The following is a 57,671-nucleotide window of genomic DNA, read 5'->3' on the forward strand; positions in this document are numbered from 1 at the left end:
AGCTCAATATTTTGAGTTCCCAAAACAACATCTTTTTTCAAAAAATCACTAAATCACTCATTCACTAAATCACAACTCACTAAATGAGCACACGACAATCCACCTAACCCAACAACAGAAAAACAAACCGACGGCTTGGGGGTGTAACCAACACCGCTTGAGTATTCCTGATGCTACAATTAAGTAACATAGATTTTTTGAAAGTATTAAGAGGGAAATATAAAGTGAGGGGAATAAGAGGGCACTAATCCTTAGTTATCACCCTTATGGCGGTAAGGCATAATACGATTAAGCTAAATTTTCGTTTATTACATCCAATTTGGTGATATTTTTGTTGGTGTATAAAATTTCTTGGTACGACAAAGTACGGAGCATACCTATTTTAATTCTTTTACGAACAGCTTCTGTTTCAGATTTGTACGTATTCTGACCTCTCAAGAGTTCCTCAGCAATGTTGGCGACTAACATCTCTACAGATTCAGGAGTTAAAATAACCGGAGTGTTTTTCATATACTGAAATTTGGTGGTGGTTGTGTGACAATCTATTTAATGTGTTAGTATTTAGACTATTAACTACGAGAAATCCAATTTAACGTTTTTTTATCTTATAACAGCAAATTTATTACTTTCGTTGCTAACTTACATGATTAGATTCTTACTTTTTTACAAAAAGCACCAAAAATCATACCAATTAACCTTTCAACCTTTCATTTTTTGCTAGATGCCGATAAATCTTTAACTTGGCCAATTCAACAAGCAAAAATGGTATGCTCAACAAATCTTTACAACTTTATAAAAGTGCTTTCTGGGGTTTGCCCAAAACGGTCTGGCTGCTTTCGGGAGTAATGTTTGTCAACAGAAGTGGTACGATGGTTTTACCATTTCTAACGCTTTATTTAACCCAAAAACTCCATTATTCTATTGCCGACACAGGCATAGTTATGGCGTTTTTTGGCTCAGGGGCATTGTTTGGTACATTTTTGGGTGGAAAACTCACCGACAAAATCGGCTTTTATTCTATTCAATTTTATAGTTTATTACTCTCAGGAATAGCTCTTTTGGTACTGTTACATCTTACTTCTTTTTATGCCATTTGTGCAGGAGTATTTTTGTTTACAACTTTAAGCGATACCTTCAGACCTGCCAACGGGGCCTCTATTGCTTATTATAGCAATCCCGAAAATAGAACTCGTTCTTTCACTCTCAATCGACTTGCTATCAATTTGGGCTGGTCGATTGGCGGAGGGCTTGGTGGTATCTTGGCCGAAATCAACTACGATTTGCTATTTTGGGCCGATGGTATTACTTGTATTGGAGCTTCTATTCTGTTCAGGTTATTAGTGCCTCCTCCTACCGAGCCTATTGGTACAGCTCATACTCAAAAAACATCGGCTATCAACCAATCGGCTTATAAAGACAAAGTATTTTGGTGCTTTTTGGCCTTGGTGGTTATGTATGCGATTCCTTTTTTTCAGCTTTTTACGATGGAACCTCTCTATTTCAGAACTGTTCTACATTTGTCAGAGTCTAAAATAGGATTGTTGATGGTATTCAATGGCTTGATGATTGCCACTACCGAAATGATTTTTGTTCACCAAATAGAAGGCAAACTCAGTAAACCCACGCTTATTGCTATAGGTACATTCTTGACAGCTTGTTCTTTTTTTGTATTTAATATATGGACAGTTCTCTTTGTTGTCTGGATTTCTATAGCTTTCAATACCATTGGCGAAATGTTTGCAATGCCCTTTATGCAAAGCCTTGTTGTTGAACGCAGTAGCGAATCAAACCGAGGGCAATATTTGGCTATGTATGCCATGTGTTATTCAGTAGCCCAAATTTCGTCGCCAACCATAGGCTCACAAATTGTTCAACGATGGGGCTTTGACATTTTATGGTATTTCATGGGGGTATTATGCCTTTTTTCAATGGTAGGCTTTTTATATTTACATAAGCAAAATAATAAAGCTCGATATGCAACCTCTTGACCCACTTAAACATCTTTCTGCTATAGGCTCGAAGTTTGACAAACTGTATTTTTGTCCAATTTCAGTAAGTAGGCTTTTTTTACGATCTTAAAATCATAGAAATCAACAGTTCAATAACGATTCGTATGTTGGCTCAGTTACTTACAAAACGTCTATCGCTAAACTATTCAAACAAATAACCATGTCTTTAAAACAAGCCCGAATACTTGCCATAGATGACGATACCGACGTATTATTAGCGGTAAAAATGTTACTTCGTCCAGAAGTAAAAGAAGTTGTTGTGGAGAAAAACCCCGAGCGGTTGCCCTCGCTATTGGCTCAGTCTAACTTTGATGTAGTATTGTTAGACATGAACTACAAAAGCTCGCTCAATACTGGTAATGAAGGTATTTTTTGGTTAAGAAAAATACGAGAAATCAACAAAACGGTAGCTGTAATTATGATTACGGCCTATGGCGATATTGACCTTGCTGTACGTTCGGTAAAAGAAGGGGCTACTGATTTTGTACTAAAACCTTGGCGAAATGAAAAGCTACTGTGGACTATAGAAGATGCTCTTGAAAAAACAGCCAATCAGCCCAAAAATACTACTAACAAGCACAAAAAAGCACAGATTCCCAGAAAACGCTTGTCAATATTTTGGGCGAAAGCGAGGTGATGCAAGATATTCTTTATAAAATAGATAAAATCGCTCCGACCGACGCTAACATTTTGATTTTGGGCGAAAATGGCACAGGAAAAGGTGAAATAGCTAAGTTGATTCATCAAAAATCGCTACGAGCCGACAAACCCTTTGTACACGCCGACCTTGGAGCTTTGACCGAAAGCCTTTTTGAATCTGAACTTTTTGGCCACAAAAAGGGAGCTTTTACCGATGCTCGTGAAGACCGTGCAGGACGCTTTGAATCGGCCAATACAGGAACGTTATTTTTGGATGAAATTGGCAATATTACCCTTCCACAACAAGCCAAATTGCTTACAGTATTACAAAACCGTGAAGTAACACGCTTAGGCACAAATACGCCTATTGCCTTAGATATTCGCTTGATTTCGGCAACGAATGCTCCCATCAAAGAATTAGCAGGACAAAATGCCTATCGTAAAGACTTAATTTATCGCCTCAATACGATTGAAATTACCCTGCCTGCTCTCCGCCAAAGAGGCGAAGACATTATTCTTTTGGCCGATTTTTTTGCCAAAACCTATAGCCAAAAATACCAAAAAAATGTACAAAATATCGACGAAAAAGCCAAAGAAAAACTCAGACGATACACTTTTCCGGGTAATATTCGTGAACTTCAACATGCTATAGAAAGGGCGATTATCATGTCGGATGGCGATACCCTTTTGGCAAGAGACCTCGACCTCAACTCATCTATTGAAGCTCCAATTGTTGTGACAGATACCTCATCAACATTGAGAATTGATGAAATTGAGAAAAATACTATTTTGAAGGCTATCGAAAAACACGATGGTAATATTACAAAAGCAGCCCGTGAATTAGGCTTAACCAGAACCGCACTTTACAGACGACTCGGCAAATATGACATTTAATCGATACGAAATAAGCTTGACTTTGAGGGTTCTGCTATTATTTGTTAGCCTTACAGCTGGGGCATACTGCTTGGTATCAGGTAAGAATATCCTTTTATTCTTTCTGATATTTTTGCTTTTGGCTCAGGTACTCAACTTTATTCAGTTTATCAACAAAACCAATACCGAACTAGCCCAATTTATCGAAGCTGTACAATATCGTGATTTTTCGCTACAGTTTTCCGAAAAAAATGCCCCTGTATCGGTACGTCAATTACGCAGGGCTTTCAATCAGATTAATACAACTTTCAAGCAACTGTCTTCCGAAAAAGAAGAACAATACCAGTACCTCCAAAGTATTCTGGAATTGGTAGACACAGGGATTTTGTCATTTAATCATGCTGGCGATGTTGGCTGGATGAACGAATCATTCAAGAAAATGCTAAACATTCCTTATATCAAAAATATTGGAGGAATAGAAAAGCGAGACCCCGCCGTTTATGAAGCCATTGTTCGTTTAAATAGTGGCGACCACCAACTGGTCAAAATTCATGACAAAGTAGTACTTTTGGCCAAAACAACATTCCAGAGCCACAACCAAACCACTCATCTGATTGCCTTTCAGAATGTAAATTCGGCTATAGAAGATACCGAATCGCAAGCTTACCAAAAACTATTGCGAGTGATGACCCACGAAATCATGAACTCAGTAGCCCCTATTGCCTCGTTGGCCGAAACCATGGAAACAAGAATGCGAAATAACCTCCAAAAACTACCCCACCAACCATCACTAGCCGATTTGCAACAAACCCAACAAATGGCCGAAGATGTACTGGAAGGAATGAGTGTTATCAAAAAACGCAGTGAAAACCTCCTCAAATTTGCCGATACGTACCGCCAATTAGCCAAGGTTTCTATTACGTCGTTTAGTACAATTCAGGTTTGTGATTTATTTGAAACCGTAGAAATATTACTAGAAAATAAACTAGAACAAAACCATATCGAGCTAGATGTTATTCTAAAAGACTTTTCGATGACCCTCGAAGGAGACATTGCCCTGATCGAGCAAGTACTCATCAACCTTCTTATCAATGCCATTGATGCTGTAAAAGAAGTAGAAAACCCTCTTATCAAACTTTCGGCCTATAAAAATCAGGACGAAAAAGTGGTAATAGATATAACCGACAATGGTACTGGGATGTCGGAAGATATGATAGAGAAAATCTTCATTCCTTTTTTTACCTCCAAGTCGCATGGTTCAGGAATTGGGCTAAGCCTATCCAAACAAATCATGGGCTTGCACAAAGGAAGCATTACAGTACAGTCGAAAGAAGGAATCGGGAGTATTTTTAGGTTAACGTTTCCTTAAAGGATTATAGATTGTTTTCTTCAATTTCCTTGATATACCTTCTTTGATTTAGTAGTTTTATAGGCCCATGTCAAACCAGATGGGTATTTTCGTTGTTTTTCAGAATACTACTCAAGTACGGCCAGTGTTGGCCTACTCACCCAATATGGAACTGCTAATTATTTTTATTTTAATTCTGATAAATGGAATCTTTTCGATGTCCGAAATAGCCTTAGTTTCTGCCCGAAAAGCTCGTTTAGAAACTTCTGCCAAAAAGGGCGACAAAAATGCTAAAATCGCTCTGGACATTGCCAATGCTCCCAACAAATTTCTTTCTACAGTTCAGATTGGCATTACACTGATTGGTATTTTGACAGGTATTTTCAGTGGCGAAAAAATGACCAACGATATACAAGCTTTTGTGGCTCAATTCACAGTATTAGTACCATATCAGCGAACCATATCAGTTACACTGGTAGTACTTATTATTACTTATTTGTCGTTAGTATTTGGCGAGCTTGTCCCAAAACGTATTGGCTTAACCAACCCCGAATTTATAGCCAAAACGGTAGCTCGCCCCATGAATATGCTTTCCAAGCTAACTTCGCCTTTTGTGTGGCTACTAACGTTTTCGTCTGATTTGTTAATTAAAATCCTCAATATTCAGCCCTCAACCGACAGTAAAGTTACCGAAGATGAAATCAAAGCTATAGTACAAGAAGGTGCCGACAGCGGCGAAGTACACGAAATAGAGCAAGATATTGTAGGACGTGTATTTAGCTTGGGCGACCGTAAGGTATCTTCGCTTATGACACATCGCAATGATATGGTTTTTCTACAGTCAAACTATTCAGCCGAAAAAGTTACCGAATCTATCAGCGAAGAACTTCATTCGCTTTACCCTGTTTATGACAAAGACAAAGACCATATTATTGGGATTGTTCGTCTTAAAGATTTGTTTTTACCCCTAAGACAACCCGATTTTAGTTTGCAAAACTATTTGCAACCAACCCAGTTTATTATGGAAACGGCATCGGCATATCAGGCTTTACAGCGATTTAAAGATAGCCGTATTCATTATGGAATTGTAATTGACGAATATGGCCAAACCCAAGGTATTGTAACCCTCAACGACCTCCTAGAGGCATTGGTAGGCAATGTGTCTGACTTTGACCATGAGGGCTATCGCCTCGACCAACGCAACGATGGCACATGGCTAGTAGATGGCCAATATCCTTTGGCCGACTTTTTACAGTATTTTGATTTAAGCGATTTCATACAAGAATACCCATTTAATACTCTTGCTGGGCTTATTTTAAACGAACTAACCGATATTCCACAACAAGGAGACATTGTAGTTTGGCAAAATATCACCTTCGAGATTATAGATATGGATGGAGCTAAAATAGACAAAGTACTCGTAAGAATCAACGAACCAAGCTAATAATACCTACCTAAAACCTTCTTTTGGCCAACTTTCGCCCTTTACAGAAAGCTGGCTTTTTTAGTAACTTTACCTAGCCAATTGGTGTTACCTAATTAAGCCCAATTCAAAAAGAATAGTAAACCCAACTAAAGTGATAACACGTGCCAAGGCACACAAATGATACATTTTTCATGTCCAATCTAAAAGATAATACAGGTTTCGAGCAAATTGAGGTACTCGGAGCCAGAGAGCATAACCTAAAAAATATAGACCTTACCATTCCTCGCAACAAACTCGTTGTCATAACAGGGATTAGTGGTTCGGGCAAATCTTCTTTAGCCTTCGACACCATTTATGCCGAAGGGCAACGCCGTTATATGGAAAGTTTTTCGGCTTATGCTCGTAGCTTTATTGGCAACATGGAACGCCCCAATGTTGATAAAATCAATGGTTTGTCGCCCGTAATTTCGATTGAACAAAAAACTACATCCAAGAACCCTCGCTCTACAGTAGGTACTGTTACCGAAATTTATGACTTTATGCGTTTGCTTTTTGCTCGTGCTGGCGAAGCTTTTAGCTATGTAACTGGTCAAAAAATGATTAAGCAGTCTATCGACCAAATCATTGACGTGATTTTACAGGATTATGCAGGCCAAAAACTTATTTTGTTAGCTCCAGTAGTAAAGGGTAGAAAAGGGCATTATCGTGAGCTTTTTGTACAAATTGCCAAACTAGGCTATACCAAAGTACGAGTTGATGGCGTGGTTATGGATATTCAGTCAAAAATGCAATTAGACCGCTTCAAGATTCACGATATTGAAATTGTTATCGACCGCATCGTTGTCAAGGACGAAGACCGCTTTCGTTTATCGCAATCGGTACAAACGGCCCTCAACCAAGGAAAAGGACTCATGATGACACGTGATGAAAAAGGCGAAGTTCGTAATTTTTCAAAATACCTGATGGATCCTATTTCGGGTATTTCTTACGACGAGCCTGCCCCCAATACCTTCTCGTTCAATTCACCTTATGGTTGGTGTCCTTCTTGTCAGGGCTTGGGTGTTGTAGAAGAAATTACAGAAGAATCTATTTTACCCGACAAATCTCTGAGTATTAGCCGTGGAGCAATAGCCCCTATTGGCGAATACCGAGATATGTGGATTTTTAAGCAATTAGAAGTTTTGCTGAAACCCTATAAAGTAAGCCTCACTACCCCCCTCGACAAATTCCCAACCGAAGCTATCGAAATTATGCTTTATGGCTCGGACGAACCTGTACCTGTTCCTTCCAAAAAATACGAAGGCACAGAGTGGAATACCAAATATGAAGGTATTATCCACTTTTTGAAACGCCAACAAGAAAGTGGTTCAGAGAAAATCCAGGATTGGCTCAAAGATTTTATGGTAATACGCACTTGTCCTGAATGTGGCGGTGCTCGACTCAAAAAAGAAGCTTTACACATCAAAATCGACCATAAAAATATTGCCGAATTGGCTCGACTAGACATCACCGATTTGTCAAACTGGTTTGATAACCTTGAAAGCCGTATGACCGACCGCCAAAATATTATTGGCAAAGAAGTGCTAAAAGAAATTCGTAAACGAATAGGCTTTCTTACTGGTATTGGCTTAGAATACCTTACCCTCAACCGCCCTTTGCGTACCCTTTCGGGTGGCGAAGCACAGCGGATTCGACTGGCCACTCAAATTGGCACACAACTGACCAACGTTTTGTACATCATGGACGAACCAAGTATTGGTTTGCACCAACGAGATAACGTAAAATTGATTCAGGCCTTAAAAGATTTAAGAGATTTGGGTAATTCCATCTTGGTAGTAGAACATGACAAAGATATGATGCTCGAATCGGACTACATTGTGGATATTGGCCCAGGGGCAGGCCGTCATGGAGGCTCTATTGTTGGCCAAGGTACACCCGAAGAGTTTTTGCAAAACAACTCAACAACAGCCAAGTTTTTAAGTGGAAATATCAAAATTGATGTTCCAAACCAACGCCGTAAAGGCAATGGACATCAGTTAATCATAAAGGGAGCAACAGGTAACAACCTCAAAAATGTAACCCTCAAGCTACCTTTAGGCAAAATGATAGCTATTACGGGCGTTAGTGGATCGGGCAAATCTACCCTTATTCACGAAACATTATTCCCTATCTTGAACCATTACTTTTTTCATGCCAAACGTGAGCCTATGCCTCACAAAGCGGTAGAAGGATTAGAGCATTTAGACAAAGTAATAGAGGTAGACCAATCGCCCATTGGCCGTACGCCACGCTCGAACCCCGCCACTTACACAGGTATGTTCTCAGATATTCGCTCGCTTTTCTGCGAACTTCCCGAATCCAAAATTCGAGGCTATAAAGCAGGGCGTTTTAGCTTTAATGTAAAAGGCGGACGTTGCGAAGATTGTGAAGGAGCTGGTATGAAAAAAATTGAAATGGAGTTTTTGCCCGATGTACATATTGCCTGTGAAACCTGCAAAGGAAAGCGTTTCAACCGTGAAACCTTAGAAGTACGTTTCAAAGGAAAGTCTATTGCCGATGTATTGGACATGACCGTAGAACAAGCGGTAGATTTTTTTGAAAATCAGCCCAAAATCCATAGAAAAGTACAAACCCTTAGCGAGGTTGGCTTGGGCTATTTAACACTCGGGCAACAAGCCACAACCCTGTCGGGTGGCGAAGCCCAAAGGGTAAAACTAGCCGAAGAGTTATCAAAAAGAGATACTGGCAAAACTATGTATATTTTGGACGAACCTACTACTGGGCTACATTTTCAAGATATTAAAGCCCTTATGGAAGTACTCCAAAAACTTGTCGACAAAGGCAATACCGTTTTGATTATAGAACATAACCTCGACGTAATCAAGGTATCTGACCATGTTATCGACCTTGGGCCAGAAGGAGGCAATAAAGGCGGACAAATCATTGCTGAGGGTACACCCGAGCAAGTAGCCAAAGTAAAAGGCAGTTATACTGCTCACTTCTTGAAAGAAGAGTTGAAGTAAATATCATAAGGCACAGATAGCATAACGCATTAGTGGGCTATCTGCACCTTTTTGAAAATACTTAATATTTTACCCACTTATTTAGTTGAATATTTCATGATTTCTGTTGATAAAAAAAAACTTTCACAGTACACTTTCATCGACCTTTTTGCTGGAATTGGCGGTTTTCATCTTGCCTTATCTTCCTTTGGGGCAAAATGTGTATTTGCCTCCGAATGGGACAAATATGCTGCTGAAACCTATACGCATAATTTTGGAATCAAACCTTTTGGCGACATCACTACCATCAATGAAACAGATATACCTCGGCATGATATTTTGTGCGGAGGGTTTCCTTGTCAAGCTTTCTCTATTGCAGGAAAACAAAAAGGTTTTGACGATACCAGAGGTACACTGTTTTTTGATATTGCCCGAATTGTCAACTATCATCAGCCCAAAGTACTGTTTTTAGAGAATGTCAAAAACCTCAGCAATCACGACCACGGAAAAACCCTCAATGTAATTATCAATACCTTACAAAACCTCGGCTATGTTGTTTTTACCCAAGTACTCAACGCAAGTCGATTTGGGTTGCCCCAAAACCGAGAACGTTTGTACATAGTAGCCTTCCATCAAAGGCTTAAAATTTCTACATTTCATTTTCCTGTACCTATTAACCCAAAAATCTGTCTGGAAGATATTCTGGAAAATAACCCTAAAGCCAAAGTTATTGAAAGAGATGATATAGAAATTTACCGCCAGTATAGCTCTCAGGAAGAACCCCTAGCGATAATCAACCGACCAATCCAAATAGGTAAAGTAAATAAAGGTGGACAAGGTGAAAGAATCTACCATCCTTTAGGCCATGCTATTACTCTTTCGGCTCATGGCGGCGGCGTAGGGGCTAAAACAGGACTTTATTTGATTGATGGCAAAATTCGAAAACTCTCTCCTCGTGAGTGTGCCAGAGTACAAGGCTTTCCAGATAGTTTTATCATTCACCCAACAGATACTCAGGCTTACAAACAGTTTGGCAATAGTGTATCAATCAATGTTTTACAGAGTATTATCATCGAAATACAAAACGCCCTCAATTATGAATAATACCCAACTATTAGGGTCTCAAACAGCCAAAAATGGATTTAGGAATGAAGATGACATAATCAATAAATTCAATTGCTGGGAAGCCGACGAAGATGCTCAAAAATGGCTAACAATCATGCAATATAATCTAGCAGAAATAGACAATGTAAAAGCCATTAAATTAAGGGGTTATAAAACGGATGTTCAAATACAGATTAGTATTAAGCTGAAAGAAGTCATTGGTGTTGAAAACCTACAAGTAAAACTAGTAAGTAGCCAAAAAGGATTTAATCAAGTTGATAAAAGATGGGTAAATAAATATGCCGAAATGTGGCAAATGCCCGACGAAATTATTACGATTTTTAAAAAATATACGGGCGAGATACCTCCTTCCATTACCAATCCTAAAAACAACCGTAGGATGTTCTTTCATGAATTTACAGCAGCAGAACAGGCCATAACGTACAGTTGGCTCAAGCAAAACAAAACACTTATTGTTTCGGATATTCTAAGAGGGCAAGGACGATTTGCGGCCGAATGGATGTTGGTAGCTCAAAAAACATCAACCCATTCGAGATGGGTTTTAAAACCTATGAATTTCTGTCTTAATTTCTTTGGTAATGATGATATTAGTATTACCGAAAGAGGAAATTTTAAAATTGGGAAAATAACTATGCAAAGAAAAGGCGGTGATGCAGGAAGAGATTCGGCTAAAATGCTTCAATTTAAAATTGACCCTACTGAACTATTCAAAACTGTCCATACTTAATACCCCTGTAAAACTTACCCAATGATTCCATAAACTATGAACAAAAACATCAACAAACTCTGTCAAATTGCCCAAAAACCTTCTCGCCATATCATTGGCCTTATGTCGGGTACTTCTATGGATGGGCTCGATGTAGCTCTTTGCCGTATTTCGGGCAGTGGCGAAGACACCACCGTTACATTGGTAGCCTTCGACACCGTAGATTATACCAACGATATAAAGGCTGAAATAAGAAAGGTTTTTGCCAAACAGACTATCGACTTTCCTCATTTGGCTATGCTCAACGAATGGATTGGCATTTTGCATGCCAGAATGATTAAGGAGTGTCTCGAAAAATGGCACATTGAGCCTTCCGAAATCGATTTGGTTGCATCGCACGGGCAAACGGTCATGCACACCCCCAAAATTTTGCATGGCATAGAGCGATACCCCAATGCTACACTCCAAATAGGCGATGGCGACCATATTGCTGTCAATACCAACATTATTACCCTATCTGATTTCCGCCAAAAACACGTAGCTGCTGGTGGCGAGGGTGCTCCATTGGCTGTATATGGCGATTATTTTATTTTCGGGAAAAAGGGGGAAAATCGTATTATGCTCAATATGGGCGGTATTGCCAATTTTACGTACTTACCTGCTAGCATGAATCCCGAAGAGGTTTTTGTAACCGATACAGGGCCTGGCAATACCCTTATAGATGCTTTTACAAGAAATTTTTTCCCTGATAAAGCTTACGATAAAGATGCCCTACTAGCCAAGCAAGGGGTAGTTAATCAGGCTTTATTAAACGCATTAAAAGACGACGATTTTTTCGCAAAGCCTTTTCCCAAAACAACAGGCCCCGAATTATTTAGCCAAGAATATGTTATTCAGGCACAAGCCAAAAGCGAAACCACTGCTATTTCGGTATATGATTTGTTAGCTACCTTAACCCGCTTTAGTGCCGAAACCATTGCCGAGGCTATACAGGCTTTACAAATTCCGAACCTAGCCAACTTTACGATTTATACTTCGGGGGGGGGTATGCACAACCCTCTTTTGATGAACTGGCTACAAGAGCTATTACCTGCACAATTTGCGTCTACCAACCAGTTGGGTATTTCGGGCGATGCCAAAGAGGCTGTTCTTTTCGCTATTTTAGCTAATGAAACTGTAGCAGGTGGCGAATCTGATTTTGGGAAAAGACGAGGAATCCCTTCTGTAACAATGGGGAAAATTTCATTTCCTAGTTAATAATACGGCTATTTTTTAGCAAATTTAATGACCGATGCAACCTTTGTCATTGAGCTGGCATCTAATGGGTATTTAACGCAAATTTTCAACCAAAATTCGTCACAATCATTATGAAAAAGTTTGTCTTATCCCTCCTATTCTCGTTGGTTGCATGTATTGCATTGAATGCACAAGTTATCAACCAAAAACGTAATGCTGGCAGCTTCAAAGGTATCCATATTAGTAGCGGTATAGATTTGTATATCAAGCAAGGTACTAGCGAGTCGGTGGTGATTAGTGCCGAAGAAGATAAACAAAGTAATATTCAGGTAGAAAATGACAATGGCGTTCTCAAAATCTATGTCGAAAATAGCAAATGGGGATGGTTTAAATGGAACAACAAACCCGTAAAAGCATACGTAACCGTAAAAGACCTCAATGTACTTTCGGCCACTGGTGGCTCGGATGTATACTCTGAAGGAAAATTAGATTTAATCAAGCTTTCGGTACGTGCTACAGGTGGCTCGGATGTACGCTTAGATATTGATGCCGACGAACTCACTTGCGAAACCACTGGTGGCTCGGATGTGTATTTGACTGGTAATGCTACAGTATTCAAGGCAAGCTCGACAGGCGGTAGCGATTTGAAAGCTAGCAAGCTCAAAACAAGTTTTTGTAGTGTTTCTTCAACAGGTGGCTCAGATGCTTATGTTTGGGCAGAAAAAGAAATTAGTATTTCAGCCACTGGCGGCTCAGACGTATATTATTCGGGCAATGCTCGTGTTGTGAAAAAAAGTGCAACAGGTGGCTCGGATGTACATAAGCAGTAAGCGACTCTTCTGGAATTAATTGACAACATGAGTCATCCCGAATTTTGGAACTAGGATTATTCTCCAACTGTCTACCCAAAAAGGCGGTCGAAAAACAATTTTCGACCGCCTTTTTGGGTATTAATCAATTTTTAGACACAAAAGGTCTCTATTGCTACAAGGTATACATAAAAAATAATCACTCATTACCTCACTCAATTAGGGATAATACATTTTTTTTTATGAAATAACCTTGTTGTAGTTTTACCTAAAACCTATATTTTGTGTCCTATCTTTCTCCAACTTTTCTACATAAGCCGTAAATTGCAACCGTTCAACATAACAAAACAAATATGGCACTCATAAAACCAGTAAAAGGAATTAGTCCAGCTTTTGGCGAAAATTGTTGGCTTGCCGAAAATGCTACCGTTGTAGGCGATGTCAAAATGGGCGATAACTGCACTGTATGGTTCAATGCAGTAGTAAGAGGCGATGTCAACTCGATAATCATTGGCAATAATACCAATATCCAAGATGGAGCGGTGATTCATTGTACTTATCAAAAAACCCAAACAATTATTGGCAATTATGTGTCTATTGCTCATAATGCCATTGTACACGGCTGTGTTATCGAAGACCGAGTGTTGGTAGGCATGGGGGCCATTATTATGGATGGCGCCGTCATAGAAACAGGCTCTATTATTGCGGCTGGGGCTATTGTTACCCAAAATACCCGTGTACCAGCAGGGAGTATCTATGCAGGTAATCCTGCTAAATTACTCAAGGAGGTTTCGCCGGCTGCCGCCGAAGTATTCATGCGTACAGCCAACAACTATATTATGTATTCGGCTTGGTTCAAATAGGCCTTTTTTAAGCCACAGATGTACTTTCTCAAAAACAATATTATTTAGCTATCAAATAGCTCAAACTCAAACAATATGGCTACTATTTTCACAAAGATTATTAATGGCGAAATTCCTTGCCACAAAATTGCCGAAGACGATAACTATTTGGCATTTTTAGACATTATGCCTTTGGCCGACGGACACACCTTGGTTATTCCTAAAAAAGAAGTGGATTATATCTTTGATTTGGATGACGAACTATTGGCAGGACTAATACTTTTTGCTAAAAAACTTGCTCCAGCTATTGCACAGGCTTGCCCTTGCAAGCGTGTTGGCGTTTCGGTTATTGGCCTAGAAGTTCCTCATACACACGTTCATCTGATTCCGCTGAATAGTATGAATGATATTAATTTTACTAGAGAAAAACTAAAACCCACTCAAGAAGAATTGGCTGCTACTGCTGCTAGAATTATTTCATTTTTGAAATAACGAAATAAACATGAGTCATCCCGAAGTGTGAGATAATTTACAATAGAAACCTCCTGTTTGTATTTATTGGGGTTCACGAGACAGAGCATCGTGTTTTTTATTGACTATTAACAAACAAGGCGGTCGAAATGAGTATTTCGACCGCCTTGTTTGTTCTAAAAATTTGGGTTGACTCATGTTTATTTGAAGCCGTTCAAAAAGTTAATCTATACCTCCGCTAATAGCAACATTGAGGAGGCGAGTTTATATTTTAAAACAATCCTCATTCAAAGCAAAATTTCAACTTAATCAAAAAAATTATTTCAAAAAGGTTCTTAGCGTCATGATTTCGTTGGCAGGAATCGCTTTTTCGTACAAAATATTGTATACAGCATCAATAATAGGCATCGACACATCGTACTGCTTATTTACTTGATGAATACTTTTTACGGCATAATACCCCTCGGCTACCATATTCATTTCGATCTGTGCCGACTTCACCGAATAGCCACGCCCAATCATATTACCAAAAGTTCTATTTCTCGAAAACTGCGAATACGCCGTTACCAACAAATCGCCCAAATAGCCCGAACTATGCAAATCGCGATGCGGGTCGGGGTATACAATATCTAAAAATCTTTTGATTTCTTGCATAGCATTGGACACCATCACCGCCTGAAAGTTGTCGCCATAACCCAAACCGTGAGTAATACCACAAGCCATTGCAATGATATTTTTGATAACAGCACAGTATTCGACACCGTACAAATCACCAATAGGATTGGCCTGAATATATCGGCAACTCATCAAGTTGGCATATTCTTGTGCTACATGCAAATTAGGCGACGCAATCGTCAGGTACGATTGTTTCTCTAAGGCAACCTCTTCGGCATGACACGGCCCCGCAATCGCAGCCATTAAGTGCTGAGGCACCCCAAATACCTTTTCCATCCAGTCGGTAACCAGCATATTCTCTTCTGGAATCATCCCTTTTATGGCCGAAACCACCTTTTTCCCTGCAAAATGGTTACGGTTGAGGTTTTTCAAAGCATCAGGAATAAAAGCTGCTGGCACAGCCAACACCACATATTCTACACCATTGAGGGCATCGTGCATTTTATGATAGGCACGTACCTTACGAGGGTTCAGGGGGGCATCGGTCAAATAACTAGGGTTGTGATTGTATTTTTTTATAAAATCAACATCCGACTTACGACGCAACCACCATTTGATTTTGACGTTATTCTCCGACAAAATCTTAATTATTGCAGTAGCCCAACTGCCACCTCCCAAAACAGCAATTTGGGTAGGTAAATTCTTTCTAAAAGCAGGAATTTCTGTCATGGTAGTAAAGTTACGTACTTCTGTTATTTCTGGAGTTATGTGATTACGAGGTTTTTTGCTAATTTGTTATGTCAATTCACAATAATGCTATTTTCGTAGACATTTTTGTCATTTCAACTAACTTAATACTTCATCTCACATGAAAAAAATCTATTTATTGTTATTTGCTTACCTCTGCTGTTTTAATTCTTTTGGACAAAAACTTACGATCGAAAGTATCATGCAAGACCCCAAATTTAGTATCGGTGGCTTGCCTTCCAATATTTTTTGGTCGGAAGATAGCAAAACTATCTATTTTAACTGGAATCCCGACAAAAACAAAGCTGACTCTTTGTATGCTGTGGGTATTTTAGATAAAAAAATCACCAAAGTTGCTCCACAATTACGCCGAAGCTTGCCCTCGCCTTTTGGTGTTTATAACAAAGACAAATCTAAAAAACTGTATAGTAAAAATGGAGACATCTTTTTGCTAGACATCAAAACCAATACTACTCGCCAAATTACCAATACTATTGAGCAGGAAGACAATGCCGAATTTTCGGGAAAAGAAGATAAGGTAATTTATACCAAAGGAAATAACCTTTTCAGCTTTCATCTGGCCAGTGGCGAAACTACCCAGCTAACCAACTTTTTGGCAGGTAACAAAAAACCTGAAGCCAAAACTGGCGAACAAGAGAAATGGCTAAAGCAAGACCAATTGGGAATGTTTGAGGTACTAAAAGAACGTGCCGACAAAAAGAAAGAAGCTGAGAAAATTGCTAAGGCTGATTTACCCAAAAGACCCAAAGAGTTTTATTTGGACGAAAAACGCTTAGATAACCCAACGCTTAGTCCCGATGGCAATTTTATTACCTTTCGCCTTATCAAATCGGCTACAGGAAGTAAATCGACTATTGTACCAAACTATGTAACCGAATCGGGCTTTACCGAAGACATTCCTGCCCGTACTAAAGTGGGTGCTCCTAGCCCAAGTTATGAATTTGGGGTATATAATATTGCCAAAGATACCATTGCGATACTTTCTACCAAAAATATTGAGGGTATTTATCAGCAACCCGAATACCTAAAAGAATATGCCAAAAAAGATACCGCAAAAACCAAAAAACCAGAGCCTAGAATGGTACTTATTAGCGGGCCTATTTGGTCGGACGATAGCAAATATGCCGTAGTAATTGCCAAAAGTGCCGATAATAAAGACCGCTGGATTTTGAAGCTAGACCCCAATACACTACAACTCCAAACCATAGACAGGCAGCACGACGAAGCATGGATTGGTGGCCCTAATATAGGCTTTGGCACTGGTGCAGTTGGTTTTTTGGGCGATAACAAAACATTATACTTTCAGTCGGAGGCCGATGGCTATTCGCATATTTATACAGTAGATTTGGCTACCAACCAGAAAAAACAACTTACCAAAGGTAAGTACGAAGTACAAAGCTTGTTGCTGTCGAAAGACAAAAACTTTTTCTATATAACCACCAACGAAGTACACCCTGGCGAGCAACATTTTTATAAAATGCCAGTAACTGGTGGCGAAAAAATTCGCCTAACCAAATTAGCTGGTGCTAACCAAGTAAGCCTTTCGCCCGACGAAACCAAGCTAGCTTATTTGCATTCAGAAACAAATAAGCCTTGGGAGGTATATTTACAAGACAACAATCCTAATGCTACGGCTACTCAAATCACCAAATCTACCAGTACGCATTTTCAGGCCTATTCTTGGCGTGAACCAAAAGTTATTACCATCAAGGCCAGCGATGGAGCCGATATTTATGCTCGCTTGTATGAAGCAAAAGGTGAAAATGGCAAAAAACCAGCTGTAGTTTTTGTACATGGAGCAGGGTATTTACAAAATGCTCATAAGTGGTGGAGTCAGTATTTCAGAGAGTATATGTTCCATAATTTCTTGGTCGACAATGGTTATACCGTTTTGGACATTGATTACCGTGGATCGGCTGGTTATGGCAGAGACTGGCGAACAGGTATTTATCGTTTTATGGGGGGCAAAGACCTCAGCGACCACGTAGATGCGGCCAAATGGCTTGTCGATAACCAAGGCGTAGATGCCCAAAGAATTGGCGTTTATGGGGGGTCGTATGGTGGTTTTATTACCTTGATGGCCTTGTTTACCTCTCCCGATACCTTCAAAGCTGGTGCGGCATTGCGTCCTGTTACTGACTGGGCAGCCTACAACCACCCTTACACGGCCAATATTTTGAACGAACCTCAGAAAGACTCTATTGCTTATCGCAAAAGCTCACCTATTTATCATGCGGCTGGCCTCAAAAACCGCCTCTTGATTTGTCATGGTATGGTCGATGTCAATGTACATTTCCAAGATGTTGTGCGTTTAACACAACGTTTAATCGAGCTAAAAAAAGATAATTGGGAGCTAGCGGCCTATCCAATGGAAGACCACGGTTTTGTAGAACCAACTTCGTGGATGGACGAATACAAACGTATTTTCAAACTTTTTGAAGAAGAACTCAAAAAGTAAATGCTAGAACAAACCTAAATTCTTTCAATAGGTATAAAGGTTTAGTCGTGAAAACAAATATTAAAACAGCCCTTAATTGATGTATAATCATTATACATGAGTCATCCCAAATTTAGTGAATGGTGATTATTTTTGAAGATGCTTTTTATCAGTAGAGATGTAATGCTTCGCGGCTAAAGATGTGTCATTCTGACATTTAATAGGCAAAAGGCGGTCGAAAAACTAATTTCGATCGCTTTTTGCATGAATAGCTAATAATTTTCTATCATTTGAGCAATTGATAAGCCTCCTCAATATTCTCTTGACGCCCTCATGAATCTCAGCAAAGACTCATAGAGAGTTTTTAATATTACCTAAAATTCGGGATGACTCATATTTTTTATTATTTCCACATTATATCCCTTCATATTATACGAAAATATCACACTCCAATCTGCTTCATTGAGCATTTTCCTCATTATCCTATTTTTTACAAATACCACTCACAGAAAACTGCAAGCCTCTATTATATTTTATCTATTATTCAGTATATTAGACATATTTTTTACTTAACATCAATAAGTAGTCTCAACCTTAAAATCATTAATACCCCATAATGATTTCATTCAAAAACTTTCCTTAGGGGTAAGGAATACCTATTAATCATGAAAAACATCTTACCTATCCAGTCCATTCTGGCCGTCATGGCTACGATTCTTGTGCTAAAGCATATTTCACCCAGTTGTCAACCTCAATAAAAAACTAAGCCAAACGCCTAATTTAATACCTTCTTATGAAACCTTTACTATTAGCAATACTCCTATTGTGTGTTACTTTTTCGTCTATCTATGCCCAAAAAGCTAAAGCCGATTCAGTAAATATTCCCAAAGATACAGTCACAAATGTTGTGACAGCTAACGGTATCTTGGATCTAGTACCTCAGTTAACCCCTAAATCGCCCAATGTGGCAGCATTAGGGCGTTATGCCGAATATCCTGTGAGTATGTTTACGGGGCTACCCAGTATCGAAATCCCCATTTTTACCATTGATGTTAATGGTATTAGTGTTCCTATTAAATTATCTTATCATGCCAGCGGACACAAAGTAACCGATGTGGCTTCTTTTGTTGGATTGGGGTGGGCCCTCCAATTTTCGGGTTCAATAACACGCCAAGCAAAAGGGCTACCCGATGAGATTAATGCAGGATTATTGGGCAAAAATATCCCTATCGATATTCAGGCTAGCCTGGGGGCCTCATGCTACAATCAAGATGTTCAGTTTACCTATCAGCAAATGGCCGAAAACAATATTGATACCGAGAGAGATATTTTTTCGGTTAATATCCCTAACAAAAGCAACCAGTTTATTCTTCGTAATCTCACTGATTATCAATGGCTCAATCCAGAGGTGTCCAAAATTAAATTTACTAAAAGTACCAACAACAGCAATAGCTTTTTTGAGCTAACCGATGAAAGTGGTACACAATATTTGTTTGATGAACCCGAAGTTACCAATGGCATAGGTATAAGTGCTTGGTTGCTCAAAAAGATTCAAGGAGTTCGGCCACAAGACAAAATCTTATTTGAATATTATGCGGGCTCCAGTTATACCCGAACCCACGACATCATGGAAGCCCTAACCATCAATGACAATGGTACAGGGAGTGTGCCGTCGGGTGTACCCATGTTTACTCCTAGCTCTAGCCCTCCTATACCCGACCTGATTTCTATTAATAATGCCGTAGAACAAAAACTTCCTCGGTTTATTTATTTTCCTATGGGAAAAATTGAGTTTGTCTTAGAAACAAACGACAGACAAGACGGACTAGGAAAGGCTCTTGATAAAATCAAGGTATATGCTTACAATGTCTCCACGCAAACCTATCTACTAAGCAAATCCTATGATTTGGTATATCTGTACCGCAATCGTCAAGACAATACTCCTGTTTTGTTCTTAGACGAAGTTAGAATGTTGGATAATACTGATACTGAAATAGGAAAATATCAGTTTTCTTACCATACTGCTGTAGCATTGCCTAGTGTTCAATCAAAGTCGAAAGATTTTTGGGGGTATTACAACGGAATCAACAATACTACGCTAATTCCTGCCCAAAATATACCAATGGTATATCAGAATGCCTACCCCAATACTGGAACATTGGCCATTGGAGGCGGTAATCGTGAAAGCCGAGAAGACTTTATGAAAGCTTGGATTATCGCTAGAATCGCCTACCCTACTGGTGGTTATACCGATTTTGAGTTTGAAGCCAATCGGTATTTTGATGGAACAGCTCAGCAAAAAGTAGGTGGCCTTCGTATTAAAAAAATAACCAATATGGCCAGTACTACGGCCATCCCTGTTATTAAATCGTACAAATACGGACAAGGAGAAAATGGCAATGGCCGCTTAAGAGAATCCTTAAGCCTGCAATACGAAACAAAACAAAAAGTTATTTATTACAATACTACCGTGTCGGGACAGCCATCGTCACCACTTTACACCTACGATACCCGCAGGTATACCTCTAATCTTACAGGCCCACTGTTTCCCAACGAAGGTAGCCCTGTAACATATACATACGTCACTGAATACGAAGATGCTGGCTCGGCAAACAACGGAAAAACCCTTTATCAATTTAGAGACGACACCGATACCAAAATAACCTTGAACAGAGGGGCTAAATTTTTTGTGAATAGCAAACACTGGAATAGAGGACAGTTACTGAGCAAACAGGTGTATGGAAAAGACAACTTGCTCAAATATAGCCAATTCAATACCTACCTTGTTATGGCTTCGGGCAATACCCCCGATTTTTGTGGCCGTTTGTTACAACTCCAAAATATTTACCAAAACTTTAGGCCCAACTACGCTCAGGGGGCATCTATCTGTTATTACAATACCGACGATGCCACCCCTGCCCAAACCTATTTCTTTGGTTATGGCACCACCAAGTTGGTGAAATCGGAAGAATTTTTCTATGATAATCAAGATGCCAATAAATTTACCCAAAAAACTTCTTATACCGACTACGACCCTAACTTCCTGTTACCCCGTTTAAGCAGAACCATCGTAAATGCTGGCGAAATTAGGGGTAAAAAATTCTTCTATCCTTTTGACTACGGCACAATACCTACCTCCAAAACAGGGGAGCTATTGGCTATCAGAAGAATGCAGGAAAAAAACCAGTTAAATATCCCTATCGAAGAAGTAAGCTACCGCAAAAATAGTATCTCCGACAACGATTCATTGGTATCAGGGGCAAAACTTACCAGTTTTTATAGTTTTGAAGATGCCTCTGTAAGCAAGTATACCCTTCCTGCCAGTATTTATTTATTGGAAAGCCAGCAATTTAATATTTTAGGGGCTAATCCTTATCAGAGCTCAGCATCGCGTTTTGTGGCCAACCCCAACGCTTATAGCTCGGCTTTACCCAAGCACGAACTCTATGAACAAAAGGTAGCCATGGACTCTTATGATACCCAAGGCAACCTTACCAGCTATTCTATCAGCAATGGTGGACGAACAGACGCTTTTGCCTATCAACAATTCACTCATGATGGTGTCCTATTAAGCCTACTTACAAGCCAAACACAAGATAACGGAGGGCTCAACCACCAAACCTTTTTTACCTATACAACTCCCCTATTGGGTGTAGCTTCTATAAAAGCTCCCAATGAAACATTTACTTATTTTGAGTATGACTCCTTTGGAAGGCTCAAAACCATCAAAGACCATAATACCAATGTCCTCAAAGAGTATGCCTACAGCTTTCCCAACCGTAATATAACTGAGTGGCTACCAAGAACAGCCCTCACGGTAGTAAACGCAAATACCCCTACTACACAAGCCCTAAAAACCGTTAGTTATGTAGATGGACTTGGACGAGAACTCCAAAAAGTACTAGCTAATGCTTCGCCCGATGCAAGCAAAGATATTATTGCCACCAGTCTTGTATACGATGCTTACGGACGACCCCACAAAAGTTTTTTGGCAACACCTAGTACCCTTGCCAATGGGAGTTTCTTGGCCGATGTACTTACGCCTGCAAAAGCCTTTTATGATAACGACAACAACCCTTTCAACGAAACAACTCTTTTTGACGAATCGCCCTTAAACCGTCCACTCACAAGCTTTGGCCCAGGAAGTGCATGGCGAACTGCCAATAAAGCCATCAATACACAGTACAACGTTGCTCCTGCCAATACCATCAAACGGTTTAAGGCATCGTTAAGTGCTGTTTTTTGTAATGTAGAAGGGCAACCTTCTACCATTGATTATTATGGCCCCAATGAATTACAGAAAAAAGTAACAACCTCTGAACAAGGCAAACAAACCATCGAATACATCGACCTACAGGGGCGTACAATTCAAAAGGAAGTTGAAGCCGACAACGCCGAAAAACTCACAACAGCCTATGTATATGACCTTTACGATAGGCTAACCTATGTTGTACCACCACAGGCATACAAACTTTTCTCAACCAACAAAACCTATCTGCTAGACAACGAGACAGCCTCTTTAGAAGGGCTATACGCCTACAAATATGACCGCAAAGGACAGCTTATTCAAAAACATATTCCTGGCCATAGCACTTTTGAGCAAATCATTTATGACCGTCAATACCGCAAAGTAATGTCTGCCGATGCCCAAGACGACGCTTTGGGGTATTGGCAATATATCAAATACGACAAACTCAATCGACCTGTTATGTCGGGATTGATTTTTTTACCTACAGGAACCACCCGTGCTACCATCCAAAGTAGTTTTGATACACAAACCATTGTGTCGGAAGTACGTTCTAGCAACACCCCTTCTGGATACCTCAACAACTCTTTCCCTAGCACATACAACCCAAGTGGCGATACCACGGCAGCAGGCACTAATATCAAAACCATTACCTTTTACGATAACCATACCTTTTTGCCAAGCAACCACTATAATTTTGATGCCACCAATGCCTATCATTCCCAATGGTCAGAGAAAAAAGGCTTGATGACTGGCTCAGTTGTCCGAAACCTAGAAACCAACGACTGGTACAAATCTGTCAACTATTATGATGAAAAAGGAAGAGTTATTCAAACATTCAACCAAAACCATTTGGGCGGTATCGACCGTACCGATTTCCAATATCGCTTTAATGGAGAAATCCTTGCCACTAGACTCACACAAAAAAAACCAGGGGCTAATGATTTAGTAGAACTCTATGAATATTCCTACGACCACGTAGGAAGAAAAACCGCTTTTTCGCATAATAGCAAAGTTGTAGCCAAATATCAATACGATGAAATAGGGCGGTTAAAAACCAAAACATTCGCTCCCGCTGGGTCAGCCCAATACTCCACTAAAACGGGCGAATGGAATGACAAAGAAATTTGGCAATCGGGCAATCTACCTTTAGCCAACGATAACGTAACCATTAATCAAGGACATATCGTAACTATTCCTGATGGACAAATGGCAACGGCGGCTATACTCAATACTATTGGTACACTCAAAAACTTTGGTACACTAGCAATGGGACAAAACCAAAGCATAGATTTATATACCCAAAGTTACAAATACCATATCAGAGGTGGGCTAAAAGGAATCAACCTCGATGCCAATAACAACCTAACCAATAGCCTATTCAGCTATAAACTTACCTACGAAGAAGACGGTACTTACTACGACGGAAATATCAGAAACCAATATTGGAAAAGCAACATCGACGGTATCCAAAGAGCATTTCAATATACTTATGATGGAGCATCAAGAATAACCGCTGCCGCTTATGGAAGTACCAAAGCTGGTGAAAACTATGCCCTAAATAATGTAAATTATGATGCCAATGGCAATATTACCAATCTATCAAGAAACGGATGGAAAAATAACAATACCTTTGGTTTGATTGATAACTTGAATTATACTTATAATACCAACTCCAACAAAATACTAAAGGTAGATGATATAAGTGGAGAAACAGCAAGCTTTAGTGATGTTTCAGGGAATGATTACACCTACTGGCAAGATGGCTCTTTAAAATCAGACAATAATAAAGGTATTTCACTCATTGAATACAACTATTTGAAGTTACCTAAAAAGGTGGTACAAAATGGCGTAGCTACTTTGTATCAATACGATGCCACAGGCAAAAAATTAAAAGAAACGATTGGTTCTGATATTACCGATTATTCTGCCAATAAGATTTATAAAAACAATACCTTATATCAGATTTCGCACGATGAGGGTAGAATCGTAAACGGTGAGTATGAATACAATATCACAGACCATCTAGGCAATCTAAGAGTAGCCTTCAAAGATTCACTAGGCATAGCCAAGATTACACAAGCTAATGCCTACGGTGTTTGGGGGGAAGATTTGCCGACTTTGAGTTATCAAAATACCTCGAACTTAAATAACTTTAAGTTTACAGGTAAGGAAAGCTTACAAGGAACTGGCTACACCGATTTTGGAGCAAGATGGTATGATAATATTGTGCCTCACTTTATCACTCAAGACCCAATGGCGGAAGTAATGTTTAGCCAATCTTCATATAATTATTGTTTCAATAATCCTATTTCATTTTTCGATAGTGATGGTATGGTTCCCCTTCCTATGATTATTAGATTTTCACAAAGGGGCAGGGGGATTTCAACAAATTCTTGGAATCCTGCTCATAATAAATTCCGAGCCCATAAAGGAATAGATTTAAAGACAGGCGGAGTCACTGGATTAAGTGTTTCCGCAGCAGCAAATGGGATTGTTGATAAAATTGGGTGGGACAAAAAAGGGTGGGGGCGATATGTAATTATTAGACATGAAAATGGATATTTCTCATTATATGCCCATCTAGAAAAGAATGGTGTTCAAGTAAGGGTGGGCGACCAATTATCTAATGGTCAAAGTTTTGCTCGTTCAGGAAATACCGGTGGAAGTACAGGTCCCCATTTACATTTAGAATTTAGACGTAAACAAAATGAAAACGACAGTTTTAAAAAATCAGAAATATTGAACCCTTATGAAATAGACGACTTACAAGTCTTAATAGATGATGAAGACAGAAAGAATATAGATATTGATGCGGGTTTTATCAAGGCTAGAGATATTAGCTTTGGAAATAATAGCTTACCATCTTTTAAGTTACCTCCAATTATTAAAATAAGTACTAATTTTACCACGGGAGGAGACTTTAATGTAAATTCAGTGCCTTATAAAAATTATATACAAGAAAAAAAGAAAAACAGTGAAAGTAGTCCTATTACAGGTGCACATGATTAATGAAATAAATTCCCATTTAAAATTAAAAACAATGAAAAAAACGCTTGAACATTCGTATTGTTTTATAAGAATATTTTTTTTGATTTGCGTTCTGAGTCAAGTCACATATTTGAACTGTACTGCTGATACTAAAAATCAACAAGAGGGACAGCAGTTAGCCATTGTAGAGGAAAATTTTAATGACTTTTATAAAAAATTTTATAGTGATAGCCTTTTTCAAGTGTCAAGAGTTGTTTTTCCTTTAAAGGGTTTTAATTCTGATGAATATGATGAAGAATTAGGAGATAAAAATCCGCCCTATTTTTGGAAAAAGCAAGGTTGGCATTTTTTAACTACTCTTGAAAAATATTACTTAAAAATTGATAAGAAAGATTGGGTAGAAGAATATAAAAAAGTTATTAAACATAATAAAGATTCAACAGTTTTAGAAAAAATATATATTGTCGATTCTGGATACATTATAGAACGAAAATTTAAGAAAATTAAAGGGAAATGGTTTTTAATATTTTATAGTTATAAAAATTTTTAAATCTATATTCAATAAAAACATAAGTCATCTCTAATAATTCGAGATGACTTACATTAATCTCTTCCAAATTCGCTTTTGATTTAACAATTTTATCAACATATCAAGCTTCGTCGTTAACTCTTCGAAACATATCTAATTAGTTCTACTAGCATCACCAAAGGCTCAAACATTAAAATACTCAGCTATGAATATGACCATTTAGGCAGAAAAACAAAGTTTAAATACAACCTAAACGGCAATGAAAAAAACATTGCCCGATACATCTACGATGAAATAGGACGGTTAAAAAGCAAACAATTTAACCCTACATCAGTCATTACAAGTTCTCAAACTGGAGATTGGACAAACCCCAATACATGGCAAGGAGGTCTTTTACCTTCTTTATCTGACTATGTAAGCATCAACCCTGGGCATTTCATCACAATTCCTACAGGAAAAATAGCCACCGCAGGAAGTTTATTCAATGCAGGTACATTACAGAATTATGGGACATTAAACTTAGGTAGTTTGTCGGTAAACACCAATGCAGGAATATTACAAACCCTTGATTACAAATACCATATCAGAGGCGGGCTAAAAGGTATCAACCTCGACGCCAATAACAACCTAACCAATAGCCTATTTAGTTACAAACTTACCTACGAAGAAGACGGTACTTACTACGACGGAAATATCAGAAATCAATACTGGAAAAGCAATATCGACGGTATCCAAAGAGCCTACCAATACAACTACGACGGGGCTTCGCGTATCACCGCTGCCACTTATGGAAGTACCAAAGCTGGTGAAAACTATGCCCTAAATAATGTAAATTATGATGCCAATGGCAATATTACCAATCTATCAAGAAATGGATGGAAAAATAACAATACCTTTGGTTTGATTGATAACTTGAATTATACTTATAATACCAACTCCAACAAAATTCTAAAGGTAGATGATATAAGTAATGAAACAGCCAGTTTTACCGATGCAACAGGAGCTACTGATTATACTTACTATGCTGATGGCTCTTTAAAATCAGACAATAATAAAGGTATTTCACTCATTGAATACAACTATTTAAAGTTACCTAAAAGAATCGTAAAAGGCTCAACTACGATTTTATACCAATACGATGCCACAGGCAAAAAATTAAAAGAAACCATTGGTTCAGATATTACCGATTATTCAGCCAATAAGATTTATAAAAACAATACCTTATATCAGATTTCGCACGACGAGGGTAGAATCGTAAACGGTGAATATGAATACAATATCACTGACCATTTAGGTAATCTAAGAGTAGCGTTTAGAGATTCTTTGGGCGTGGCTAAAATAACGCAGAAGCAGGATTATGACCCATTTGGAGCAGAATTACAAAAAACAAGCTATTTAAAAACAAATTGGAAACAATCGGATTTTAAATTTAGTAGTAAGGAATCTGAGCCACATATTGGATTAAATGATTTTGGTTGGAGAAGACAAGACCCAATTTTAGGGCGTATGTGGGGAATTGACAATAGAGCAGAAAAGTATTATAGTCAAAGTCCTATGCAGTTTGCTTTGAACAATCCAATTTCTGTTGTTGAAGTTGATGGTGATACGACTCAATATTATGACATTAATAACAATAGTTTAATATCAACAATTAATGATGCTTCTTCATTAAACAGAATAAAGATAAATCGTCATATTTACGATAATGTTTTTGCACAATATAGTGGCGTTGATTTGACTAATCAGAATAATGCTTTTGCTTTTGTTGGGGATGCTACATATTTAGCACAAGAGATTGAAGAAGCAACAGGGCTTAATGTTTTAGCCCAAGAAACAGGTACATTATCAATGGATTTCATAGGTAGTGCTAATCCTGATAATCCTAAAGAAGCTAATGGAAATCTAAATGTAAATTCTCACTTTGATGATGGTAGTAAATTGAAAATTGCGAGTTATTCAGCAATAGGAGGCCCTTGGGGTAATGGTTCTCCTGAAAATGGGAATTACAGTGCTGATAATCTAAGGGTTAGAAACTCTCCAGATGGAATGATTAGAAATGGGGTTGGTTTTAGTATGGATTTGAACCCTTCATTTAATACAGGAAGAAGTCTTTTGCGGATTCATCCAGACGGAGGAAATTATATTGGAACTCAGGGATGTATAGGGTTACAATGTACTGGACGACAGTTGACTAAATTTTATAATTCTATGAATGGATATTTACAAAACCATTCAAATATAGGTGTTAGCGTAAATATTGAAGGAAATCCAAATAATAATGGGCGTTCAAACCGACGAAGAAGAAACAATGGAGAATAAACCTTTTTTTATAATATTATTTTCACTAATAATATTAATTTTCACTAATAAGGTCAATGCTAATTATGACCCTGATACTTCTCTTAATGGTAAAATATTTCTTTTAAATAGTAAATCTATAAAAAGGGAGATGGGAGATATTATGCCAAAATTGGACACAAAAGCAAATCTTCCTGATATTATTTTTTTAAATAAAAATGGAAATCAATACCTGAGGTTAATTTTTCATCCTGGTGACTTTAAAAACAGTTTTTCAAAATTTGAAGTAGGATACTCTATACCAGAACTAAAGAATAAAAGTAGATTGAAATTTACTGAATTTTATACAGAAAGAGGAATTAAACTTGGTATAACAAAATCTAAGTTTTTATCAATAATAAATCATCGAATCAAAAAAGATAGTAAAAAAGAAGAATATTTATTGGAATTAAATAACCCAAATGACCCCTTTCTTGAAATGTATGGCTTACCTGCCTATGAAGCTAAATATATTTTTAAAAATAACATTTTAGTTAAATTTTATTTTGGATTCAAATATCCATGATTTTCTAATTAGCTTAATGATTTCTGTTAAGCTAAATTGTAGCATTAATTGGCGGGTCTTTGGGATGCCAATAATGATTTAACCAATAGCCTATTCAGCTATAAACTTACCTACGAAGAAGACGGTACTTACTACGACGGAAATATCAGAAACCAATATTGGAAAAGCAATATCGACGGTATCCAAAGAGCCTATCAATACAACTACGACGGGACTTCTCGCATCACCGCTGCTGCTTATGGAAGTACCAAAGCTGGTGAAAACTATGCCCTAAATGACGTAACTTATGATGCCAATGGCAATATCACCAATCTATCAAGAAACGGATGGAAAGCTAACAATACCTTTGGGCTAATTGATAATCTCAATTATACTTATAATACCAACTCCAACAAAATACTAAAGGTAGATGATGTTTCAGGAGAAGAGTCAAGTTTCAAAGATGTATCAGGTAATGATTACACCTACTGGCAAGATGGCTCACTCAAAAGCGATGCCAACAAAGGCATTACGCTCATTGAATACAACTATTTAAAGTTACCTAAAAAAATCGTAAAAGGCTCAACCACGATTTTATACCAATACGATGCTACAGGTAGAAAATTAAAAGAAACGATTGGTTCAGATATTACCGATTATTCTGCCAATAAGATTTATAAAAACAATATCTTGTATCAGATTTCACATGATGAAGGACGAATTGTAAACGGTGAATATGAATACAATATCAAAGACCATCTAGGCAATCTAAGAGTAGCCTTCAAAGATTCACTAGGAATTGCCAAGATTACACAAGCTAATGCCTACGGTGTTTGGGGGGAAGATTTACCAACTTTGAAATATCTTAATACACCTAACTTAAATAATTTCACCTATCAAGGAAAGGAATTGATTAGCCAGACAGGCCAATATGACTTCGGAGCAAGAATGTATGACCCCATTATTGGACGTTGGGGTATTATAGACCCTAAATGTGAGTTAATGAGACGTTGGTCGCCATTTTGTGCGTTTTACAATAATCCGCTCAGATTTATTGACCCCGATGGGATGATGCCAGATGATTATTTTAATAAAAAAGGAGAATATTTAGGTACAGATAATGCTTCAACAGACAATGTTAGAATTATTGATCAACAAGTTTGGAATGAAAAAAAATCTTCGGATGAAAAAGGTAATGACATAATTGAGCATAAAGTGGGAGAAGAGAATTCGCAAAAATTCTCTGAGGCAAATCTTGATTCAAAATCGACATTAAGTGTATATCAACATTACAATCCAACAGATTTAAAATTAGAAATTTCTGAACAAAAATTCCCCAATGGTAAATCGGCTGCAGGAGCAGCATTGTCAATAACATCGGTAGGTGAAAAAGTAACGGATAAACATATTGATGTTTTTGTAAAGGGAAATAATGAACAAGGTATTGCTGATCATGCTAATGAGATTAAGAATGTTTTTGTACATGAGAAACAGCACTATAATGATTTTAAAACTTTGGGAATAAAAAAATATAATAATATGGCTACCCAAACACTTGAACAAAGAGCTGTTTTCACACAAATCAATGACCCTACATTTTTAAATACGCGAAACGGATTTCAACGCTCAGCAAAAGCATATGGTAGTCAATATAAACTTAATTTCAGTATAACAACAATACCCCCTTTAAAATGAAAGCTTTATTTTTATCTAAAATATTTATTTTTATTGCCTTTTTTTCTTCTGGACAACAAATCATTTTTCAGATTGAGAAAATAGAGGTATTTAAGTCTAATAAGAGTATAACCACTTTTTCATCATGGGATTTTCATAAACCAAATATGGTTACTTCTACTAAAATAATTAATGGAACAAAAGATACTATTAGATTTGAATTTGAGCCTTCAAACTGTTATCTGAACCTCAATTTGACAAACAAAACAGAGCGAATAGATTTAAATTATGCCTATCATAATGAACTTGACGGATTTACGATATTTCCTGAAAGTAAGATGGAACTACAACTAATGTGGCACATTAACGATAGAACTTTAAGTAAAATGAACAAAAAAGTACTGATAAAAAAAATGCAATCAGCTTATATCACAATAGAAAGTAATAATAAGAAAATAGTTTCATCAAAAACAAATAAAATATTTTGCAACACTATCATCCCCTAGTTTAAGTTTTCTTAGGACGAATCGTAAACGGTTAGTATGAATACAATATCAAAGACCATTTAGGAAATTTAAGAGTAGCCTTCAAAGATTCACTAGGCATAGCCAAGATTACACAAGCTAATGCCTACGGTGTTTGGGGGGAAGATTTACCAACTTTGTCATTCTTAAAATCTGCTTGGAAAGCTGATAATTACAAGTTTACAGGAAAAGAGAGTTTACAAGGAACTGGCTACACAGATTTTGGAGCAAGATGGTATGATAATATTGTGCCTCACTTTATCACACAGGATGTGTTAGCAGACAAATTTAGACGACACTCACCTTATAGTTATTCCATTAATAATCCCATTAGATTTGTAGACCCTACAGGAATGGCTGTTGAGTCTATCGAAGGAGGTGTCAAATTTACAGGAGACGATGCTAAAACGGTAATGGCTATTTTAAATGGTCAAAAAAAGAATATTTATATCGATATTACAGCTGATACTAAGGAGCAAAGCACTACATCAAAAGCTAATTATAAAAATTGGGCTACTTTTGCAGTGTCAAGTTTCAGTTTAGCGAGCGATGTTATCAGTATTTTTAAAGACAATACTATTAGAAACATGGTTATTGAGGCTCATGGCATCATGAGAACCCAGGGAGGTTCTTTTTTGGATACCTATATAAGACCTGACGAAAATGATATAAATACAAAAATTACACTTACCAGCTTAAAAGAATTCAATAATGGTGGGTTCAATGTTACTTCTTCCGATAAAACTCAGATAATGGCTCTACAGAACATTATGAGTAAAGTTGTAAATGAGGGGAATTGTATTATGAATATTTGTAATACAGGGGTGTTTGCAAATGAATTTGCCCAAAACTTTGCAAAAGAGTTAAGCACACTTTCAGGAAATAGGCTAAATATCTATACACCATCAGGTTATGCTTTAGGTAGAACCAATCAATATAACCCCAATCAAGGTGCCACTTTTATTGGTGGTGGTTTATCTGAAAGTAGTTCAACAACTTGGAATAAAATTACTAGAGGATATATAACTCATATAATAAAAAATATTGTTCTAAGCGACAGTAATAACCCCGTTGAGTTTAAATAAATTTCAAGAAATATGAGAAAAATAAAAAATATACTCATCATAACATGTTTGATTCAAATATATAACCACTTGGTCTGTGTTGGTCAAACGAAAGTTATTCGGGGTACAACAGAAGAAGTACCTGATTCAATTATAATTAGGATATCTCCTAAAAACTTTGAACAATTTCGCTCTAATTCTTTAATCTTCTTTTCAAAGAAAAAAAGATTAAAAATTATTGCTAAGCATAAATTTGGCACAGTACTTTCTTTCTGCATTTATGTAGATAAAAATGGAGAGTTTGTTAGCGCTCTTACTAATAAATTAAATAAAGTAGAACAAAAGGTAGTACAAGATTATATTGGCATTATAATTAAAAAGACGGCTTGGAATTTAGATACTTATGTTTCTTACCCTACTAATACAGACAAACAACTCTATTTATTATGGGTAAATATTCATATTAGAAATGATAAAAAAATAAGAATTGGTGTTACTCCATCTACAAGTTTTCATTCACCAGAATACATTATCTTTTAAATAGACTCCTGAAAAAGACTAAACATGACTACCAAACCATAATTACCAATCATAAGGTTTTAGAGCCACATAGATTGAAGCTAGATTTGACCTTGGGAAGTGTAACTGATTATTCAACTAACTTCTTTTACAAGAATAATATCCTTTATCAAATTGGCTACGACGAAGGAAGAATTGTCAATGGTATTTATGAATATAATATCACTGACCACTTAGGTAATCTAAGAGTATCATTCAAAGACTCCGCAGGAATTGCCACACCTCTTCAAAGCCTATTCTACGACCCGTGGGGTTTGTCGATGAAAGGGATGCAGATAAATAAAAATAGTACTAACTTTAACAAGCACCAGTATAATGGTAAAGAGTTACAACTAGAAACTGGATGGAATGATTTCGGAGCAAGGATGTATGGAGCTGCAGAAGGGCGTTGGTGGACGATAGACCCACTGGCGGAGGCACTCAACAATGCTTCTCCATTCGTATTTTCTTTGAATAATCCAATTTCATTTAAAGATATTGGAGGAAGTTTACCTATCTTGATTAATGGAAGGGTAGCTGATAACTCAGAAAGAGGAAATCCAAAATATTGGGCACACCAAATATTGGCTACTATTCGTAATTCTGGTATCCCTAATCCACATTCAACAATTAAAGATGAATTCTATTTTGTAGATGGAGATAGAGGTGTTGTAACAGATTATGGCAGAAGTTATGCTGACCCAAGTGCTGCAACTGAAGCTGGTTCTAGAGAGATAGGAGGATATTTACAAGCAAAGGAAGACTTTTCTTCAATATTATCATTACTTCATAAAAATACAAAAACAGGAAAAATTGATGAAACCATTCAAATCTATACACATAGTAGAGGTGGAGCATTTGGACAAGGATATTTAGAGGGTTTATTAGAAATGATAAAATTAAATTCCAGTTTATTTGCAGAACCTGATAAGGTGATAGACTTAGTTTTAAATCTAGCACCACATCAATCGGGTTTCATACCAAATCATCAGACAATTTCTAATAATTTTTCGATGCATGATGACGGAGATATTCTCTCAGGTAACAGAATGAAAAGTGTAAAAGCAGCTTTTTCTTTTGATAGTGCCAAAGGAGTTGGTGCTTCACATCGAAATAGTTCATTTGCAAATAGTCTTAATACCTTTTTACAAGTTTATCAAAATGGTACAAATAATAATGTCATTAATGACTTCATAAACCAAATGCAAAATCTATATGGTATTGAAGTAACTGTACATTAACCATGAAAAACCATATTCAAAAGCTATTTATAGCTTTTAAAAACATACTTTAAATCATGAAAAAAAAACTAATTATAATATCTCTGAATATAATATGTTTCATATTGCTTCGATATCTGAATATCCTGATTATCTTTTTGATAGGAGGCTATGCCAGTAACTTGTCCAAAGATTCTTATTGGTATTTACTTCCCTCATTTTTATTACAAGCTTCTAGTATAATTTATGTTGCTAATAAAACCCAAAATAAATTACACTATACTGGCCTTCTTGTAATAAGTATTTTATTTATAGGTTCATACTTACGACTTATTCCTGAAATCATCTTACCATATTAAATCCTTAATCTACTTAGAATCAAGATTACACAAGCTAATGCCTACGGTGTTTGGGGGGAAGATTTACCAACTTTGAAATATCTTAATACACCTAACTTAAATAATTTCACCTATCAAGGAAAGGAATTGATTAGCCAGACAGGCCAATATGACTTCGGAGCAAGAATGTATGACCCCATTATTGGACGTTGGGGTATTATAGACCCTAAATGTGAGTTAATGAGACGTTGGTCGCCATTTTGTGCGTTTTACAATAATCCGCTCAGATTTATTGACCCCGATGGGATGCAACCTGGAGACTTGTATGACCAAAAAGGAAATCAAGTAGCTACTGACAATGTGAATGATGGAAAAGTATATGTCGTAACAGACAAGCAAACTCTAAAAGATTTTAACAAAACGAAAGGTGTTGATGTAGTCGCAAATGCAGGCGCGGTAAATTCAGCCATAGAATTGCCAAGTGCTTTTGTGAGGGCTGAAATGGGGAAAGCCGTTGATAGAGCGGAATCACCAAGCGGAAAAGATTTAAAAGGTGGGTTTCACGAAGAGGGAGGTATTTTGGAGAAGGAGCAGATGGACAAGAAACGGTAATTAATGCAAAACCTGGAGCATATTCAGACCCAAGTAAAGTGGATAGAGCAGAGGTAGATGTATTTAGTGGCGAGACAAGTTCTAATTACATGAATACTGTAAAAGGGACTTTTCATACTCATCCTTCGGGTAGTGTTACAAACAATGGAGCAACAAGTTCATTTATACAAGAGCCATCCAATATCACAGAAAGTAATGGAACAAGAAGTGGAGATATTCCCAACGCACAAGGTAAACCATACAATTCTTATGTGCTATCACCTGGGGTGAACAAGGTTTTCATTTACAATGCAAGTGGAGTACAAGCAACATTCCCTTTAACTCAATTCAGAACTATCAAATAATTTCTATTATGAAAAAGATATTAATTTTGGCATTCATCTTATACTCTATGAAATTAGTAGGACAAGTATCAAACCAACTTAGTGAAGATAGTACAGATATTTATGTATTTTCTTTTATAGAGTATTGTAAGGCTATTAAAAAGCACCATACGAATACTAAAAGTATTTACATTTGGGGTAAAACTTTTTATTCAAGAGTATTACCTGAGTCAGTTTTAGATATTAAAATTGAAAGAATAAATGATAAATTGCTACATAAACTATGTAATAAAAAGAAGTATATTTTCATTACCGAAGTAATCCCTCTTTTAAATGAAAATAACAATTTTTATGTTGGAATTATTCCTTTCAAAGTAACTGAAAGTAAAAAAGGTTTCAATTTTGAAAATCAGGGAGGTATAAATTTTAATTACTCATTTAACAAGGATACAGGGAAATTTACATTTATTAACTCCAAAGGTGGTATACCTGTAATGAAATAAACAGAAAAATCTACCACTGGTATCCATAGCCATAATTTCTTCCGACTATGGATACAAACATTTAACCAAAACCATTGGGGAAACATTAACCGAACTGATTTCCAACTAAACGGCAATGAAAAAAAGACTTAAAGGAATACTTTTATTTTTGATAATAGCCTACTTAGCTTCGTTTCTTACCAATTTATATATAGAGAGAACTACACCAAAGTTTATAAATGATTTGATTGAGCAAATGAAAAATGATAAAAATTTAATGAACTTGATTGGAGGGTATCATTCTTTTGAATATCACTATAGCTCAAATGAATATGAGAATGCGGACTCACTGCATTTCGATGGAATAATTACAGGTAATGTAAAAATAGTACATTTTAAGGGCGTTGCTAAAAAAATAAAACAGGCTGAGGAGAAAAATAATCATGAATGGGAAATTATACATTTTGAAAAGTCTATTAAGTAAACCTTTTTCCTTATTCTCTTACAGAAAATGTAAAAGAATTTGATAAAGCAAGTTTATTAACTAATGAAAAATATTCATTCAAGAAATAATAGCAAAAGCCCCGAACTTTAGGGGCTTTTATTTTTAGCAATATGTATTTTATTGTCAACAAATCAAGCTTCGTTGTTAACTCTTCATAACATATTTACTCGGTACTACTATAATAACCTCTTTACCAGATTTCGCACGACGAAGGACGAATCGTAAACGGTGAATATGAATACAATATCAAAGACCATTTAGGAAATTTAAGAGTAGCCTTTAGAGATTCTTTGGGCATAGCCAAGATTACACAAGTTAATGCCTACGGTGTTTTGGGGGAAGATTTGCCGACTTTGAAATATCTTAATACACCTAACTTAAATAATTTCACCTATCAAGGAAAGGAATTGATTAGCCAGACAGGCCAATATGACTTCGGAGCAAGAATGTATGACCCCATTATTGGACGTTGGGGCGTCCAAGACCCATTGGCAGAGAAAATGCCGAGTTGGTCGCCATATACTTTTTGCTTTGACAACCCTGTAAAATTCATTGATAAAGACGGTAGAATACCTTACCCAATTACAATTCGGGCATTTGCACCATTTAAAGAATTTGGTTTTGGATTTCATGGTGATGGTCGTGGTTATTCAACAAGTTCAACTGCAACTGCAAGGATGCACCAAAGAATTAATTTTGATACTGATAAGTCAAGTATTTCTACAAAAGCGTGGAGTTCCCCCACCTACATGGCAGGAGACCCAAGTGGAGCAAAAACTGCTACACCATCAGTTGAATTTACCAAAGGGCTATCAATCAGCGAAAAAGGAGATTCTAAAACTTTTGGATTTGCAACAAGTGCAGCAGCAGCGAACCCCAAAACACCAGCAGGAACACCCGACATAAATGTATTTTCAGATTTTTCAGTTACAGAAAATAAGAAAGCGGGGACATTGTCTATTAGTGGAAAACTTACAGGCGACAATTTCCCAAGTACAGAAGCATTTGTAACAGACCCAAGCGGTAATAACTTATTTTTAGGAGTTGGGCAAATTGATGCAGGAGTAGATAAAGATTGGGGAGTACGACATTTAGTTGGAGAAGATAAAGGTAATCCAATTACGAGTTTTAACATAACAATTACAACCGATAAAAAAGGAAACTTTACAGGTGTTCAATCTGGCGGTACAACATATAGTATTTCAGATTGGAATAAAAAATATTCAAACACTCAACCTCAAAAACAAGAATAATGAAAATCTACCTTAGTTATTTACTTTCCTCAGTATTAAACTTTTACCTCATTATGATTTATTGGGGAATTTCAGCAGGATTTGCCAATTATGCACCAATTATTTCATTATTGGGTTCGGTTTTAGTATTTGCAATAGCAATACCAATTTATGTCTATTTTAAAAGGATTGGGTTATTTATAGGTTTGTTTGGTTGTCTATTAATTTCAGCTTATGAAATCCCTTTTTGGGTAATCAATCTTCGGAAGGTTCTGATTGAACATAAATTTCAGTGGGATGCTCTTATTTTTAGTTTGCCAGCATTAGTAACACTTTTGGCAGCATATCTAAGTATTAAGGGATTGTTTAGAAAAGAAAACCAGCCATCTTTTTCAAATCAAATAATAAAACTTATTTTAGCAGGAGTTCCAATTGCATTATTTATACTCTACCTTATTTTTTACGGTAAGTTTTGGAATATAAACGAATTTAAAATATAAACAAAAAAGCCCCAACAATAGACATGCCCCCAAAAGTTAGACACAAACTGGGGGCATTTTTATGTATAAAAGGCTCAACCACGATTTTATACCAATACGATGCTACAGGTAGAAAACTAAAAGAAACCATTGGTTCTGATATTACCGATTATTCTGCCAATAAGATTTATAAAAACAATACCTTGTATCAGATTTCGCACGATGAGGGTAGAATCGTAAACAGTGAGTATGAATACAATATCACAGACCATTTAGGAAATTTAAGAGTAGCCTTTAGAGATTCTTTGGGCGTGGCTAAAATAACGCAGGCATATTCTTATGGGCGTAGGGAGAAGAATTACCAACTTTGTCATTCTTAAAATCTGCTTGGAAGGCTGATAACTTTAAGTTTACAGGTAAGGAATTTGAATCTCAAACAGGATTTAATGATTTCGGCTGGAGACGACAAGACCCAATCTTGGGAAGAATGTGGAGTCCCGACCCAATGGCGGAAAAATATTTTGATTTAAGTACATACAATTTTGTTGCGAATAACCCAGTAAAACTCATAGACCCTGATGGTAGAGAAATTTGGATTAATTACGGTGATGGGCAAAAAGTAAGATATGAAAATGGGAAACTATATAATGAAGATGGAAGTAAGTACAATGGAAAAGATGTTTTTGTAAATGCTGTAATAAGAAATTTAAATAAAATCAACTCAACAGAAAATGGTAAAAGTATACTGAATACCAATACGATGCCACAGGTAGAAAATTAAAAGAATACCCAACAGGTTAACAAAAGAGATTAACTATAAATATAGAATGATAAAGTAACACACTCAATCCTATGGATTGTTAAGCCTCTTTGGGAGGATTGAGCAAAAGATTTTTTGATTATTATAAACAACTATTCGTTATGCTACAAGAACTCGAAATGGCTATACAACAGCTTCGTAACCCCGAACGAGCGGCTTTTATGGCTAAGTATTTCAAAACGGGTAAAGGTGAATATGCCGAAGGAGATATTTTCTTAGGGCTGTCTAATCCACAAGTAAGAGTTTTGGTAAAACGGTTTTCTAAAAAAATCGCACCCCAAGCCATTACACAGCTACTTACTAATCCTATTCATGAATACCGCTTTTGTGGCTTGATGGTTTGGGTAGAGCAATTCAAAAAAGCTGATATTGCCACACAAGCCCAAATAATAGAACTTTATTTGGCCCACATCGACTATATCAATAATTGGGATTTGGTAGATTGTTCGGCCTATTATTTGGTTGGTGTCTGGCTTTTAGACAAAGACCGAAGTATTTTGTATGACCTTGCTCAAAGCAAACATCTTTGGGCTCAGCGTGTGGCTATTATTAGTACATTGGCTTTTATCAGAAAAGGGCAATTTGCCGACACACTACAACTTGCCGAGCTATTTTTGCCCCATACACACGACCTTATCCATAAGGCAAGCGGCTGGATGCTCCGAGAAATTGGGAAAAGAGATATTTTGACATTAACCGAGTTTTTGGATGAACACTCGCCCAAAATGCCTCGTACTATGTTAAGATATGCGATTGAGAAACTTCCCGAAAAAGACCGACAGTATTACTTAAAAAGAAAATAAAAAGACTTCCCAATAGCCATGCCAAAGGAAAGTCTGTATTATATATGAATCTTATAAAAAGAATACTCTTTGGGGCTACTGGATAGCCATTTTCACTAGATCGGCGGTATTTTTAGCCTTTGTTTTTTTCATCATATTGGCACGGTGGTTATCGACCGTACGGATACTCAAAAAGAGTTTATCTGCAATTTCACGACTATTATACCCCTGTACAATCAAGTCCAAAATCTGACGCTCTTTAGGCGTGATTTTTTGGAAGATAGGCTTATTTTCGGAAGGTGTTGTACCTACCAAATTTTTGGACAGCAGTTCGTCGATAATTACTTCCGATATTTCAGGAGGGAAGTACTTTCTTCCTTCCGATACCACAACCAAGGCACGCAATAATTCATCTTTTCCTGTATCTTTCAACAAATAGCCACTAGCACCACTTTCTACCGAATTGATAATATATTCACGGTTGTTGTGCATCGAAAAGATGAGAATTTTTACACTAGGGTATTCCTGCGAAATAATGGCAGCCGCTTCAATACCTGTCATTTTGGGCATAGTCAAGTCCAAAATAACGACATCTGGAAGCAACATTCGTACTTTTTCTATGGCTTCAGCGCCGTCGGCAGCTTCGCCAATTACCAGTACTCCTTCTTCATCTTCAAGAAGCATCTTCATTCCTTTTCTAACCACATCGTGGTCGTCGGCCAACAATACTTTTATAGGATTCATAACGTTTGTTGAGTTAATTGTTTTTTCTTTGAAATAGTGGACGTTCGATTATTCAAAATAGGAATTTTCACCACTATAGCAGTACCTTTTCCTAATTTAGTCTGTATTTTAAACTGACCATTCAATAGGCTAGAGCGTGTTTGCATGTTTTTCAAGCCACTTCCTCCCAAGCCTTTTTTTACGGTGGTCATTTCAAATCCTTTTCCATTATCTATAATATCCAAACGAACTTCGTTGGGATGTTCTGTTAAATGAATGCTAATCTCGGTCGCTTCCGAATACTTCACGGCATTATGTAAAGCTTCCTGCGTGATTCTATACAAAGTAGTTTCGATATTTTCGGGTAGTCTTGCTATTTTGGGTTCGTTAAACTCGATGGCAATACCCGAAGCCTTGGCCGTTTGTTCTGATAAAATTCTAATGGCTGGCCCCACACCGTAATCACTAAGTACCGAAGGAGCTAAATTAAACGACACCGTTCGGGTTGCCTCTATTGTTTCTTGAATCAATTTTTGTAGCTCATCAAACGATTTTTCTTGCTTACTATTGGCAAAAGGCGTGCTTCGCACTTTTTCGCCCAATAACCTTAATCCTGTCAACATTTGCCCTATACCATCGTGTAGCTCGCAAGCCAATCTTTTGCGTTCTACTTCTTGCCCTTCCATCAACGACGCAGAGCGTACCTTTTCTTCGGTAAGTTGTAACTTATACTTTTCTTCGGTAGCCTGAACCAAAGCCTGTTGGGTTTGTAAAAGCATTTCGTTGGCTTCTCGCAATTCTTTCTCTGAATCGGTCAATTTTCTAATTACCACTCTAATATAATTAGCAATTGGCCTAAATATTAATAGCCCTTCCAAAATCAACACAATAAATAGCAAAACAAACAAAATAAGCTCGATTCGTTTAATGGTATCTACCCTATGGCTAGCCTCTTTGTCGTATTGAAAGACAATTTTATCCATCATTTTCAGAAATGCTCTTTCGTGAGTCAGTATCTGATTTAATGAATATTGTAAGGCTTCCGACTGATTTGCCTGCGGCTGCTCGATACCTCTACTGATACGATTGGCATTGAGCAGCATAACCCTAAATACAGGGTCAAGCTGGTTAAATAAACTGTCGATAGTTTCGCTATTTCTTACGGTGTAGGTTTTGGCAGGGGTTTCTAACTCACCATTTTTAAGCCCATTATGGCTTTTTTGCCAAAGGGATATTATCTCTTTAATATCTTGGCTATAGTGTTCGGCATCGGCCTGAAAGATTTCGGGACGACACAGCAATACGGCTGTTTTTGAGAGCCTCTGACTTAGCATTCGCTGACGACCAGCAATGTTGATTACATGCGAATCGTCGAGGAGTTGATGTAAAAACAATTGGATAACCAACTGACCAGACATAGACAGCACGGCCACTGTTGTAAGGGCTATTACGTACAAGCGGGTCAGACGCTGAAAAACTTGGGTATCTAAAGGTCTCATAACCTGAAATATACCAATTTTTCGAAATAAATCGCTAAGCCTTTTCAAGTAATTTATTGGTTATCAAATTGTTACAAAAAAATCTTTTTTAGATACTATTTTTGTTTATAACAATAGGCTATAAGTGGTTTTATTGTACTAAAATTTATAGCCTATTGTATCCCAAAAACAGCCTATAAGCCTACATATACCTTTTCATTTTCAATTTTGACAGGATAGGTTTTGATTTGGTAATCATCGCCCGACAAGCAAGCTCCTGTTGTTAGTGAAAATGTTTTTTTATGAAAAGGACAAGCTACCTTTGGTTCTTGTTCTGGCCCTGTAGAGCCTATCATACCCCGCGACAAAGCCATTTGTTGGCGATGTGGACAAAGGTTTTGTGTGGCATACCACTCGCCTCGTCGGGCAAAATTATAAATTGCTATTTGTTCGCCTTCAATAAGGGCACATGCACCTCCGTCGGCAGGAATATCGCTGATAGCACATGCTTCGTGCCAGATAATCGGTTGTTCGGTTGTTATATTACTCATGATGATGGTTGCTTTTAAAGTACAGAATAACTCCACTTAAATAAGTACTTGGACAAACAGCGACTTAGCAAATACCTGAATAGCACCCTGATAGTCAGACACATACCAATACACTTGAATTTACCCTATCTTATTTTACCCATTCGGCCGCTTTGATTTGGTCGCGCATTGGCTCAAATTTGGCATAAGGGTCTTTTAATTGTGGAGCATTGACAAAATGGGTGAACCTTTTGCGTAAATCAGGGTTAGATACCACCTCTTTCCATTCACATTTGTAGGCTTCTACCAACAAATCCATTTCTTTGTCGAACTGCTCGTTCAATCCCAATACATCATCAATAACCACGGCTTTTAGATAATTGATACCTCCTTCCAGTTTGTTGAGCCATGTGGCAGTACGAGCCAGAGGCTCGGCTGTTTTGATATAAAACATCAAAAAGCGGTCGATATATCTAATACAAGTAGCCGAATCAATGTCGCTTGCCAACAACAAAGCATGTTGAGGTTTTACGCCTCCATTGCCACATACATATAAGTTCCAGCCTTTTTCGGTAGCAATAATGCCAAAGTCTTTTGACTGAGCTTCGGCACATTCACGAGTACAGCCCGAAACTGCCGATTTTAATTTGTGGGGCGATCGTAAGCCTCGGTAACGTTCTTCTATTTCGATAGCAAACGAAACAGAATCGTGCAAGCCAAAACGACACCACGTAGAGCCTACACACGACTTTACGGTACGCAACGACTTGCCATAGGCATGCCCCGACTCGAAGCCCGCATTGACCAATTCTTCCCAAATATTAGGCAAGTCAGATACATGAGCCCCGAAAAGGTCGATACGCTGTCCGCCTGTAATTTTGGTATACAAACCATATTTCAAAGCAACTTGTCCAATTACAATCAGTTTTTCTGGGGTGATTTCGCCACCAGGAATACGAGGCACTACCGAGTACGTACCATTTTTTTGGATATTTGCCAAAAAGCGGTCGTTTGAATCCTGTACGGTATCGTTGCCACGTGTCAGAATCAACTCGTTCCACAAACTGGCCAAAATAGAGGCTACAGCAGGTTTACAAACTTCACAACCATCGCCTTTTCCTAAACCATCCAAAACCTCGTTGTACGACTTATATTCTTTGATTTTGATAATATCGAAAAGCTCTTGGCGAGTATAGTCAAAATGCTCACAGATTGTATTGCGTACATATACCCCTTGCGACTTCATGGTTTCGCTGATCAAATCTTTCACCATTGGTACGCATCCACCACAGCCCGTTCCAGCTTTTGTACATTTCTTAATAGCATCGAGGGTATTGTTGCCAGCCAGTACCTGCTCGCAGATATGTCCTTTTGTAATAGCCTCGCACGAGCATATCAAAGCTTCGTTGGGCAAGGCCATTACACCTGCAGCTGTATCTTCTTTGCCACCACGAGCTCCCAACATTAGGTCTTCGGGGTCGGGAGGTAAAATTGTGCGATTTTTCACATTTTGGAGCAACATATTGTATTGCTCGGCATCACCAATCAGAATTCCTCCTAACAAATATTTACCATCGGCCGAAACGTTAATTCTTTTATAAACTCCTTTTGCCGAATTTTCATATACAATTGTTTGGCAATGAGGCTCTTGTACAAAGGCATCGCCAAAACTGGCTACATCTACCCCTATAAGTTTCAGTTTGGTAGACATATCATAGGGCTTAAATGACTTTTCTCCATTTAAAAGAAAACTCACCACAACATCGGCCATTTCATAGCCTGGAGCCACCAAGCCATAAACCATCTGATGAGCCAAGGCACATTCGCCAATAGCAAAAATATATGGGTCAGAAGTTTGTAAGTAGTCATTTACCACAATACCTCCTCGTGTACCTACCTCTAAGCCAGCCACTTTAGCAATTTCGTCACGGGGTTTGATACCCGCCGAAATCACCAACATATCAACATCTAGCTCGACACCATCGGCAAAAAGCATCGACGAAATAACCCCGTTGCCTTTTATTTCCTGCGTGTTTTTATTCAAATGAATTTTCAGGCCTAACTCTTCCAACTTGTTCTGCAACATTTTTGAGCCCGCCTCATCAATTTGTCGAGGCATTAGCCTTGGTGCAAATTCAATAACGTGAGTTTCGGTAAGCCCTAAGTCTAATAAAGCTTTAGCGGCTTCAAGCCCCAACAGCCCCCCTCCTATTACAGCACCTTTTTTGGCTGTTTTGGCGTGGCTTTGCATCAAATCCAAATCTTCGATGGTTCTATAAACAAACACACCGTCTTTCTCAACCCCAGGAATCGGCGGAACAAAAGCCGACGAGCCAGTGGCTAATACCAGATAATCATAGTTTTGAACTAAACCATGATGTGAACGAACTGTTTTGGCATCTCTATCGATGTCCACTACAGGGTCAGAAAGGTGAAGAGTAATACCGTTTTCGGTATACCAACTGGCAGGAGCCATTGTTAGGTCATCGGCTGTTTTACCAGCAAAATATGATGACAAATGCACTCGGTCATAAGCAGGACGAACCTCTTCGCCAAATACAACCAAATCAAACTCCTGAGCAGTGTCTTTGGTAATAAGTTTTTCACAAAACTTATACCCCACCATGCCGTTCCCCACTACGACAATTTTCTTTTTCATTTGATGATTCTTTATTAGGATGATAAATGCTTGTTTACTTACCGATACAAAAGCTACCTTATGATTGAGTAGCTTTACGCTAAATCATACATGCCAAAATGATATGGTATTGGTGCCAAATAAGCATATTTACCCAATTAGTAATAAATACTCATATCATTGGTGCATTATCAGAGAAAAGAATTTAGTTATTTATAACTATAAAAATCAAAAGAAACTTATCATTGATTTGTATTTTATCCATAACAAATTTATTGATTTTTTTCTACTTATCTCCGATTAATACATCAAATTTAAACTTATTTTAATTGATTTTGCAAGTTTTATCAAAAAAATACCTAAATTTTTAACTTAAATTTTGGATTTAAACATTTTTGTAGCATTTTTGTATCGAAATCAACACTGAGTATTTACAACCATAAGCAAAAATAACAAAAAAGCTTAATATATGAATATTCCAAGATTAACTTTGATTGGTGCAGGGCCTGGCGACATAGAGTTAATTACTCTAAAAGGGATAAGAGCTATCGAGTCGGCCGATGTAATTCTGTACGATGCCCTTGCCAATGAGGAATTATTGGCTTATTCTCGCCCCAATACCGTAATGGTATATGTAGGAAAACGCTTAGGTAAATATGTTTATACGCAGGAAGAAATCAATTACAAAATTGTAGAACTGGCATTACAGTATGGGCATGTAGTGAGGTTAAAAGGTGGCGACCCATTTGTATTTGGCAGAGGATTTGAGGAAATAGAATATGCCCGAGCCTTTAATATAGAATGCGAGGTTGTATCGGGAGTAACCTCGGCCATTGCGGCTCCTGCTTCGGTAGGAATCCCTGTTACAACAAGGGGTTTTTCAGAGAGCTTTTGGGTAATTACTGGCACAACCAAAACAGGCGATTTGTCGAACGACATTGCTTTGGCGGCACAGTCAACAGCTACGGTGGTTATTTTGATGGGTATGAGCAAGCTTGATAAAATTTGTCAGATATTTCACCAACACGGAAAAGCCCAAATGCCTGTTGCGATTGTTCAGAATGGGACACGCAAAAATGTCAATTATGTGATTGGAACTATTCAGGATATTACTCAGAAAGCAAGCCTCCAGCAGCTCAGCAATCCAGCTGTAATTGTGATTGGTGAAGTAGTAAGCCTTCATCCTGAATATATTGAAGCATACCTCAAAGAAGCAATCAGTATTAAACAAGTATAATAAAGCTTAAAATCAAACACTATATAAAACACGCTTTTGGAAAAGAGCAACACATTACCTTAACTAAAATTATATCAACACTTCACAACACTCTCAAAATTAAATTTTATACCTGCTCGATTTATCGGCACAGTAATGTTTCTTTATTTCCCTTCAACATCAGTTGAAAATTGTCACTCGTGGGGGCGAGTGTACATTCCATACGTAAGTTGTATTGTGGGGGCAATTGATTTACGGAAATTTCGAAATAAACTATGTTATCGCAAAACTCTGTTTCAAATCAAAAACCGTTAGAGGTTTTAAACGTCTTTTCATTGAAGGGTATCCAGATGCAAACCTTTCATATCACTTGGGTTACTTTCTTCTTTTGCTTCTTTGGTTGGTTTGGTATTGCTCCACTGATGAAAATTGTAAAAGATGATTTGGGGCTTACCAAATCTCAAATCGGCAATATCATTATTGCGTCGGTATCAGCTACCATATTTGCCCGATTACTTATCGGACGTTTATGTGATACGTTAGGGCCAAGAATCACCTATACGGGCTTATTGTTACTGGGGTCTATTCCTGTTATGACTATCGGGCTAGCCAATAGTTATGAAAGTTTTTTGCTTTTCCGTTTGGCAATTGGCGTTATCGGGGCATCGTTTGTAATTACGCAATACCATACTTCTGTGATGTTTGCACCCAAAATCAAAGGAACGGCCAATGCTGTAGCTGGTGGCTGGGGCAATTTGGGCGGTGGTATTACCAATATGTTTATGCCTGTGATTTTTGCGGCTTTTGTAGGAGCTGGCTATGCCAATCATGATGCGTGGCGACTGGCAATGATTGTACCAGGGGTTATTTTGCTCTGTATGGCATGGGTGTATTTCCGTTATACCAAAGACACCCCTCAGGGTAACTATACCGATATTACTCGTACCAACAGCAACCAACCTAAAGGTTCATTTTGGGATGCCGCCACCGACTACCGCACATGGATTTTGTTTTTGGCTTATGGTGCTTGCTTTGGTATCGAAATAACATTCGATAATGTAGCAGCGTTGTATTTCTCCGAAAACTTTAAGTGTGATTTAGGTACAGCAGGCTTGCTAGCAGGTATTTTTGGCTTCATGAACTTGTTTGCTCGGGCAATTGGAGGTATCGTTGCCGACAAAGTTGGGCATACTATGGGGCTAAAAGGTAAAGGCTGGTTATTGGCGGCCTTACTGTCGCTCGAAGGCATTGGTATTGTTTTATTTGCACAAACGGGTTCATTGGCCATGGCTGTTGTAGCTATGCTAGGGTTTGCGTTCTTCCTAAAAATGGCCAACGGGGCTACCTATTCAATTGTTCCGTTTATCGACACTAAAAACATCGGTTCTGTGGCTGGTATTGTTGGGGCTGGTGGCAATTTGGGAGGTGTACTAGCTGGCTTCCTTTTCAAATCAGAAAATATAACCTACAATCAAGCTTTTTTTTATATTGGGCTTATCGTTACCAGTATAGGTTTGCTTACCGCTCTTATCAAATTTGACAAACAAAGTGTGGCTATCAATAGCAACATTACCGAACCCGAATTAGCATAATTACCACGGGGTCGTACCAAAACTGTATTACCAAAAGTAATAGTAATAGATAAAAAAACCCGAATGAGATGGGGGTCTCGATTCGGGCAAAATCGCAAAACTCTGTTAAAAATCTTACAATCAGCTACAAAAGTATGAAAAAAACTTACAAAATCAAGGCTATTTTAGCCTTATTGATGGGTGTTTATACTCACTTTGTTTCTAATGCTCAGTTTTCTTTGCAAGGACAAATGAGAACTCGCACGGAAGTTCGTAATGGACTTGGAAATTTAGTACCCGCAGGCTCAGACCCTGCCGCCTTTACTTCGCAACGAACACGCCTTATTTTTGGGTACAAATGGGATAGAGTTACGTTTGGGGCTACTCTACAAGATGTAAGGGTATGGGGGCAAGACGCTTCGACGATTTCGAGTGCCGACGGCAACCGCCTGATGCTACACGAGGGGTGGGCTGAAGTGACCTTGGCCAACAAAGCTGACACAACCCTAAAATTCAAGGCTATAGACCAGCTTTCGATTAAAATTGGACGCCAAGAACTTAGCTACGATGATGTGCGCTTGATTGGTAATTTGGATTGGCTACAACAAGGCCGCCGTCATGACATGGTTCTGCTAAAAGGGATGCACGCTGGATGGCAATTTGATATTGGCTTGGCATATAACCAAAATACCGATGCCTTTAATACTACTGGAACAGTATTTACGCCAGCCAATACGCCTCAATATATGGCTAATTCTAAGGGTGTGTTGGTGGCGATTCCAGCAGGAACGATTCCTAATGGGGCTGTATTGACAAGTAATCCTAGTACCAATGGAGCTTCGCAAGACTATAAATCATTCAAAAGCGTGTATGTAAGTCGGAAATTTAATCAAACCAAATTTTCGGGTTTATTCTTCAACGATGACTTTAGTAAATATAAACTCGACACTTTGGTAGGAAACCGAGCCAATGGCTATTTATATGGCAAAGATTTTAGAGGCTTGACAGGTACCAATAGTCGCTATACTTATGGTTTAATGATAAATCATACTGTGGGCAATGCTTCGGGCTTTGGCAAAATTGCGATTCAGGGTGCTTACTATGCCCAATCGGGCAAAGACCGTGAGGGCATGGCCATGGATGCCTATCATTATACGCTATCGGCTACTTACCAAAAAGGTAAATGGGCTTTTACCCCTGGTTATGATGTACTCTCGGGCAACGACGCTCTGAATCCAAGTGGCAAAAACAATCGTTTTGACCCACTTTATGGTACTCCACACAAACATTGGGGCTATATGGATTACTTCTATGTTGGAACGGGTTCTCCTGCGGGGGGCTTAAATAATGCTTATTTCAAGGCAAAATATACCACTAATGTACTAACAGCGGGGCTCGATTATCATTCTTTTGCCCTCAATAAGCCTATGATTACAACAGGTGCTGATGGTAACAAAACACCAATAAACCAACAATTAGGAACTGAGTTTGATTTTACGTTAAGCTATACCATGAACAAGTTTACTAATATCGAGCTAGGCTATTCTATCATGAAAGCAACCGATAGCATGCCTATTGCCAAGGCACAAAATAGCTCAACGACTTATGACAAAACCGGGACTTGGTTCTATGCAATGATTAATATCAGACCCGATTTTTTTTATAGCAAACCAATAGCAATTAAACAATAAAACCATTGCGGTTTTTGTAAAAAAGGAGATACTCCTTGAAGACATTAGCCCATGCTCAATAAATACATTTTTTAATCATATTATGCACTATTACGTCGATGGGGGTCGATTTTTAGTGTAAAACTTACCAACAAAATGAACACAAAAACTCTGTTAAAACAACTAATAGTGCTTATTGGCTTAGTGTCGGTAGCATTTGGGATGTCGGCAAGTAATCCGACCAAACCGCTTGGACGAAAAATTAAATTAGGGTTTATACCACTTACAGACTGTGCTCCGCTAGTGGCTGCCAAAGAATTAGGCTTGTTTGCCAAATATGGAGTAGATGTAGAATTGTCGAAAGAAGCATCTTGGGCCAATATTCGTGACAAAGTACTCAATGGAGAGTTGGACGGAGCACATTGTCTTTTCTCGATGCCCCTTTCGGTATATACAGGTATTGGAGGAAAAGCTGGTGCTGAAATGAAAATCGCTATGGTAATCAACAACAATGGCCAGGGTATTACCTTATCAAAGGATTTTTGTGGGCTAGTAGGATTCAAAGAAGTAAACAAAGTGGCTGCGGCTGTCAAAAATGTGCAAGGACGTAAAGAAGTAACTTTTGCGATGACTTTCCCTGGTGGAACACACGATATTTGGCTACGCAACTGGTTAGCAGCAGCAGGTATTAATCAAAAATCGGTTGGGATTATTACTATTCCTCCTCCACAAATGGTAGCAAATATGCGTGTCGATAATATGGAGGGCTATTGTGTTGGCGAGCCTTGGAATGGCGTAGCAGCTACCCAGAATATTGGTTTTACGCATATTGCATCTCAAGATATTTGGAAACATCACCCAGAAAAAGCCTTGGTTGTCAATAGCAAGTTTGCCGCTGAAGAAAAAGAAGAATTAAAAAAGGTTATGAAGGCTATTATTGAGGCTTGCCGCTGGTTAGATAATATGAGCAACCGCAAAAAAGCAGCAGCTTGGCTTACCAAACCATATTATGTCAATGCAGCTTTGCCCATCATTGAAGCTCGATTATTAGGCTCAAACGACCTTGGCTGCGACTTAGGAGTACAAAAATACAAAGACGATTACATGACTTTTTACAACAATGGTATAGTAAATATGCCTCATAAATCGCATGCTATTTGGTTTTTAGCACAATATGTTCGCTTTGGCTATTTAAAAACAGAACCCAACTATAAAGCTATTGCTGAAAAATTGATACTAGACGACTTGTTTCAAGAGGTAGCCAAAGAAATGAATATTCCTACACAAGTAGATATGAAGTCGTTCAAAACTACTTATGATGTGCCTTTCGACCCCTCGAATGTTGAGGCTTATTTGAAGGCTACCAAAAAATAATCTATTTTATCAGGTATTCATTTTTGCACATTATCAAAGATGAATACCTTTAACAGGTATTGATTATGACAACTTATTCATTCAAAAAAACAGGCAGCAATATCCTTTTCTTTGGAGGAAGTATGCTGATTTTATTGGGTATTTGGCAACTCGTAACCTTGGTTACTGCCAACGAAATCCCTGGCCCTATTGCTACCTGGGCTGTTTTTCAAGAACTTATGGCCGAGCCGTTTTACGACCGAGGCCCCAACGACAAAGGTATTGGTAATCAATTGGTAAGTTCGTTGATTAGGGTATTTAGTGGCTTTGGAGCAGGCAGTATTGTGGCTATTCCTATGGGCTTACTAATGGGTTCGTCCAAAACAGGCATGAAACTCCTCAACCCTATTGTACAAATTTTGCGACCTGTTTCGCCCTTGGCGTGGTTTCCGCTGGGTTTGTTGGCCTTCAAAGCCGCCGAAGGAGCTACCGTTTTTATTATTATGATTACCTCTCTTTGGCCAACTTTGATTAATACAGCCTTTGGCGTAGCGAGTATTCCTGACGACCATAAAAATGTGGGTAAAGCTTTTGGCTTTTCAACATGGAAATATATCACCAAAATCATGCTTCCTTTTGCTATTCCCCATATTATTACGGGGCTTCGCCTTTCAATTGGTGTAGCATGGATGGTGATTGTAGCTGGAGAAATGCTTTCGGGGGGTATGGGTATTGGCTTTTTTGTGTGGGATAGCTGGAATGCTCTTTCATTGGAAAGAATCCTTGTTGCTATTTTAATTATCGGTACTGTTGGGCTATTACTCGACAAAGGATTCAGTGTCTTACAAAATGCTTTTTCTTACGAACAGAAATAAACCTTTTTCCCAAGCTTATTCGTATCATGACTCCTATACACAACTCCTTGGAATTAGTTGACTCGGCCAGCGATTTCCACAAAATCCACCAAGAAACCGCTATTGAAATCAATCATGTAACGGTTTCGTTCAAAACACCCAAAGGACGATTCACAGCAGTAGAAGATATTTCGTTGAACATCAAAAAGGGTGAAATTGTCGCCTTGATTGGTCATTCAGGTTGTGGCAAGTCCACTTTGATGAATACTATTTCTGGTATGGTGACACCCTCTAGTGGTAGCGTTATTGCCAACGGCAATTTGGTAAAAGGCCCCGGCCCCGACCGTGGTATTGTATTCCAAAACTATTCGCTTTTGCCTTGGCTATCGGTTTACAAAAATATTTTTGAAGCAGTAGATTCTGTTTTTAAGGATAAAACTACCACTCAAAAACACGAGATTGTCGAGCATTATATTCAGATGGTAAACCTTACTCCTCATAAAGACAAACTACCGAGTCAACTGTCGGGAGGCATGAAACAAAGGGTTGCTATTGCCCGTGCATTTGCGATTAACCCTAGTATTTTATTGCTCGACGAACCCTTTGGGGCATTAGATGCCCTCACCAAAGGATCGATGCACATTGAGCTACTAAAATTATGGAATTTGGACAATCGCAACAAAACCATCGTAATGGTAACACACGACATTGAAGAGGCTATATTTTTATCTGACAAAGTGGTTGTAATGAACAACGGCCCAGCCGCTACCATAAAAAAGATTGTAGATGTTCCATTACCAAGACCCCGCAACAAGAAGGATATTGCCCACGACCCAGCCTATATCAGGATTCATGACGAGCTACTGGGCTTACTATTCGATAAGTTTTCGATTGAGGATTAATAAAAAAGCCCGAAATATTCATTTCGGGCTACAAAATCAAACTTTTGTTTGATATGCTTTATCCTTAAAATTAGTAAGATAGTGGGTTGTCCCTAACATAGCGGTGTCTGGGATTCAATGAAGTTTGTAGCGGCAAAAGTCATACTATTTTACTATTCTAAGAATTTATGATTTCCGCAATTCTCATTTCAAATATAAAAAAGGACGAGCTAGAATTCAAACCATTCATCAAAATAGTTTACAAAACTTTTATCATACCCACAAAAACGATTTTGAGTAAACTTGCAATAACATAAAAACAAATATACACGAATAACACCATTGATTTACAGCAATTATCACGTTTTTGCAACAAATCAACCAAAATCATCAAACCATCGAATAATAGTATAATAAATATCCATTTTATCCAAAATGAGTACTATTATAAAGGTTTAAAAAAGCTCCAGAGGAGTAAATAATTCCAATATTAGTAGGAACAACAAACTTAATTTTCTTTGTATATGAGCATATTATCCAATAAAAAACAAGTAAAGTCAACCTGCTCGTACTGTGGGGTGGGCTGTGGTGTCGTCGTAACGGACTTGGGTAATGGCAAGCTTCAGTTGGAAGGCGACAAAGAACACCCTTCTAGTAAAGGTATGTTGTGCTCGAAAGGTATGAATATCCATTATACAGTTATGGATACTTCCGACCGCCTTTTGTATCCAAGTATGCGGTACAACCGCAATTTGCCATTACAAAAAGTAAGCTGGGATACAGCCCTCGACCGCACGGCGGCAGTATTTAAGTCTATTATTCAGAAATACGGCCCCGATTCGGTAGGCTTTTATGTGTCTGGTCAATGCTCGACCGAAGAATATTATGTTATCAACAAACTTATTAAAGGCTTTATTGGCTCAAATAATATCGACACCAACTCTCGCTTGTGTATGTCGTCGGCAGTGGTAGGCTACAAACTCACCTTGGGCGAAGACTCCGTCCCTATTTGTTATGACGACATCGAGCTAGCCGATACCTTTTTTGTAACAGGAGCTAATCCTGCATGGGCTCACCCTATTATTTGGCGACGCGTAGAAGCTCATAAACAGGCCAATCCTAATACCAAAATTATAGTGGTTGACCCTCGCAAAACTCAAACAGCATCGCAGGCTGATTTGCATTTGCAAATTACCCCTGGCACAGACGTTACCCTTACCAACGCTATTGGTAGGGTTTTGATAGAAAACAACTGGATAAATCTCGACTTTATCCTAAATCATACCGAGGGCTTTGAAGCCTATCGGCAACAGGTTTTTGAAAGGAATATCAGCGAAGCGGCTACAATATGTGGTATTCCCGAACACGAAATCACACTAGCTGCCCAATATATTTATGAAGCCAAAGGCTTTATGTCGATGTGGACAATGGGGCTCAATCAATCGGTTATTGGAGTCAATAAAAATCTTTCTTTGATTGATTTACATTTAATTACAGGTAAAATTGGAAAAGAAGGCAGTGGCCCTTTTTCGCTCACAGGCCAGCCCAATGCCATGGGGGGGCGTGAGGTAGGTGGCTTGGCCAATATGTTGCCTGCTCACCGCGACTTACAGAATCCTGTACATCGTGAAGAAATTCAGGCATTTTGGGGAGGTACTAAAATTTCGGATAAACCTGGGTTTACGGCTACCGAAATGTTCCAAGCCCTTGCCGATGGCCGTATGAAGGCTATCTGGATTGTATGTACTAATCCAATGGTGAGTATGCCCGATAGTAATGCTGTAGAGCAAGGCTTGAAAAACGCTAAATATGTAGTGGTACAGGATATTTCGCATCGCTCAGATACCGTCAAATATGCCGATGTTGTATTACCAGCTGCTAGTTGGGCCGAAAAAGAATCTGTATTTACCAATTCAGAACGCCGTATAACCTTCCTTCCCAAAATTGTGAATGCTCCAGGCGAAGCCATGGACGACACCCAAATTATCATCAAATTTGCTCAGAAAATGGGCTTTGGCAACGCCTTTGCTTATCAAAACAATAGTGAAATTTATGATGAACACTGCCGTTCTACTACTGGCACAAATATCGATATATCGGGGTTGAGCTACGATATTCTTCAAGAAAAACGTTCGGTTCAGTGGCCGTTTACCCAAGACGAGGCTAACAACAACCCTCACTTTAAGGGAACAAAAAGGTTATTTACCGATCATCGGTTTTATACACCCAACCAAAAAGCCAAAATCCATGCCGTACCCGACCAAAATCAGTCTGAGGCACTTTCAAACGACTTTCCATTAATTTTGACAACTGGCCGTATCCGTGACCAATGGCATACTATGACCAAAACGGGCAAGGTCAATAAACTCAATCAACATATTTCTCAACCATTTATCGAGCTTCATCCCAACGATGCCAATCGTCGGAATATTAAGGAAAACCAAATTGTAGAGGTTATAAACCGCAGAGGAAAAGCTCAAATTAAAGCCAAAATCACCACCGATATAAAAGAAGGAGTGTGTTTCATGCCCATGCACTTTGGCAAAATATTAGAACGTAGTTTTGGCCGAACCAACAATCTTACCAATACCTTGGTTGACCCTCGTTCTAAAGAGCCTGATTTTAAATTTTCGGCGGTAGAAGTACAAGCTTATATCAAACCACCCGAAAAAATCATAATCATCGGAGCAGGTTCGGCAGGGTTGGGCTTTATTAAATCATATCGTGAGCTCAATAAAACCGATGAAATTCATGTATTTTCTAAAGAAATACACCCTTTCTATAACCGTGTTATGTTGCCCGATTATATTTCGGGGGCTCAGGATTGGGAACAATTGGTAAAACTCAAAGACGACCAGTTTGCCGAAGCCAATATTCAGGTTCATAAAGGCGTTGAAATAGTCCATATCGACCGAGCCAACAAGGTTATTACTGATTCGCTTGGCCAAGAGCATAGCTACGATCGCCTTATTTTAGGAATGGGTTCTAGGGCTTTTATGCCTTCGAGTATTCCACGTATTTCGGGTATTGTCAATATGCGTTCACGCATAGATGCCGACAGCCTCAAGCCTTTTTTACAACAAGAAAACCCTCATGCCCTAATTGTTGGAGGGGGCCTCTTGGGCTTAGAATTGGCCGCCTCGCTGCGTGAAATCAATGTAAATGTTACGATTATACAACGTAGTGGGCGTTTTATGGACCGACAACTCGACCAGCTTGGGTCTGAACTACTGCATCATGAAATAGCCGATTTGGGCATAGACATTTATTACAACGACGAAGTAGCATCGCTTTATGGTACAGAAAAACTAGAGGGTGTCCGCCTAAAATCGGGCAGAAGAATAGACGTACAAGTGGCTGTTTTTGCAATAGGCACTACCCCCAACCTAGAAATTGCCAAAGCCGCGGGTATCGAGGTAAATCGAGGTATTGTCGTAAACGACTACCTCCAGACATCCGACCCCAATATATTTGCCGCTGGCGAAATAGCCCAATGGCGAGGTCAAGTGTGGGGTATTACCGCCGCTGCCGAACAACAAGCCGATATTATTGCCAAATATATTGCTGGCGACTGGGCTAGCTACTATAAAGGTTCGCTGTCGATGAATATCATGAAAATCCAAGGCGTACAACTGTGTTCGCTAGGCATCATAGATACTCCCAATAATCCAGAATATGAAGAGATTGTCTTTATAGATAAAGCCAAAAGATATTACAAAAAATGTATTGTTTACCGAGACAAGCTAGTTGGAGCAATACTAATCGGTGACAAATCGGAGTTTCTTGAATTTAAAGACCTGATAGGCAATGGCATAGAGTTGTCAGACAAACGCCTTGAGCTATTGCGTTCAGGAAAAAAAGCAGACCCCGTCATGGGGAAATTGGTATGCTCGTGCAATAATGTAGGAGAAGGCAATCTGAAAAATGCCATTCAAGGAGGTTGTAAAGACTTTAATCAGTTATGCTCGCAAACAGGAGCAGGAACAGGGTGTGGAAGTTGTCGCCCAGAAGTAAAAGCTATTTTGGAGGCTAACACCAAAGAAGAAGTAATGGTATAACTTGAGTTTGTTATCAGGTTCTAGGAATCGAAATTTTGGAATCAGAAGTAAATTCTAAATTCCAAAATTTCAATTCCAATGAACCTAATTTACAGAGGTCAAACATAGTTATAGTCATAAGCGTCAAAAAGGGGAAAATTATTTTTGACGAGCTACAACTAAATCACGGCTTGTTACAAAGCTAGTTTTGATTTCGAAAGTTTTAGCTTCGATTACATCAATGTTTGAGCTAATTACCTCGATAGTATATTTACCATCACTCAAGTTAGAGAAGTCAAAAGTCTTAGCGAATTTACCAGATTTTGCATCTACGTACTCACGGTGAACTTCGTTGTTGTCTTTGTCTACTACTACGATTGTTACTTTTTTGTTAGATGGTTTCTCAACCCAAACATTGAAACTAAGTGAGTTAGCTACAGCAGCAATTTTAGTTTTTACAAACGCTTCTTCATCGTTAGAATTTGCAATAGCACTTACGTTCGACAAGCAAGTCATAGCAGCTGCTACAAACATAGCTTTAATTACATTGTTGTTTTTCATTTTATTCGTTATTTATGAGAGTGAAACACTTGTATTTCTTAGAAAATTCATATTGCTCTTAAAATCACTGTTTTTACATTTTCAAATGACTTAAAGTATTCATTTACTGAGAAATACTACTTGCGTCGTTTAATTGACAGTCGAAAGTTATGAAAGGATTTTGGAAAGTCAATGGATAAGGGTAAAAAATTTGAACAAAAACAAGAAAGTTCTTCTTAAAAAAATTATATTTATTAGAAAAGTTACATTTTCAAAATCACAATCATACTTTTTATTGAAATAGTAATATCACTTTGATTATCAGTTTATTAAGTATAAATCACTAGAAAGTTATGCAAGACTACTCTTTACTAAAAATAAACCTCACTGGGGGCATTGTATCGCCAGGCACTTTAGAGGCTATCTTATTAGCAGCCAAGCTAGCGGGTATCAAAGATGTAAGCTTTGGGGCACGCCAGCAACTTTTGATGTGGACAAAGGCCGAGACTCTTCGAGGTAGTGGTATTAGCCTGCTCAAAGAGCAGCTCAATACCCTTGGTATCGACTACGAAATAGACAGCCATCTATTTCCTAACATTATTTCATCGTATTGTGCCCAAGAGGTTTTTCCGACTGGGCAGTGGCTTTCAGAA

Annotated in this window: 46 protein-coding genes (1 of these 46 running past the window's edge); 39 read left to right on the forward strand and 7 right to left on the reverse strand. The window is 38.1% G+C overall.

Annotated features, from left to right (window positions below; all coding sequences use genetic code 11):
* Window positions 1–288: 288 nt before the first annotated feature.
* Window positions 289–510 (reverse strand): hypothetical protein, encoded by a 222-nt coding sequence (locus FLEMA_RS0128930; RefSeq protein WP_026996292.1) that lies wholly within the window; start codon window positions 508–510, stop codon window positions 289–291.
* A gap of 257 nt (window positions 511–767) precedes the next feature.
* Between FLEMA_RS0128930 and FLEMA_RS70475 the strand changes: the two genes are divergently transcribed.
* From FLEMA_RS70475 to FLEMA_RS70525, 12 genes are all read left to right on the forward strand, one after another.
* The gene (locus FLEMA_RS70475) at window positions 768–1,988 is read left to right on the forward strand and encodes an MFS transporter (protein ID WP_044174835.1); all 1,221 of its coding nucleotides are present in this window, start codon (window positions 768–770) and stop codon (window positions 1,986–1,988) included.
* Between the two features lie 181 nt (window positions 1,989–2,169).
* On the forward strand, window positions 2,170–2,646 hold the full coding sequence (locus FLEMA_RS77370) for a response regulator (RefSeq protein WP_374755613.1): 477 nt from the start codon (window positions 2,170–2,172) through the stop codon (window positions 2,644–2,646).
* Window positions 2,628–3,542: a sigma-54 interaction domain-containing protein gene (locus tag FLEMA_RS70480; RefSeq protein WP_374755614.1), complete on the forward strand. Its 915-nt coding sequence runs from the start codon at window positions 2,628–2,630 to the stop codon at window positions 3,540–3,542. The genes FLEMA_RS77370 and FLEMA_RS70480 overlap by 19 nt, the downstream gene beginning before the upstream one ends.
* Complete coding sequence (locus FLEMA_RS70485) at window positions 3,532–4,890, forward strand: sensor histidine kinase (RefSeq protein ID WP_044172077.1); 1,359 nt, start codon at window positions 3,532–3,534, stop codon at window positions 4,888–4,890. The genes FLEMA_RS70480 and FLEMA_RS70485 overlap by 11 nt, the downstream gene beginning before the upstream one ends.
* Before the next feature lie 67 nt (window positions 4,891–4,957).
* A complete protein-coding gene (locus FLEMA_RS70490) occupies window positions 4,958–6,313 on the forward strand; it encodes a hemolysin family protein (RefSeq protein WP_229359463.1) in 1,356 nt (451 codons plus the stop codon).
* Window positions 6,314–6,486: 173 nt separating this feature from the next.
* The gene (gene uvrA, locus FLEMA_RS70495; protein ID WP_044172078.1) at window positions 6,487–9,318 is read left to right on the forward strand and encodes an excinuclease ABC subunit UvrA; all 2,832 of its coding nucleotides are present in this window, start codon (window positions 6,487–6,489) and stop codon (window positions 9,316–9,318) included.
* A gap of 96 nt (window positions 9,319–9,414) precedes the next feature.
* Window positions 9,415–10,401 carry a DNA cytosine methyltransferase gene (locus FLEMA_RS70500; protein ID WP_044172079.1) on the forward strand — a complete coding sequence of 329 codons (987 nt, stop codon included), beginning with the start codon at window positions 9,415–9,417 and terminating at the stop codon, window positions 10,399–10,401.
* A complete protein-coding gene (locus tag FLEMA_RS70505; RefSeq protein ID WP_044172080.1) occupies window positions 10,394–11,149 on the forward strand; it encodes a PDDEXK family nuclease in 756 nt (251 codons plus the stop codon). Before FLEMA_RS70500 ends, FLEMA_RS70505 begins: the two co-directional genes overlap by 8 nt.
* 36 nt (window positions 11,150–11,185) lie before the next feature.
* On the forward strand, window positions 11,186–12,385 hold the full coding sequence (locus FLEMA_RS70510) for an anhydro-N-acetylmuramic acid kinase (protein ID WP_044172081.1): 1,200 nt from the start codon (window positions 11,186–11,188) through the stop codon (window positions 12,383–12,385).
* Window positions 12,386–12,495: 110 nt separating this feature from the next.
* A complete protein-coding gene (locus FLEMA_RS70515; RefSeq protein WP_044172083.1) occupies window positions 12,496–13,194 on the forward strand; it encodes a head GIN domain-containing protein in 699 nt (232 codons plus the stop codon).
* Between the two features lie 332 nt (window positions 13,195–13,526).
* Entirely contained in the window at window positions 13,527–14,036 is a 510-nt protein-coding gene (locus tag FLEMA_RS70520; RefSeq protein WP_044172084.1) for a gamma carbonic anhydrase family protein, read from the forward strand.
* 75 nt (window positions 14,037–14,111) lie between these two features.
* The gene (locus FLEMA_RS70525; protein WP_044172085.1) at window positions 14,112–14,507 is read left to right on the forward strand and encodes an HIT family protein; all 396 of its coding nucleotides are present in this window, start codon (window positions 14,112–14,114) and stop codon (window positions 14,505–14,507) included.
* A 297-nt stretch (window positions 14,508–14,804) separates the two neighbouring features.
* Here the strand turns inward: FLEMA_RS70525 and FLEMA_RS0129250 are convergent, their stop codons facing one another.
* Entirely contained in the window at window positions 14,805–15,830 is a 1,026-nt protein-coding gene (locus FLEMA_RS0129250) for an NAD(P)H-dependent glycerol-3-phosphate dehydrogenase (protein ID WP_044172087.1), read from the reverse strand.
* Between the two features lie 139 nt (window positions 15,831–15,969).
* On the opposite strand from FLEMA_RS0129250, the gene FLEMA_RS70530 reads away from it, so the two are divergent.
* The 19 genes from FLEMA_RS70530 to FLEMA_RS70615 all read left to right on the forward strand — a co-directional run bounded on the left by FLEMA_RS70530 (window position 15,970) and on the right by FLEMA_RS70615 (window position 39,548).
* Window positions 15,970–18,327 (forward strand): S9 family peptidase, encoded by a 2,358-nt coding sequence (locus FLEMA_RS70530; RefSeq protein ID WP_044172088.1) that lies wholly within the window; start codon window positions 15,970–15,972, stop codon window positions 18,325–18,327.
* A gap of 772 nt (window positions 18,328–19,099) precedes the next feature.
* On the forward strand, window positions 19,100–25,564 hold the full coding sequence (locus tag FLEMA_RS70535) for a DUF6443 domain-containing protein (RefSeq protein WP_044172089.1): 6,465 nt from the start codon (window positions 19,100–19,102) through the stop codon (window positions 25,562–25,564).
* Window positions 25,565–25,595: 31 nt separating this feature from the next.
* Complete coding sequence (locus tag FLEMA_RS70540; RefSeq protein WP_159102698.1) at window positions 25,596–26,093, forward strand: DUF4348 domain-containing protein; 498 nt, start codon at window positions 25,596–25,598, stop codon at window positions 26,091–26,093.
* A 507-nt stretch (window positions 26,094–26,600) separates the two neighbouring features.
* Window positions 26,601–28,391, forward strand: coding sequence for an RHS repeat domain-containing protein (locus tag FLEMA_RS70545; protein ID WP_044172092.1), 1,791 nt, complete (start codon window positions 26,601–26,603; stop codon window positions 28,389–28,391).
* Entirely contained in the window at window positions 28,351–28,935 is a 585-nt protein-coding gene (locus FLEMA_RS70550; protein ID WP_044172093.1) for a hypothetical protein, read from the forward strand. The genes FLEMA_RS70545 and FLEMA_RS70550 overlap by 41 nt, the downstream gene beginning before the upstream one ends.
* A gap of 48 nt (window positions 28,936–28,983) precedes the next feature.
* A complete protein-coding gene (locus FLEMA_RS70555) occupies window positions 28,984–30,609 on the forward strand; it encodes an RHS repeat domain-containing protein (protein ID WP_044172094.1) in 1,626 nt (541 codons plus the stop codon).
* Window positions 30,606–31,094 carry a hypothetical protein gene (locus FLEMA_RS70560; protein ID WP_044172096.1) on the forward strand — a complete coding sequence of 163 codons (489 nt, stop codon included), beginning with the start codon at window positions 30,606–30,608 and terminating at the stop codon, window positions 31,092–31,094. Before FLEMA_RS70555 ends, FLEMA_RS70560 begins: the two co-directional genes overlap by 4 nt.
* A gap of 107 nt (window positions 31,095–31,201) precedes the next feature.
* Entirely contained in the window at window positions 31,202–32,197 is a 996-nt protein-coding gene (locus FLEMA_RS70565) for an RHS repeat domain-containing protein (protein WP_262486535.1), read from the forward strand.
* 12 nt (window positions 32,198–32,209) lie between these two features.
* Window positions 32,210–32,716 (forward strand): hypothetical protein, encoded by a 507-nt coding sequence (locus tag FLEMA_RS0129635; RefSeq protein ID WP_044172098.1) that lies wholly within the window; start codon window positions 32,210–32,212, stop codon window positions 32,714–32,716.
* Between the two features lie 74 nt (window positions 32,717–32,790).
* Window positions 32,791–33,975, forward strand: coding sequence for an RHS repeat domain-containing protein (locus tag FLEMA_RS70570; RefSeq protein ID WP_044172099.1), 1,185 nt, complete (start codon window positions 32,791–32,793; stop codon window positions 33,973–33,975).
* A gap of 362 nt (window positions 33,976–34,337) precedes the next feature.
* Window positions 34,338–34,904, forward strand: coding sequence for an RHS repeat domain-containing protein (locus FLEMA_RS70575; protein WP_262486536.1), 567 nt, complete (start codon window positions 34,338–34,340; stop codon window positions 34,902–34,904).
* A 38-nt stretch (window positions 34,905–34,942) separates the two neighbouring features.
* On the forward strand, window positions 34,943–35,248 hold the full coding sequence (locus FLEMA_RS70580) for a hypothetical protein (protein WP_144080118.1): 306 nt from the start codon (window positions 34,943–34,945) through the stop codon (window positions 35,246–35,248).
* An 8-nt stretch (window positions 35,249–35,256) separates the two neighbouring features.
* Window positions 35,257–35,730, forward strand: coding sequence for a hypothetical protein (locus FLEMA_RS70585; RefSeq protein WP_144080119.1), 474 nt, complete (start codon window positions 35,257–35,259; stop codon window positions 35,728–35,730).
* Window positions 35,731–35,845: 115 nt separating this feature from the next.
* Window positions 35,846–36,193 (forward strand): hypothetical protein, encoded by a 348-nt coding sequence (locus tag FLEMA_RS70590; RefSeq protein ID WP_044172110.1) that lies wholly within the window; start codon window positions 35,846–35,848, stop codon window positions 36,191–36,193.
* Between the two features lie 311 nt (window positions 36,194–36,504).
* Window positions 36,505–37,467, forward strand: coding sequence for an RHS repeat-associated core domain-containing protein (locus tag FLEMA_RS76185; protein WP_052354134.1), 963 nt, complete (start codon window positions 36,505–36,507; stop codon window positions 37,465–37,467).
* Window positions 37,468–37,520: 53 nt separating this feature from the next.
* Complete coding sequence (locus FLEMA_RS70600; RefSeq protein WP_044172112.1) at window positions 37,521–37,946, forward strand: hypothetical protein; 426 nt, start codon at window positions 37,521–37,523, stop codon at window positions 37,944–37,946.
* A 23-nt stretch (window positions 37,947–37,969) separates the two neighbouring features.
* Window positions 37,970–38,305, forward strand: coding sequence for a hypothetical protein (locus FLEMA_RS70605; RefSeq protein ID WP_052354135.1), 336 nt, complete (start codon window positions 37,970–37,972; stop codon window positions 38,303–38,305).
* A complete protein-coding gene (locus tag FLEMA_RS70610) occupies window positions 38,293–38,706 on the forward strand; it encodes an RHS repeat domain-containing protein (protein ID WP_044172114.1) in 414 nt (137 codons plus the stop codon). Before FLEMA_RS70605 ends, FLEMA_RS70610 begins: the two co-directional genes overlap by 13 nt.
* Window positions 38,707–38,846: 140 nt before the next feature.
* The gene (locus FLEMA_RS70615) at window positions 38,847–39,548 is read left to right on the forward strand and encodes a DNA alkylation repair protein (protein ID WP_044172116.1); all 702 of its coding nucleotides are present in this window, start codon (window positions 38,847–38,849) and stop codon (window positions 39,546–39,548) included.
* Between the two features lie 75 nt (window positions 39,549–39,623).
* Here FLEMA_RS70615 and FLEMA_RS0129795 read toward each other — a convergent pair whose 3' ends face one another.
* The 4 genes from FLEMA_RS0129795 to nirB form a co-directional block, all read right to left on the reverse strand.
* Window positions 39,624–40,271: a response regulator transcription factor gene (locus FLEMA_RS0129795; RefSeq protein ID WP_026996326.1), complete on the reverse strand. Its 648-nt coding sequence runs from the start codon at window positions 40,269–40,271 to the stop codon at window positions 39,624–39,626.
* Window positions 40,268–41,749 carry an ATP-binding protein gene (locus FLEMA_RS70620; RefSeq protein WP_044174845.1) on the reverse strand — a complete coding sequence of 494 codons (1,482 nt, stop codon included), beginning with the start codon at window positions 41,747–41,749 and terminating at the stop codon, window positions 40,268–40,270. Before FLEMA_RS70620 ends, FLEMA_RS0129795 begins: the two co-directional genes overlap by 4 nt.
* A 173-nt stretch (window positions 41,750–41,922) precedes the next feature.
* Window positions 41,923–42,279: a nitrite reductase small subunit NirD gene (gene nirD / locus FLEMA_RS0129805; protein ID WP_044172117.1), complete on the reverse strand. Its 357-nt coding sequence runs from the start codon at window positions 42,277–42,279 to the stop codon at window positions 41,923–41,925.
* Between the two features lie 130 nt (window positions 42,280–42,409).
* Complete coding sequence (nirB, locus tag FLEMA_RS0129815; protein WP_026997852.1) at window positions 42,410–44,917, reverse strand: nitrite reductase large subunit NirB; 2,508 nt, start codon at window positions 44,915–44,917, stop codon at window positions 42,410–42,412.
* Between the two features lie 448 nt (window positions 44,918–45,365).
* Between nirB and cobA the strand changes: the two genes are divergently transcribed.
* The 7 genes from cobA to FLEMA_RS70655 all read left to right on the forward strand — a co-directional run bounded on the left by cobA (window position 45,366) and on the right by FLEMA_RS70655 (window position 56,499).
* Complete coding sequence (cobA, locus tag FLEMA_RS70625) at window positions 45,366–46,133, forward strand: uroporphyrinogen-III C-methyltransferase (RefSeq protein ID WP_044172122.1); 768 nt, start codon at window positions 45,366–45,368, stop codon at window positions 46,131–46,133.
* Between the two features lie 254 nt (window positions 46,134–46,387).
* A complete protein-coding gene (locus tag FLEMA_RS70630) occupies window positions 46,388–47,704 on the forward strand; it encodes a NarK family nitrate/nitrite MFS transporter (protein ID WP_044172124.1) in 1,317 nt (438 codons plus the stop codon).
* A gap of 134 nt (window positions 47,705–47,838) precedes the next feature.
* A complete protein-coding gene (locus tag FLEMA_RS70635; RefSeq protein WP_144080120.1) occupies window positions 47,839–49,374 on the forward strand; it encodes an alginate export family protein in 1,536 nt (511 codons plus the stop codon).
* Window positions 49,375–49,509: 135 nt separating this feature from the next.
* A complete protein-coding gene (locus tag FLEMA_RS70640; RefSeq protein WP_052354137.1) occupies window positions 49,510–50,727 on the forward strand; it encodes a CmpA/NrtA family ABC transporter substrate-binding protein in 1,218 nt (405 codons plus the stop codon).
* A gap of 65 nt (window positions 50,728–50,792) precedes the next feature.
* Complete coding sequence (ntrB, locus tag FLEMA_RS70645) at window positions 50,793–51,581, forward strand: nitrate ABC transporter permease (RefSeq protein WP_044172125.1); 789 nt, start codon at window positions 50,793–50,795, stop codon at window positions 51,579–51,581.
* A 26-nt stretch (window positions 51,582–51,607) separates the two neighbouring features.
* Window positions 51,608–52,462: an ABC transporter ATP-binding protein gene (locus tag FLEMA_RS70650; protein ID WP_044172128.1), complete on the forward strand. Its 855-nt coding sequence runs from the start codon at window positions 51,608–51,610 to the stop codon at window positions 52,460–52,462.
* A 503-nt stretch (window positions 52,463–52,965) separates the two neighbouring features.
* Window positions 52,966–56,499 (forward strand): nitrate reductase, encoded by a 3,534-nt coding sequence (locus FLEMA_RS70655; protein ID WP_044172129.1) that lies wholly within the window; start codon window positions 52,966–52,968, stop codon window positions 56,497–56,499.
* A 138-nt stretch (window positions 56,500–56,637) separates the two neighbouring features.
* On the opposite strand, the gene FLEMA_RS0130110 is transcribed toward FLEMA_RS70655, so the two are convergent.
* The gene (locus FLEMA_RS0130110) at window positions 56,638–57,039 is read right to left on the reverse strand and encodes a T9SS type A sorting domain-containing protein (RefSeq protein WP_044172131.1); all 402 of its coding nucleotides are present in this window, start codon (window positions 57,037–57,039) and stop codon (window positions 56,638–56,640) included.
* Window positions 57,040–57,371: 332 nt separating this feature from the next.
* Here FLEMA_RS0130110 and FLEMA_RS70660 point away from each other — a divergent pair, with 332 nt between their 5' ends.
* On the forward strand, window positions 57,372–57,671 hold the beginning of the coding sequence (locus FLEMA_RS70660) for a rubredoxin (protein ID WP_044172133.1). The gene runs 1,158 nt beyond the window's last position; the window shows 300 of its 1,458 coding nt (coding positions 1–300); it begins with the start codon at window positions 57,372–57,374; the stop codon falls past the right edge of the window.

Source organism: Flectobacillus major DSM 103 (assembly GCF_000427405.1).
Classification (GTDB): Bacteria; Bacteroidota; Bacteroidia; order Cytophagales; family Spirosomataceae; genus Flectobacillus; species Flectobacillus major.

What these genes read in the sequence shown, in the direction of transcription:
- ntrB (WP_044172125.1), top strand. Translation starts at nt 50,793, where the DNA reads ATGACAACTTATTCATTCAAAAAAACAGGCAGCAATATCCTTTTCTTT.
- FLEMA_RS70535 (WP_044172089.1), top strand. Translation starts at nt 19,100, where the DNA reads ATGAAACCTTTACTATTAGCAATACTCCTATTGTGTGTTACTTTTTCG.
- FLEMA_RS70560 (WP_044172096.1), top strand. Translation starts at nt 30,606, where the DNA reads ATGAAAGCTTTATTTTTATCTAAAATATTTATTTTTATTGCCTTTTTT.
- FLEMA_RS70655 (WP_044172129.1), top strand. Translation starts at nt 52,966, where the DNA reads ATGAGCATATTATCCAATAAAAAACAAGTAAAGTCAACCTGCTCGTAC.
- FLEMA_RS70490 (WP_229359463.1), top strand. Translation starts at nt 4,958, where the DNA reads ATGTCAAACCAGATGGGTATTTTCGTTGTTTTTCAGAATACTACTCAA.
- FLEMA_RS70590 (WP_044172110.1), top strand. Translation starts at nt 35,846, where the DNA reads ATGAAAAAAAGACTTAAAGGAATACTTTTATTTTTGATAATAGCCTAC.
- FLEMA_RS70620 (WP_044174845.1), bottom strand. Translation starts at nt 41,749, where the DNA reads ATGAGACCTTTAGATACCCAAGTTTTTCAGCGTCTGACCCGCTTGTAC.
- uvrA (WP_044172078.1), top strand. Translation starts at nt 6,487, where the DNA reads ATGTCCAATCTAAAAGATAATACAGGTTTCGAGCAAATTGAGGTACTC.
- FLEMA_RS70605 (WP_052354135.1), top strand. Translation starts at nt 37,970, where the DNA reads ATGCCCCCAAAAGTTAGACACAAACTGGGGGCATTTTTATGTATAAAA.
- FLEMA_RS0130110 (WP_044172131.1), bottom strand. Translation starts at nt 57,039, where the DNA reads ATGAAAAACAACAATGTAATTAAAGCTATGTTTGTAGCAGCTGCTATG.
- FLEMA_RS70505 (WP_044172080.1), top strand. Translation starts at nt 10,394, where the DNA reads ATGAATAATACCCAACTATTAGGGTCTCAAACAGCCAAAAATGGATTT.
- FLEMA_RS70615 (WP_044172116.1), top strand. Translation starts at nt 38,847, where the DNA reads ATGCTACAAGAACTCGAAATGGCTATACAACAGCTTCGTAACCCCGAA.
- FLEMA_RS70635 (WP_144080120.1), top strand. Translation starts at nt 47,839, where the DNA reads ATGAAAAAAACTTACAAAATCAAGGCTATTTTAGCCTTATTGATGGGT.
- FLEMA_RS70600 (WP_044172112.1), top strand. Translation starts at nt 37,521, where the DNA reads ATGATTTATTGGGGAATTTCAGCAGGATTTGCCAATTATGCACCAATT.
- nirD (WP_044172117.1), bottom strand. Translation starts at nt 42,279, where the DNA reads ATGAGTAATATAACAACCGAACAACCGATTATCTGGCACGAAGCATGT.
- FLEMA_RS70510 (WP_044172081.1), top strand. Translation starts at nt 11,186, where the DNA reads ATGAACAAAAACATCAACAAACTCTGTCAAATTGCCCAAAAACCTTCT.
- FLEMA_RS70485 (WP_044172077.1), top strand. Translation starts at nt 3,532, where the DNA reads ATGACATTTAATCGATACGAAATAAGCTTGACTTTGAGGGTTCTGCTA.
- FLEMA_RS70650 (WP_044172128.1), top strand. Translation starts at nt 51,608, where the DNA reads ATGACTCCTATACACAACTCCTTGGAATTAGTTGACTCGGCCAGCGAT.
- FLEMA_RS0129795 (WP_026996326.1), bottom strand. Translation starts at nt 40,271, where the DNA reads ATGAATCCTATAAAAGTATTGTTGGCCGACGACCACGATGTGGTTAGA.
- cobA (WP_044172122.1), top strand. Translation starts at nt 45,366, where the DNA reads ATGAATATTCCAAGATTAACTTTGATTGGTGCAGGGCCTGGCGACATA.
- FLEMA_RS0129250 (WP_044172087.1), bottom strand. Translation starts at nt 15,830, where the DNA reads ATGACAGAAATTCCTGCTTTTAGAAAGAATTTACCTACCCAAATTGCT.
- FLEMA_RS70525 (WP_044172085.1), top strand. Translation starts at nt 14,112, where the DNA reads ATGGCTACTATTTTCACAAAGATTATTAATGGCGAAATTCCTTGCCAC.
- FLEMA_RS0128930 (WP_026996292.1), bottom strand. Translation starts at nt 510, where the DNA reads ATGAAAAACACTCCGGTTATTTTAACTCCTGAATCTGTAGAGATGTTA.
- FLEMA_RS77370 (WP_374755613.1), top strand. Translation starts at nt 2,170, where the DNA reads ATGTCTTTAAAACAAGCCCGAATACTTGCCATAGATGACGATACCGAC.
- FLEMA_RS70500 (WP_044172079.1), top strand. Translation starts at nt 9,415, where the DNA reads ATGATTTCTGTTGATAAAAAAAAACTTTCACAGTACACTTTCATCGAC.
- FLEMA_RS70540 (WP_159102698.1), top strand. Translation starts at nt 25,596, where the DNA reads ATGAAAAAAACGCTTGAACATTCGTATTGTTTTATAAGAATATTTTTT.
- FLEMA_RS0129635 (WP_044172098.1), top strand. Translation starts at nt 32,210, where the DNA reads ATGAGAAAAATAAAAAATATACTCATCATAACATGTTTGATTCAAATA.
- FLEMA_RS70475 (WP_044174835.1), top strand. Translation starts at nt 768, where the DNA reads ATGCTCAACAAATCTTTACAACTTTATAAAAGTGCTTTCTGGGGTTTG.
- FLEMA_RS70515 (WP_044172083.1), top strand. Translation starts at nt 12,496, where the DNA reads ATGAAAAAGTTTGTCTTATCCCTCCTATTCTCGTTGGTTGCATGTATT.
- FLEMA_RS70630 (WP_044172124.1), top strand. Translation starts at nt 46,388, where the DNA reads ATGTTATCGCAAAACTCTGTTTCAAATCAAAAACCGTTAGAGGTTTTA.
- nirB (WP_026997852.1), bottom strand. Translation starts at nt 44,917, where the DNA reads ATGAAAAAGAAAATTGTCGTAGTGGGGAACGGCATGGTGGGGTATAAG.
- FLEMA_RS70640 (WP_052354137.1), top strand. Translation starts at nt 49,510, where the DNA reads ATGAACACAAAAACTCTGTTAAAACAACTAATAGTGCTTATTGGCTTA.
- FLEMA_RS70520 (WP_044172084.1), top strand. Translation starts at nt 13,527, where the DNA reads ATGGCACTCATAAAACCAGTAAAAGGAATTAGTCCAGCTTTTGGCGAA.
- FLEMA_RS70550 (WP_044172093.1), top strand. Translation starts at nt 28,351, where the DNA reads ATGGGCGTTCAAACCGACGAAGAAGAAACAATGGAGAATAAACCTTTT.
- FLEMA_RS70530 (WP_044172088.1), top strand. Translation starts at nt 15,970, where the DNA reads ATGAAAAAAATCTATTTATTGTTATTTGCTTACCTCTGCTGTTTTAAT.
- FLEMA_RS70585 (WP_144080119.1), top strand. Translation starts at nt 35,257, where the DNA reads ATGAAAAAGATATTAATTTTGGCATTCATCTTATACTCTATGAAATTA.